The 55008-nt window shown below is 69.5% G+C and carries 53 protein-coding genes, 1 tRNA gene and 1 pseudogene (1 of these 55 only partly in view); 33 read left to right on the forward strand and 22 right to left on the reverse strand.

Annotated elements, in window-relative coordinates; all coding sequences use genetic code 11:
• Positions 1-390 (reverse strand): annotated as a pseudogene (locus tag DXK32_RS05385) (hybrid sensor histidine kinase/response regulator); the annotation flags it as partial.
• Between the two features lie 389 nt (positions 391-779).
• On the opposite strand from DXK32_RS05385, the gene DXK32_RS05390 reads away from it, so the two are divergent.
• The 3 genes from DXK32_RS05390 to DXK32_RS05400 all read left to right on the forward strand — a co-directional run bounded on the left by DXK32_RS05390 (position 780) and on the right by DXK32_RS05400 (position 4599).
• Complete coding sequence (locus DXK32_RS05390; RefSeq protein WP_247876989.1) at positions 780-1988, forward strand: sensor histidine kinase; 1209 nt, start codon at positions 780-782, stop codon at positions 1986-1988.
• Positions 1989-2142: 154 nt separating this feature from the next.
• Positions 2143-2589 (forward strand): MmcB family DNA repair protein, encoded by a 447-nt coding sequence (locus DXK32_RS05395; RefSeq protein ID WP_348981587.1) that lies wholly within the window; start codon positions 2143-2145, stop codon positions 2587-2589.
• A gap of 84 nt (positions 2590-2673) precedes the next feature.
• Positions 2674-4599: a response regulator gene (locus tag DXK32_RS05400; RefSeq protein ID WP_114857578.1), complete on the forward strand. Its 1926-nt coding sequence runs from the start codon at positions 2674-2676 to the stop codon at positions 4597-4599.
• On the opposite strand, the gene DXK32_RS05405 is transcribed toward DXK32_RS05400, so the two are convergent.
• Positions 4596-5159: a GNAT family N-acetyltransferase gene (locus tag DXK32_RS05405; protein WP_114857670.1), complete on the reverse strand. Its 564-nt coding sequence runs from the start codon at positions 5157-5159 to the stop codon at positions 4596-4598. The genes DXK32_RS05400 and DXK32_RS05405 overlap by 4 nt on opposite strands.
• Positions 5160-5315: 156 nt before the next feature.
• Here DXK32_RS05405 and DXK32_RS05410 point away from each other — a divergent pair, with 156 nt between their 5' ends.
• From DXK32_RS05410 to DXK32_RS05420, 3 genes are all read left to right on the forward strand, one after another.
• Entirely contained in the window at positions 5316-7400 is a 2085-nt protein-coding gene (locus tag DXK32_RS05410; RefSeq protein WP_114857579.1) for a 4Fe-4S binding protein, read from the forward strand.
• A gap of 183 nt (positions 7401-7583) precedes the next feature.
• Positions 7584-8609, forward strand: a complete 1026-nt coding sequence (gene moaA / locus DXK32_RS05415) for a GTP 3',8-cyclase MoaA (protein ID WP_114857580.1) — start codon at positions 7584-7586, stop codon at positions 8607-8609.
• A 227-nt stretch (positions 8610-8836) separates the two neighbouring features.
• On the forward strand, positions 8837-9685 hold the full coding sequence (locus tag DXK32_RS05420; protein WP_114857581.1) for an NAD kinase: 849 nt from the start codon (positions 8837-8839) through the stop codon (positions 9683-9685).
• A gap of 24 nt (positions 9686-9709) precedes the next feature.
• Here DXK32_RS05420 and DXK32_RS05425 read toward each other — a convergent pair whose 3' ends face one another.
• Positions 9710-10576 (reverse strand): N-formylglutamate amidohydrolase, encoded by an 867-nt coding sequence (locus DXK32_RS05425; protein ID WP_114857582.1) that lies wholly within the window; start codon positions 10574-10576, stop codon positions 9710-9712.
• Between the two features lie 256 nt (positions 10577-10832).
• Between DXK32_RS05425 and DXK32_RS05430 the strand changes: the two genes are divergently transcribed.
• Both DXK32_RS05430 and DXK32_RS05435 read left to right on the forward strand, forming a co-directional pair.
• Complete coding sequence (locus tag DXK32_RS05430) at positions 10833-11783, forward strand: succinylglutamate desuccinylase/aspartoacylase domain-containing protein (protein WP_247876990.1); 951 nt, start codon at positions 10833-10835, stop codon at positions 11781-11783.
• Positions 11784-11802: 19 nt separating this feature from the next.
• The gene (locus tag DXK32_RS05435) at positions 11803-12864 is read left to right on the forward strand and encodes an AbrB family transcriptional regulator (protein WP_114857584.1); all 1062 of its coding nucleotides are present in this window, start codon (positions 11803-11805) and stop codon (positions 12862-12864) included.
• Positions 12865-13171: 307 nt separating this feature from the next.
• Here DXK32_RS05435 and DXK32_RS05440 read toward each other — a convergent pair whose 3' ends face one another.
• Positions 13172-13645, reverse strand: a complete 474-nt coding sequence (locus DXK32_RS05440) for a CreA family protein (protein WP_247876991.1) — start codon at positions 13643-13645, stop codon at positions 13172-13174.
• A 187-nt stretch (positions 13646-13832) separates the two neighbouring features.
• Here DXK32_RS05440 and DXK32_RS05445 point away from each other — a divergent pair, with 187 nt between their 5' ends.
• The 3 genes from DXK32_RS05445 (at position 13833) to DXK32_RS05455 (ending at position 16517) form a co-directional block, all read left to right on the forward strand.
• Complete coding sequence (locus DXK32_RS05445; RefSeq protein ID WP_114857586.1) at positions 13833-14945, forward strand: AI-2E family transporter; 1113 nt, start codon at positions 13833-13835, stop codon at positions 14943-14945.
• A gap of 75 nt (positions 14946-15020) precedes the next feature.
• Positions 15021-16043: an SPFH domain-containing protein gene (locus DXK32_RS05450; RefSeq protein ID WP_247876992.1), complete on the forward strand. Its 1023-nt coding sequence runs from the start codon at positions 15021-15023 to the stop codon at positions 16041-16043.
• A 45-nt stretch (positions 16044-16088) separates the two neighbouring features.
• Complete coding sequence (locus DXK32_RS05455) at positions 16089-16517, forward strand: NfeD family protein (RefSeq protein WP_114857588.1); 429 nt, start codon at positions 16089-16091, stop codon at positions 16515-16517.
• A 364-nt stretch (positions 16518-16881) separates the two neighbouring features.
• On the opposite strand, the gene DXK32_RS05460 is transcribed toward DXK32_RS05455, so the two are convergent.
• Positions 16882-17298: an HRDC domain-containing protein gene (locus DXK32_RS05460; RefSeq protein WP_114857589.1), complete on the reverse strand. Its 417-nt coding sequence runs from the start codon at positions 17296-17298 to the stop codon at positions 16882-16884.
• Between the two features lie 254 nt (positions 17299-17552).
• Between DXK32_RS05460 and DXK32_RS05465 the strand changes: the two genes are divergently transcribed.
• The 4 genes from DXK32_RS05465 (at position 17553) to DXK32_RS05480 (ending at position 20575) form a co-directional block, all read left to right on the forward strand.
• On the forward strand, positions 17553-18527 hold the full coding sequence (locus DXK32_RS05465; RefSeq protein WP_162801085.1) for a hypothetical protein: 975 nt from the start codon (positions 17553-17555) through the stop codon (positions 18525-18527).
• Positions 18528-18672: 145 nt separating this feature from the next.
• On the forward strand, positions 18673-18990 hold the full coding sequence (locus tag DXK32_RS05470; RefSeq protein WP_236778167.1) for an STAS domain-containing protein: 318 nt from the start codon (positions 18673-18675) through the stop codon (positions 18988-18990).
• A gap of 19 nt (positions 18991-19009) precedes the next feature.
• Positions 19010-20269, forward strand: coding sequence for a PP2C family protein-serine/threonine phosphatase (locus tag DXK32_RS05475; protein WP_114857591.1), 1260 nt, complete (start codon positions 19010-19012; stop codon positions 20267-20269).
• Positions 20270-20362: 93 nt separating this feature from the next.
• Positions 20363-20575: a hypothetical protein gene (locus tag DXK32_RS05480; protein WP_014241290.1), complete on the forward strand. Its 213-nt coding sequence runs from the start codon at positions 20363-20365 to the stop codon at positions 20573-20575.
• 58 nt (positions 20576-20633) lie between these two features.
• On the opposite strand, the gene DXK32_RS05485 is transcribed toward DXK32_RS05480, so the two are convergent.
• Positions 20634-21104, reverse strand: a complete 471-nt coding sequence (locus DXK32_RS05485; RefSeq protein WP_114857592.1) for a ferritin-like domain-containing protein — start codon at positions 21102-21104, stop codon at positions 20634-20636.
• Positions 21105-21867: 763 nt separating this feature from the next.
• Between DXK32_RS05485 and DXK32_RS05490 the strand changes: the two genes are divergently transcribed.
• The 5 genes from DXK32_RS05490 (at position 21868) to DXK32_RS05510 (ending at position 29414) form a co-directional block, all read left to right on the forward strand.
• Positions 21868-23634: an ABC transporter permease gene (locus tag DXK32_RS05490; RefSeq protein ID WP_114857593.1), complete on the forward strand. Its 1767-nt coding sequence runs from the start codon at positions 21868-21870 to the stop codon at positions 23632-23634.
• A 13-nt stretch (positions 23635-23647) separates the two neighbouring features.
• The gene (locus DXK32_RS05495) at positions 23648-24964 is read left to right on the forward strand and encodes an ABC transporter ATP-binding protein (protein ID WP_114857594.1); all 1317 of its coding nucleotides are present in this window, start codon (positions 23648-23650) and stop codon (positions 24962-24964) included.
• 88 nt (positions 24965-25052) lie between these two features.
• Positions 25053-27593 (forward strand): ATP-dependent helicase HrpB, encoded by a 2541-nt coding sequence (gene hrpB / locus DXK32_RS05500; protein ID WP_114857671.1) that lies wholly within the window; start codon positions 25053-25055, stop codon positions 27591-27593.
• A 17-nt stretch (positions 27594-27610) separates the two neighbouring features.
• A complete protein-coding gene (locus DXK32_RS05505) occupies positions 27611-28138 on the forward strand; it encodes a DNA-binding protein (RefSeq protein ID WP_114857595.1) in 528 nt (175 codons plus the stop codon).
• A 43-nt stretch (positions 28139-28181) separates the two neighbouring features.
• On the forward strand, positions 28182-29414 hold the full coding sequence (locus DXK32_RS05510; RefSeq protein ID WP_114857596.1) for an adenylate/guanylate cyclase domain-containing protein: 1233 nt from the start codon (positions 28182-28184) through the stop codon (positions 29412-29414).
• Positions 29415-29516: 102 nt separating this feature from the next.
• Here the strand turns inward: DXK32_RS05510 and DXK32_RS05515 are convergent, their stop codons facing one another.
• From DXK32_RS05515 to DXK32_RS05525, 3 genes are all read right to left on the reverse strand, one after another.
• Entirely contained in the window at positions 29517-31073 is a 1557-nt protein-coding gene (locus DXK32_RS05515) for a SpoVR family protein (RefSeq protein WP_114857597.1), read from the reverse strand.
• A 120-nt stretch (positions 31074-31193) separates the two neighbouring features.
• Positions 31194-32486 carry a YeaH/YhbH family protein gene (locus tag DXK32_RS05520; RefSeq protein ID WP_114857598.1) on the reverse strand — a complete coding sequence of 431 codons (1293 nt, stop codon included), beginning with the start codon at positions 32484-32486 and terminating at the stop codon, positions 31194-31196.
• Positions 32487-32536: 50 nt separating this feature from the next.
• Positions 32537-34483, reverse strand: a complete 1947-nt coding sequence (locus tag DXK32_RS05525) for a PrkA family serine protein kinase (protein ID WP_114857599.1) — start codon at positions 34481-34483, stop codon at positions 32537-32539.
• A gap of 553 nt (positions 34484-35036) precedes the next feature.
• On the opposite strand from DXK32_RS05525, the gene DXK32_RS32015 reads away from it, so the two are divergent.
• On the forward strand, positions 35037-35267 hold the full coding sequence (locus DXK32_RS32015; RefSeq protein WP_162801086.1) for a hypothetical protein: 231 nt from the start codon (positions 35037-35039) through the stop codon (positions 35265-35267).
• 33 nt (positions 35268-35300) lie between these two features.
• Here DXK32_RS32015 and DXK32_RS05530 read toward each other — a convergent pair whose 3' ends face one another.
• Positions 35301-35690: a response regulator gene (locus DXK32_RS05530; protein WP_114857600.1), complete on the reverse strand. Its 390-nt coding sequence runs from the start codon at positions 35688-35690 to the stop codon at positions 35301-35303.
• 146 nt (positions 35691-35836) lie between these two features.
• Here DXK32_RS05530 and DXK32_RS05535 point away from each other — a divergent pair, with 146 nt between their 5' ends.
• Complete coding sequence (locus DXK32_RS05535) at positions 35837-36685, forward strand: DUF4743 domain-containing protein (protein ID WP_114857601.1); 849 nt, start codon at positions 35837-35839, stop codon at positions 36683-36685.
• 30 nt (positions 36686-36715) lie between these two features.
• On the opposite strand, the gene DXK32_RS05540 is transcribed toward DXK32_RS05535, so the two are convergent.
• The 3 genes from DXK32_RS05540 to DXK32_RS32555 all read right to left on the reverse strand — a co-directional run bounded on the left by DXK32_RS05540 (position 36716) and on the right by DXK32_RS32555 (position 39540).
• A complete protein-coding gene (locus DXK32_RS05540) occupies positions 36716-38278 on the reverse strand; it encodes a hybrid sensor histidine kinase/response regulator (protein ID WP_162801087.1) in 1563 nt (520 codons plus the stop codon).
• A 168-nt stretch (positions 38279-38446) separates the two neighbouring features.
• Complete coding sequence (gluQRS, locus tag DXK32_RS05545) at positions 38447-39298, reverse strand: tRNA glutamyl-Q(34) synthetase GluQRS (RefSeq protein WP_114857603.1); 852 nt, start codon at positions 39296-39298, stop codon at positions 38447-38449.
• A 74-nt stretch (positions 39299-39372) separates the two neighbouring features.
• Complete coding sequence (locus DXK32_RS32555) at positions 39373-39540, reverse strand: hypothetical protein (protein WP_014241314.1); 168 nt, start codon at positions 39538-39540, stop codon at positions 39373-39375.
• Positions 39541-39873: 333 nt separating this feature from the next.
• On the opposite strand from DXK32_RS32555, the gene DXK32_RS05550 reads away from it, so the two are divergent.
• Positions 39874-40437, forward strand: coding sequence for an HNH endonuclease (locus tag DXK32_RS05550; protein WP_038526361.1), 564 nt, complete (start codon positions 39874-39876; stop codon positions 40435-40437).
• A gap of 41 nt (positions 40438-40478) precedes the next feature.
• Complete coding sequence (locus DXK32_RS05555) at positions 40479-40631, forward strand: DUF1289 domain-containing protein (protein ID WP_114857604.1); 153 nt, start codon at positions 40479-40481, stop codon at positions 40629-40631.
• Positions 40632-40668: 37 nt separating this feature from the next.
• Here the strand turns inward: DXK32_RS05555 and DXK32_RS05560 are convergent, their stop codons facing one another.
• Together DXK32_RS05560 and DXK32_RS05565 are read right to left on the reverse strand one after the other, a co-directional pair.
• Positions 40669-41286, reverse strand: a complete 618-nt coding sequence (locus tag DXK32_RS05560; protein ID WP_114857605.1) for a demethoxyubiquinone hydroxylase family protein — start codon at positions 41284-41286, stop codon at positions 40669-40671.
• Positions 41283-41810: a disulfide bond formation protein B gene (locus DXK32_RS05565; RefSeq protein WP_114857606.1), complete on the reverse strand. Its 528-nt coding sequence runs from the start codon at positions 41808-41810 to the stop codon at positions 41283-41285. The genes DXK32_RS05560 and DXK32_RS05565 overlap by 4 nt, the downstream gene beginning before the upstream one ends.
• A gap of 137 nt (positions 41811-41947) precedes the next feature.
• Between DXK32_RS05565 and DXK32_RS05570 the strand changes: the two genes are divergently transcribed.
• From DXK32_RS05570 to DXK32_RS05580, 3 genes are all read left to right on the forward strand, one after another.
• Positions 41948-42034, forward strand: a tRNA-Leu gene (locus DXK32_RS05570).
• 109 nt (positions 42035-42143) lie between these two features.
• A complete protein-coding gene (locus tag DXK32_RS05575) occupies positions 42144-42539 on the forward strand; it encodes a (R)-mandelonitrile lyase (RefSeq protein ID WP_114857607.1) in 396 nt (131 codons plus the stop codon).
• 147 nt (positions 42540-42686) lie between these two features.
• Entirely contained in the window at positions 42687-43079 is a 393-nt protein-coding gene (locus tag DXK32_RS05580; protein WP_114857608.1) for a c-type cytochrome, read from the forward strand.
• A gap of 15 nt (positions 43080-43094) precedes the next feature.
• On the opposite strand, the gene DXK32_RS05585 is transcribed toward DXK32_RS05580, so the two are convergent.
• On the reverse strand, positions 43095-43682 hold the full coding sequence (locus DXK32_RS05585) for a PQQ-dependent catabolism-associated CXXCW motif protein (protein WP_114857609.1): 588 nt from the start codon (positions 43680-43682) through the stop codon (positions 43095-43097).
• A 426-nt stretch (positions 43683-44108) separates the two neighbouring features.
• Here DXK32_RS05585 and DXK32_RS05590 point away from each other — a divergent pair, with 426 nt between their 5' ends.
• From DXK32_RS05590 to DXK32_RS05605, 4 genes are all read left to right on the forward strand, one after another.
• On the forward strand, positions 44109-45095 hold the full coding sequence (locus DXK32_RS05590; RefSeq protein WP_205215651.1) for an ABC transporter substrate-binding protein: 987 nt from the start codon (positions 44109-44111) through the stop codon (positions 45093-45095).
• Complete coding sequence (locus DXK32_RS05595) at positions 45095-45853, forward strand: ABC transporter permease (RefSeq protein WP_114857610.1); 759 nt, start codon at positions 45095-45097, stop codon at positions 45851-45853. Before DXK32_RS05590 ends, DXK32_RS05595 begins: the two co-directional genes overlap by 1 nt.
• Positions 45744-46553 carry an ABC transporter ATP-binding protein gene (locus tag DXK32_RS05600; protein WP_114857673.1) on the forward strand — a complete coding sequence of 270 codons (810 nt, stop codon included), beginning with the start codon at positions 45744-45746 and terminating at the stop codon, positions 46551-46553. The genes DXK32_RS05595 and DXK32_RS05600 overlap by 110 nt, the downstream gene beginning before the upstream one ends.
• A 90-nt stretch (positions 46554-46643) precedes the next feature.
• Complete coding sequence (locus DXK32_RS05605; protein ID WP_114857611.1) at positions 46644-47093, forward strand: hypothetical protein; 450 nt, start codon at positions 46644-46646, stop codon at positions 47091-47093.
• A 34-nt stretch (positions 47094-47127) separates the two neighbouring features.
• On the opposite strand, the gene DXK32_RS05610 is transcribed toward DXK32_RS05605, so the two are convergent.
• The 6 genes from DXK32_RS05610 to pedF all read right to left on the reverse strand — a co-directional run bounded on the left by DXK32_RS05610 (position 47128) and on the right by pedF (position 53303).
• Complete coding sequence (locus tag DXK32_RS05610; protein ID WP_014241328.1) at positions 47128-47793, reverse strand: response regulator; 666 nt, start codon at positions 47791-47793, stop codon at positions 47128-47130.
• A 226-nt stretch (positions 47794-48019) separates the two neighbouring features.
• Complete coding sequence (locus DXK32_RS05615; RefSeq protein ID WP_114857612.1) at positions 48020-49771, reverse strand: methanol/ethanol family PQQ-dependent dehydrogenase; 1752 nt, start codon at positions 49769-49771, stop codon at positions 48020-48022.
• A gap of 289 nt (positions 49772-50060) precedes the next feature.
• Complete coding sequence (locus DXK32_RS05620; RefSeq protein ID WP_114857613.1) at positions 50061-51005, reverse strand: quinoprotein relay system zinc metallohydrolase 1; 945 nt, start codon at positions 51003-51005, stop codon at positions 50061-50063.
• Positions 51002-51829 (reverse strand): quinoprotein dehydrogenase-associated SoxYZ-like carrier, encoded by an 828-nt coding sequence (locus tag DXK32_RS05625; protein ID WP_114857614.1) that lies wholly within the window; start codon positions 51827-51829, stop codon positions 51002-51004. The genes DXK32_RS05620 and DXK32_RS05625 overlap by 4 nt, the downstream gene beginning before the upstream one ends.
• Positions 51830-51987: 158 nt before the next feature.
• Positions 51988-52848, reverse strand: a complete 861-nt coding sequence (locus DXK32_RS05630; protein WP_114857615.1) for a transporter substrate-binding domain-containing protein — start codon at positions 52846-52848, stop codon at positions 51988-51990.
• An 11-nt stretch (positions 52849-52859) separates the two neighbouring features.
• Positions 52860-53303 (reverse strand): cytochrome c-550 PedF, encoded by a 444-nt coding sequence (gene pedF, locus DXK32_RS05635; RefSeq protein ID WP_114857616.1) that lies wholly within the window; start codon positions 53301-53303, stop codon positions 52860-52862.
• A 264-nt stretch (positions 53304-53567) separates the two neighbouring features.
• Here pedF and DXK32_RS05640 point away from each other — a divergent pair, with 264 nt between their 5' ends.
• Entirely contained in the window at positions 53568-54740 is a 1173-nt protein-coding gene (locus tag DXK32_RS05640; RefSeq protein ID WP_114857617.1) for an ABC transporter substrate-binding protein, read from the forward strand.
• 39 nt (positions 54741-54779) lie between these two features.
• Positions 54780-55008 carry the 5' portion of a YVTN family beta-propeller repeat protein gene (locus DXK32_RS05645; protein WP_114857618.1) on the forward strand. Its footprint extends 740 nt past the window's final position, so the window shows 229 of its 969 coding nt (coding positions 1-229); the start codon lies at positions 54780-54782; the stop codon falls past the right edge of the window.

The following is a 55008-nucleotide window of genomic DNA, read 5'->3' on the forward strand; positions in this document are numbered from 1 at the left end:
GGCCCCAACCCCGTCGAGCCGCCCTTCCAACGCTCCCAGCAACAGCGACAGGGCGGCCAGCGGCTGGCGCAGGTCGTGGCTGGCCGCGGCGAACAGGCGCCCCGACAGGTCGGCGCCCGCTGCGGGTCCGCCGCCCGCGGCGTCCTCTCCGGCGGTGCGGCGGACGAACCCGCCCCCGCTGAGCGGCCAGTCCGTGACGGTGTGGCCGGGCGGCAGGCCGCGGAACAGCGGAGCCAGGGCTTCCGGCAGGGCGCCCTGGACCAGAAGGCGCCCGGCGCCGGCCAGCGCCTCCGCCGCCTCGTTCCAGGCGGTCAGCCGGTCGTCGGCGTCGAAGACCAGGACCGCGCCGGGACGTCCCACGCCATGCGGATAAGCTCCTTCGCTCGTCACGGGCGGCGTCTCCCACTGCGTGCACGCGATTTCCCGGCGACCGGAAGCGGTCGCTTGCGAACAGGCTACGAAAGTGGCGTCGAGGATCAAGCCCACCGTTCGTCCGACCCCCGACAGGACTATTCGGCAGGCCTCCCCATGGCAACCCGCCATGGCGCCCCAAGGCCGCTGGCCATGCAAACAATTCCACATATTTTATATAAAAGTCAAGAAAAGGCCGTGAACAGCTTTAGGGCACCCTAGTAACGACAGGAGTTGTCGCAATTTGTCGGTTGCATGTTCCTCAAAATTTTTCGACTATGCGATCAATGGATGCCGTGACCGAAACCCCTTTCCGCGACCGACAACCGGAGGCGGCAACGCCGGCTGGCGGGGGTTCCGTTGCGCTTTTGAACGGTCACGATCCGCTCGGATACGGCTCGGCCGGCCACGCACAGGCCGGCGACGCCCTGATGGGCGCGGCGATGGCGGCGCTCGCCGATGGCATCGGCGTGCTGGCAGCGATCATTGACGGGCCGGGCTTCAAGGACACGGGCACCATCACCGATTTCGAGTGGCTGACGGCCAACCACGCGGCGGAGCGGCTGTTTGGGCATCCCCTGGCCGGGCGCCGTCTGCGCGCCGACGATCTCCAGGACGGCGACGGCGCCGGCCTGTTCGCCTGTCTGGCCGACTGCGTGATGGAGAAGCAGGCGGTGCGCCGCCTGGTGGTCGCCCCCGGCGGGGCGCGCTGGCGGATCGCCGCCACTCCTCTCGACACGCACCCCCTGGGGGTTGGCCTTGCGGCGCCAACCGTCTGCGTCTCCCTGGTGGAACTCGGCCCCGAGGTTCCCACCGTGCCGGAATCGGACCGCGCCCATCGGGCCAAGGCGGAATTCCTGGCGCACATGAGTCATGAGCTGCGCACCCCGCTGAACGCGGTTCTCGGCTTCTCCGAAGTGCTGCTCGCGGAAACCTTCGGCCCGCTCGGCTCCCCCCGCTACCGCAGCTACGCCGCGGACATCCACGCCAGCGGCACGCATCTTCTCTCGCTGATCGACGGCATCCTCGACCTGTCGCAGAGCGAGACCACGCGCACGGAAATGCAGGAGGAGGCCATCAACGTGGCCGACGCCGCCCGTCAGGCGCTGGCCCAGATGGGCGATAAGGCGGCCGCCCGCGGCGTGGACATCGGCGAGGACCTGTCCGGCGATCTGCCCCTGCTGTACGGCGACGCCCGCGCGCTACAGCGGATGCTGACCAACCTGCTGTCGAACGCGGTGAAGTTCACCCCGTCGGGCGGCCAGGTGATGCTGTCGGCCAGCCCCATGCCGGACGGCGGAATCGGGCTGATGGTGGCCGACACCGGCGCCGGCATCGCCGAGGACGAGCTGACCCGCGTCCTGGAGCCCTTCGGCAGCGCCGACATGGCCGTTCCCCGTGGCGCCACCGGGACCGGCATCGGTCTGCCCGTGGTCAAGCGTCTGATGGAGATGCACGGCGGACGGCTCGACCTGTACAGCGAACCCGGCGCCGGCACGACCGCCATCCTGATGTTCCCGCCGCGGCGCAGTCTGCCCCATGCCGCCTCCCATGGGATCCCCCACGGCGTGGCCTGAGCCGGCGCCCGCCCCCTCGCATACCCCTTTCGTACTGACCGGGTCTGGCAAAAGTCCCTTGGCAAAGCGGCGAAGCCGGGTCATTGTGCCGCTTTGTTCCTGAACCGTTCCGTTTCAAATGGTCGATATCCTGTTGCACGGTGACGAGCCGCCGATGCCGGCGAGCGGCGCCGTTCCGATCTTTCGCGGGGTGCGCCGGGCGCTGGCCGCCCGCGGCTTCGTCAGCATGGCGGAGTTCCGGCTGGCCAGCGGGCGCCGCGCCGACGTCCTGGCGATGGACGGCGCCGGCACCGTCGTCATCGTGGAGGTGAAAAGCTGCGTGGCCGACTTCCGCTCGGACCAGAAATGGCCGGAGTACCGGGATTGGTGCGACGCCTTCTACTTCGCGGTGGACGACGCCTTCCCGGCGGAGTTGATTCCCGACGATTGCGGCCTGATGGTCGCCGATGCCTACGGCGCGGAGATCCTGCGCGAGGCGCCGGAACACCGGCTGGCCCCGGCGCGGCGCAAGACGCTGACCCTGCGCGCCGCACTCACCGGAGCCGGGCGCCTGCACCGGATCGAGGACCCGTCCTGGACCCAGGACACCTCGCCGGTGTGATCGAAGCTCTGTGATTGAAGCTCCATGGCAAAGCCGCGTCAAGCCGATGTACTCTGCGCCACGAACGGGAACGGGCGGGCGGACATGCACGCACAGGACGCCGGGCACGCACAGGACGCCGGGCCAACCGCCGCGGCGCAGACACATCATCGGGACCGCGGCCCGCGGAAGGGCGCCTTCGGGATCGGGGCCGCGTGGATCGGCGCGCTCGCCCTGGCCGCTCTGCTGGCCGGTGCCGGCGCCGGCGGCTCCGTCTGGCTCGCCCTGGCCGAGATGGACGCCCGCGCCCGCGGTCAGGCCGCCCGCAGCCTGGATGAGGCGCTTGACCTCATGCGCGTCGCGGAACTGGCCGCCGGACTGTCCTCCAACGCGGCCGAGCTGGAATCGGCGGGCACCGCCCAGCGCCGGCTGACCGCCCACAACGCGTTGCGCCAGAGAACCCAGCAACTTTCCGCCACGCTGGACGCCCTGCCGCGGGAATGGCACGCCGAGCTGCGGTTCGCCGCGCTGGCCATCCGCGCGGAGGCGGACGAGCTGAACGCCACGGTGGAGCGCCGTCTGGCCGTCCAGGACCGCTTTCAGGATCTCACCGGGCAGGTGGCGGCCCGCAGCGAGGCTCTGGCGGCGGCGCTCGCCTCGGCGCGCACGCCACCGCAGGATGGCGCCGCGCTGCGCCGGATCGACGACTCGCGGCAGGCGGTGGCGCTCCGGCTGCTCGCCAGCGCGACGGCGACGCCCTCGGCCACCATGGCCCTGAGCGATTTCCGCAAGGCCGCCGGGGCGCTGTTCGACGCCCTGAACGACCTGCCGATCGACGCCGCGAGCCCGCGCCGCGCCGACACCGCGCGCCAACTCGTCGCGCTGGGTATGGACGATCAGAACGTCTTCGACCTCCGCCGGGAGCAGGAGGCGCTGGCGGCCAAGGCGGCGGGGATCGCCGCGCTGCTGCGCGGCACGGCCACGGACCTCGCCCAACGGGCCGGGAGCGGCGCGCTGACCCTGCGCGACGGGTTGCTGGATGGGGACGCGTCCATCCACCGGCCGGGGGCGGCCTTGTCCGCCGCCGCTCCGACCGGAATCGGTCTGGTCGCCGGACTGGCGGTCCTCGCCGTCGGCCTGGGCGTTGCGCGGACCCGGCTCCCACGGTCCGCCCAGCCCAATTTAGTCCAGCCCGATCCAGTTCGCCCCAGTTCGGCCGGGGCTCAGCGAACCGGCGCACCGCCCGAGCATTCCGCGCTGCGCGTCCTTCTGGCGGAGGACGAGCCGGTCAGCCAGCAGGCCGCGGCCATGCTGCTGCGCCGCGCCGGCCACGCGGTGACGGTGGTGGGCGACGGCCGGGCCGCCCTGGCGGCGGTGGAGCGGGAACGCTACGACCTCGTCCTGATGGACGTGCAGATGCCGGGCATGGACGGGGTCGAGGCGACCCGCCGCATCCGCGCCCTTCCCCAGGGCGCCGGAAGCGCGGCGGCGGGGCTGCGCATCGTTGCCCTGACCGCTTCCGCCGTTCCCGGAACCGAGGAGCTGTGCCGGGCGGCGGGGGCCGACGCCGTGCTGGAAAAGCCGCTCCGCCTGCCCGCGCTGGACGCCTTGCTGGACCGCCTGTCCGCCGGCACCGCGTCGGCCATGGCGGGCATGCCCGAGCCGGAACCCGGCCCTCCTGTGTTCCAGCCCGTGTTCGATGAGGACGCCATCCGCCAGATGCGCGAGCATCTGCCGGCGGAGCGGGTCGCCACCCTGGTGGCCAACACCCTCGTCACCCTGCGCGGCTACCACGCCGCCCTGGAGCAGGCCTGGAACGCCGGAGACCGGGCGACGGCCGGAGCCATGGCTCACAAGATCGCCGGGGTGGCCGGCATTTACGGCTGCGCGGCCCTGCGCAGCGCGGCGCAGGCGCTGGAGCGTGCCCTGGACACCGATCAGGGCGAGGGCGATCCCGACGCGGCGCGATGCGCGCTGGACGCCGCGGTTCCTCCGGCCCTCGCCGCCCTGGACCGGTGGAGCGGCGGCTAACGCACCGCCACCGGCTGGCTCGGCCCCGCGCCTTGCGGAATGTCCGACCGCCCCGCTCCCAGGTCCTTTTGCATCATCACCACGTCCAGCCAGCGCCCGAACTTGAGCCCCACGGCCTCGACCACGCCGCAGGTGCGGAAGCCCAGGGCGGTGTGCAGTCCGATGGAGCCGGCGTTCTCCGACCCGCCGACCAGCGCCACCATCTGGCGGTAGCCCTGGGCCACGCAGCGGTCGATCAGCGCCTGGAGCAGCAGACGCCCGAGGCCCTGGCCGCGCGCCTCCTCGGCGATGTAGACGGAATCCTGGATGGTGAAACGGTAGGCGGAGCGGACGTGGTAGGCGCTGCCGTAGGCGTAGCCGAGGATCACGCCGTCGCGCTCGGCGACCAGCCAAGGAAGCCCGGCGCCGGTGATGGCGCGGAAGCGCCCTTCCAACTCCGCCACGTCGGGCGGCTCCTCCTCGAAGGTGCCGACGCCGTGCCGGACATGATGCTCGTAGATCCGCTGGAAAGCGGCAACGTCCTCGATGCGGGCGTCGCGGACGGTGGGGGTGCTGGTCATGGCCGGATGAATCCAAAGGAGGGGCAGGTCCACCATCCTGCCGCACGCATTTTGCTGTCGCAACCGTGCCACCCAGCCGATATGTACAGAACTGGAACGCGCTGTGTGCAACAGGGCTTTTAGGGCAGGTCTTTTCAGGGCAAGGGGTTGGAAGCGATGAAGATCAACGGCCGGACGGTGCTCGTCTGCGATTGCGCCCACAGCATGGCGCTCGACGGCAAGGCATTGGCCAGGGCCTGCGGGGCCGCGGCGGGGGCGGAGGGCGACCTGTCCGTCGCCACCCAGCTCTGCCGCACCCAGCTCGACCGCTTCGAGGCGCGCGTGGCGGAGGGCGCCCCGCTGCTCGTCGCCTGCACCCAGGAGGCCCCGCTGTTCGCGGAGATCGCCGCCCAGGACAACCCCAACGCCGACAACACCGAGGCGGCGCTCGCCTTCACCAACATCCGCGAACGCGCCGGCTGGTCGGAGGAGGGCGCGCTGGCCGGGCCGAAGATCGCCGCGCTGCTGGCCGAGGCGGCCATGGACATCCCGCCGACCGGCACGATCACCCTGGCCTCGGAAGGCACCGCGCTGGTCTACGGCACCGACGAGCGCGCCATCGAGGTGGCCCGGCAGCTGTCCGGCAGCCTGGACGTCACCGTTCTGCTGAAGGCGCCGAAGGACGTCGCCCCGCCGCGCGTCATGGACGTGCCGGTCTTCAAGGGCACCATCCGCGCCGCCAAGGGCTGGCTCGGCAATTTCGAGATCGTGGTGGACGACTACGCCCCGGCCATCCCGGCCTCGCGCGCCGTGCTGGGCTTCGAACCGCCGCGGCACGGCGCCGCCTCGCGCTGCGACGTCATCGTGGACCTGACCGGCGGCGCGCCGTTGTTCCCGGCGCACGGCAAGCGCGACGGCTACCTGCGCCCCGACCCGGACAGCCCCGCCGCCGTCGCCAAGGCGGTGTTCGAGGCCGCCGATCTGGTCGGCGAGTTCGAGAAGCCGCGCTACATCGACTTCAAGGCAGACCTCTGCGCCCATTCGCGCAGCCGCAAGACCGGCTGCACGCGCTGCCTGGAGGTCTGCCCGACCGGCGCCATCACGCCGAACGGCGACCATGTGGCGATCGACCCGCACATCTGCGCCGGCTGCGGTTCCTGCGCCTCAGTCTGCCCGACGGGGGCCAGCACCTACGCCCTGCCGCCGCTCCAGACGGTCTACGAGCGGCTGCGCACGCTGCTCTCCTCCTACGCCAAGGCCGGCGGGACGGAGCCGGTGCTGCTGGTCCACGACCCGCGGCACGGCGACGAGATGATCTCGCTGATCGCGCGGTATGGCCGCGGCCTGCCGGCGCGCGTGCTGCCCTTCGCGGTGAACGAAGTGACGCAGCTCGGCTTCGACGTGTTCGCGGCGGCGCTGGCCTATGGTGCCGCGCGGGTGCGCGTCCTCGTCGGGCCGGGCAACGCCGGCGAGACGGCGGGGCTGGCCAGCCAGATCGGCCTCGCCGAGACGGCGATGGCGGGCCTCGGCTACGGCTCGGGCCGGGTGTCGATCATCGACGCCCAGGACCCCGACGCGGTGGCCGCCGAACTGTGGGACCTGCCGCGCCAGGGCGCCCCCGCCCCCGGCACCTTCCTGCCGATGGGCGGCAAGCGCACCGTCACCATGCTGGCGCTGCGCCATCTGCACAAGGTCGCGCCGGAGCCGATCGAGGTGCTGCCCCTGCCGCCGGGCGCGCCCTTCGGGCGGGTCCAGGTGATGACGGAGGGCTGCACGCTCTGCCTGTCCTGCGTCGGCGCCTGCCCGACCGGGGCGCTGCTCGACAACGCCGACAAGCCGATGCTGTCCTTCTCGCAGGACGCCTGCGTGCAGTGCGGCCTGTGCAAGACCACCTGTCCGGAGAAGGTCATCGCGCTGGTTCCGGAGATCGACTTCCGCGACAGCGCCCGCGGCGCCAAGGTGCTGAAGGAGGAGGAGCCCTTCTGCTGCGTCAAGTGCGGCAAGCCCTTCGCCACAAAGTCCTCGATCGACAAGATCGTCGCGGTGCTGGCCGGACGGCACGCCATGTTCGCCACGCCGGAGGCCGCCGACCGCATGCGCATGTGCGGCGACTGTCGCGTCGTGGACCAGTTCGAGCGGGGCGACTCGCCCTTCGCGCTGGGTGCCCCGCGCGCGCCGCGCACCACCGAGGACTATCTGCGCGAGCGCGAGCAGGCCCGGAACGGCAAGAGCGGCGGCCCGGATAACGGCAGCGTCCACTGACCGGCCGGCGGCGCCGCGACTTGATCCCCGTCAAGCTCCGGCGCCGCCAGCCGTGGTTTCCTGCCCCCGAAATTCCGGGTGGCGAAAAAGCCGCAAGGCAAACCTATATATCAGAAGCGGATTCGGGGTCATAATCACGATCCGGACCGCATGATACGGACCCCCCTGGGGAGAAGCCTGACGATGACGACCGTTCCGCCGACCGCCGCCGCCCCGCTCGTCGATCCGTTCGGGCGCACCGTCAGCTATCTGCGCGTGTCCGTCACCGACCGCTGCGACCTTCGCTGCGTCTACTGCATGGCGGAGGACATGAGCTTCCTGCCCAAGGCGGAGGTGCTGACGCTGGAGGAGATCGACCGCGTCTGCTCCGCCTTCGTCAAGTTGGGCACCCGCAAGCTGCGCCTGACCGGCGGCGAGCCGCTGGTCCGCAAGGGCATCCATGAGCTGATCCACAGCCTGGGCCGCCACGTGAAGGCCGGCGACCTGGACGAGCTGACGCTGACCACCAACGGCAACATGCTGTTCAAGTACGCCGGCGATTTGGCGGAGGCCGGCGTGCGCCGGATCAACGTGTCGCTCGACACGCTCGACCCCCACAAGTTCCAGGCGATCACCCGCTGGGGCCGGCTGGACAAGGTGCTGGGCGGGCTCCAGGCCGCCAAGGAGGCGGGTCTCCAGGTCAAGATCAACACGGTCGCGCTGAAGGGCGTGAACGACGACGAGTTCCACAGGCTGGTCGGCTGGTGCGGCGAGCAGGGCTTCGACCTGACCTTCATCGAGGTCATGCCGATGGGCGAGATTGGCGACGAGGCGCGGCTCGACCAGTATCTGCCGCTCAGCCTCGTCCGGGCGGAGCTGGCCAAGCGCTGGACGCTGGACGAGATCGACTACCGCACCGGCGGCCCGGCCCGCTATGTGCGGGTGGCCGAGACCGGCGGGCGCATCGGCTTCATCACGCCGCTGACCCACAATTTCTGCGAAAGCTGCAACCGCGTGCGACTGACCTGCACCGGCACCCTCTACATGTGCCTGGGCCAGGAGGACGCCGCCGACCTGCGCACCCCGCTGCGCCTCAGCGACGACGACGGGCTGCTGGTCCAGGCGGTGCGCGACGCCATCGCCCGCAAGCCCAAGGGCCACGACTTCATCATCGACCGCCGCCACCAGGGCCCGGCGGTCCCCCGCCACATGAGCGTGACCGGCGGATGATCCGCCCGCAGCCGAGCGCCCTCGGCCCTCCGGGGAGAGGGAGGGGACCCACGCCGCAGGCGTGGGGAGGGTGAGGGGGTTGCACGTGGTGGTGCGTTCGGCAACAGCTCATCCCCCTCACCCTCCCCTCTCCCCGGAGGGGAGAGGGAACATGACGTGCGACGGCCCTGTCCGTCGACCGAAGCGGCCTTCTGCAACCGGGCATCCTGCGCTATGGTCCCCGTGACATGACCGAAACCGCCGCGAAGCTGCCCGCCGATCCGACCCTGGACCCGCTGGCGCCCGATCCCCGCAAGCCCGCCGACCTCCGCATCGCCTTCTGCGCGGCGAACACGGAAGAGGCGATGCGGGCGCGCACCCGGCTGGTCCACCGCTACGGCAACGCGCCGCTGGAGGACGCCGATGTCGTCGTGGCGCTGGGCGGCGACGGCTTCCTGTTGGAGACGCTGCACCGCGCGCTGAAGCGCGACGGGCACAACCCGCCGCCGGTCTACGGCATGAACCGGGGATCGGTCGGCTTCCTCCTGAACGTTTTCCGCGAGGACGAACTGGCCGAACGGCTGGCCAGCGCCCAGAGCGTCACGCTGCACCCCCTGCGCATGAGGGCCACCCGCTGCAACGGCGAGCAGGTGGAGGCGCTGGGAATCAACGAGGTGTCGATGCTGCGCGAGACGCGGCAGGCCTCGAAGCTGCGCATCACCGTGGACGGAGTCGTCCGTCTGCCGGAGCTGATCTGCGACGGGGTGCTGGTCGCCACCCCCGCCGGCAGCACCGCCTACAACCTGTCCGCCCACGGACCGATCATCCCGCTGGGCGCCGGGGTGCTGGCGCTGACCCCCATCAGCTCCTTCCGGCCACGGCGCTGGCGCGGCGCGCTGCTGCCGCACAGCTCCAAGATCACCGTGGACATCCTGGAGGAGGTCAAGCGCCCGGTCAGCGCCGTGGCCGACTCGACCGAGGTGCGCGAGGTCATCCGTGTCGATGTGGAAGAAGCGCGCGACGTCGCGCTGACCCTGCTGTTCGACCCGGAGCTGAACTTCGAGGAGCGGATCCTGAAGGAGCAGTTCTCGCCGTAACCGCCCCCCTTCCCCGCCCGGCCTTTACTCCGCGGCGCGGCGCGCGGTGTTCGCCTGCGCGTGGGCGCAGATGCGGCGGGTCAGCGTGGTCAGGTCGGCCTGGAGCCGGGCGAAACCCTCGTTCCGCTCCAGAGTCTCCTCGTTCATGTAGAGGCGCCGGTTGATTTCGAGCTGGAGGGAATGGCGGCCTCGCGCCGGGTCGGAATGGCGCGACACCAGCTCGACCCCCTTGAAGGGATGGTTCCGCGCCACCTTGTAGCCGAGGCCGGTCAGCACCTTCTCCACCAGAGCGGTGAAGCCGGGTTCGCAGGTGGTGCCGTCGCGGTCGCCCAGCACGAAATCCATGCCCAGCTTGTGCGCCGCCCCCGGCCCGACCGCGGAGGGCATGGAATGGCAGTCGACATGCCAGACGGCGCCGAACCGGGCGGCCAGATCGTCCATCACGCTGGCGACCTGGAAGTGATAGGGCCGGTAGTAGCGGTCGATGCGCTCCGCCACCTCGGCGACCGAGAGCCGCCCGTCGTAGAGCGGCATCCCCGGACGGCACAACGTGCGGATCAGCCCCATGCCGGCGGCGCTCTTCTCCGTCGGTCGCAGCGGTTCGGGCCAACGCCCGTCGAGAAGCGCCGGGTCGATGTCGTCGATGGCCCGGTTCGCGTCGATGTAGGTGCGCGGGAACAGGGCGCAGAGCAGCGTCGCGCCATGCTCCGGCGCGTGGGCGAACAGCTCGTCCACATGGGTGTCCTCGGCCTGCCGCAGGGTGGACAGCGGACAGACGAAGGCGAAGTCGCGCGGGTAGACGGTGCCGCTGTGCGGTGAATCGAAGAACACCGGCAGGCGCGGGACGATCGGATCGTTGCGGACGAGCACGTCCTCGATCACGAAACTCATGGCTGACCCCGGTGTACCAACTGCGCCGACCGACCACGGCGCCTGCCCGGATGACGTAGCAGGACGCTGCGGCGGATGGATTCGGGTATAGACGATGGCCGGAAGCCCGTCGACCAAAAACCGTCATACGCCGGTAAGGCAAAGGACATGATGAAACGGGGAAATGGCGGGGCTGGCGCGGCACCGGACTCTCCGCCATACTGACCGTTCGGCGAAAGCGCCCGGCACCGGCCAGACCCGCAAAGGCGAGATCCGCTTGACCGAATCCCTGCCACCGATCGAATTGACGCCGCCGGACATCGGCCCCTACCGCCGCGGCAACACCGGCATCGACCATGTCACGACGCTGGAGTCCGGGCGCCCCGGTCCCCACGCCGTCATCGTGTCGCTGATCCACGGCAACGAGATCGGCGGGGCGGTGGCGATGGACCGGCTGTTCCGGCTGGGCGTCCACCCAACCCGCGGGCGGCTGACCCTGGTCTTCGCCAACACCACCGCCTATCACGGCTTCGACGCCGAACGCCCCTACGCCTCCCGCTTCGTCGACGAGGACATGAACCGCGTCTGGTCGCCGGAGGTTCTCGACGGACCGCGCGACAGCGTGGAACTGCGCCGCGCCCGGCAGCTCCGCCCGGTGTTCGACGCCGCGGACGTCATCCTCGATCTGCATTCCATGACGGCGGACACGCCGCCCCTGACGCTGTGCGGGCGGACCGACCGCGCCCGCGCCCTGGCCCGCCGGCTCGGCCACCCGGCCTGGATCGTCGCGGATGAAGGGCACGCGGCGGGGCGGCGGGTGATCGATTACGCGGACTTCGCCGAAGCGGACGGGCGGCGCACCGCCATCCTGGTCGAATGCGGTCAGCACTGGCGGAACGAGACGGCGCTGGTCGCCCTGGAGAGCGCCATGCGCTTCCTGCTCGCCCAGGAGATGATCGACCCGTCGCTGGCCGACCGTCACATCCGCCGCCACCCCGATCCGCTGCGCACCGTCGAGGTGACCGAGGCGGTGACCGCGGAAACCGACGAGTTCTTCTTCGACGAGCCTTACGTGGGCATGGAAATCATTCCCCGGGCCGGAACGGTCCTGGGCCATGACGGCAGCCGCCCGGTCGTGACGCCATACGACGACTGCGTGCTGATCATGCCGGCCCGGCGCCCCAAATCCGGGCAGACCGCCGTCCGGCTGGGGCGGATCGTTCCTTGAACCGAACTCAATACACGGCATGACCATCGGACCGGGGCTCCGGCCCGTCGCGCTCGCCCTCGCGCTGGGAACGGCGGGGGGCGCGCTGTTCAGCCATTTCCACCTTCCGCTGGCCTGGATGATCGGCGCCATGACCGCCACCACGGTCGCCGCCATGGCCGGTGTCGCGCTGCATGTGCCGAAGCCGCTGCGCAACGCCATGATCATGATCCTCGGCGTGATGCTGGGCAGCGGCTTCACCCCCGATATCCTGGCACGGCTTGGCGAGTGGAGCCTGTCGCTGGGCGCGCTGGCCGTCTATCTCGTGCTGGCGACCACGCTTGGCGTGCAGTACCTGCGCCGTGCGGCCCGGCTGGACCCGCCCACCTCCTTCTTCACCGCCACCCCCGGCGGGCTGAACGAGATGGTGATGGTCGGCACCCAGATGGGCGGCGACAGCCGGACCATGGCGCTGTCCCACGCGCTGCGGGTGATGCTGGTGGTGCTGGTGATCCCCTTCGCCTTCCAGGCGCTGGGCCTCTACGACCCGGCGCGGCGCGGCGCGCTCGGCCCGCCCCTGCTGTCGCTCGCCCCGCTGGACGTGGCGCTGCTGTCCGCCTGTGCATTGGGCTATCCTCTGGCGAAGCTGCTGCGGATTCCCGCCGCCCAGATCGTCGGGCCGATGCTGCTGTCCGCCGCGATCCACCTCGCCGGGCTGACCGAGGGCAAGCCGCCGGGCGTTCTGGTCGCCGCGGCCCAGGTGGTGATCGGGGCGTCGCTGGGCTGCCGCTTCACCGGGTTGAACATCCGCCGCATCGGGCGCGACGGGCTGACCGCGCTGGGCCTCACCGGGCTGATGCTGCTGGTCACCACGGCGGCGGCCTGGATGGTCGACGAGGCGACGGGGTTGGGACTGGCCGCGCTGATCCTCGCCTTCGCGCCGGGCGGGCTGGCCGAGATGACGCTGGTCGCGCTGGCGCTGAACATCGACGTGGCGCTGGTCGCCACCCACCACATGGTGCGCATCATCCTGATCGTGACGCTGGCGCCCGGTGTCTACCTGCTGTGGCGCAAGTGGCGGTCCCGCCACGGCCAAGCCTGACGAGTCGCCGCCGAGCCTGCCAGCCAATCCGTCGCACACGCATGTGTGGAGTTTCCGTTGCACCCGTCCCGCACCCCGTGCGAGGTGGAGGCGCGGACGGGTGGTGGAGTGCCACCACCCCGCCGCTCAACGAGGAGGCTCGGAGGATGAAGGAAATCCTCGGTCTCCTGATCCTGCTGCTCCAGATCGTCAAGGCGATCCTTGATCTTCTGAACCGGCAGTGATCGGGCCGGGAGGCGGGGGATAGCAGCCCCTGCCTCCCAAGCCTGATGATGGCGCCGAGCCCGCCCGATTGCAAGCCATCCGATCATTTCACGGGAGGTTTACCCTTTTCCCACTGGGGGTTCGTGTCGATCAGCGGGACGCTGGAGATGGCCATCTTCGCCGAGGCGTCCTTCACCTGCCGGCTGTAGACGACGTAGATCAGCGTGTCGTTCACCCGGTCGTAGATGCGGCGGATGGCGATGGACTTGAAGACCAGGCTCTTGCGCTCGGAAAAGACCTCCTCGCCCTTCTGCGACAGCTCGATATCACCGATCACCAGCGGCCCGGTGCGCCGACAGGCGATGGAGGCGTTGGACGGGTCCTCGAACCAGTTCCCCTTGGTCAGCCGGTCGAGCACGCTGCGGTCGAAATCCACCAGATGGCAGGTGATCCCCTTCACCTTCGGGTCCTCGATCGCCTGAACCTGGAGCCCGTTGCCGGTCCAGTCGTTGGAGAAGCGCCCGACGACGGCGTCCTCGGCCGAAGCAGCGGTGGAGGCGGCCATCGGTGGCAGCACGGATAGCGCCAGGACCATCAGGCCGCGGCGAACGTTTATCGAAGGGAACGGGCTGCGCATCTCGTGGAACTCCGGTCATCGCGAAGCGGGGCCGCGTGGGCGCGGTCCTGGAATACCCCTAAATCGGGCGGGGGTCCGGCGCCGTCAAGCGTCCCCCGGCCCGCTACTCCCGGAGTGCCTGCCCCCGATGAGCGACCGAACGATCGATCCGCCCCTGACCCCGCCGCCGGAGCCGGTGACCGAGCCCCTGCCCCCGGCCCGGAACCCCCGCGACCCGACGCGGGTGGCGGTGATGGGGCTGTTCGTCATCGCGCTGCTGTTCACGGTGTATTTCGGGCGCGACGTGCTGCTGCCGATCATGCTGGCGCTGATCCTCAGCCTGCTGCTGCGGCCCTGCGTGCGCGGCCTCTACCGGCTCGGCCTGCCGGAGGCGCTGGGTGCGGCGGTGGTGGTGCTCCTGGTCATGTCCGCCGGGCTGGGCGCCATCTACACGCTGACCACCCCGGCCACCGAATGGGTCAACCGGATGCCCCGCGTGGTTCATGAGCTGGAGTTCAAGCTGGGCGACATCCGCGAAGGGATCGAGCGCGCCCGCGACGCCTCCCGCCAGATCGAGCAGATGGCCGCCGACCGCAACGGGGCGACGCGGGAGGTGGTGGTGCGCGGCCCCTCGCTGGCCGAGCAGGTGCTGCATCAGGCGGAGGCGGTGATCGCCAACGTGGTGATCCTTCTGGTGCTGCTCTATTTCTTCCTGGCCCGAGGGCGGCAGAGCCTGGAGGCGCTGATCGGCACGATGCGCGACGTCGACGACCGCGTGCATTACGCCATGGTCGCCGCCACGGTGCAGCAGAACATCGCCGCCTATCTGGCGACCATCACGGTCATCAACATCGGGCTCGGCCTGGCGACGACGCTGGCGATGTGGCTGTGGGGTGTGCCCAACGCGGCGTTGTGGGGAACGCTGGCCGGCCTCATCAACTACGTCCCCTTCATCGGGCCGGCGGTGATGACGGCGGTTCTGTTCCTGGTCTCGGCGCTCACCTTCGACGGAGGCGCGCACATCTTCGGGCCGCCGCTGACCTTCGTGGCGCTGACGATGATGGAGGGCAACTTCCTGACCCCGATGATCGTCGGACGGCGGCTGGCGCTGAACCCCATCGCGGTGTTCGTGTCCATCCTGTTCTGGGGCTGGATGTGGGGCATCCCCGGCGCCCTGCTGGCGGTGCCGATCCTGGCGATCCTGAAGATCCTGTTCGACGCGCACGAGCCGCTGAAACCTTTCGGCGCCCTGCTCGGCTGACGCTGTGGCTCTGGCCGGGACGGCGCGGCCGTGGCATGGTCGGAAGGAGGAAACGACCGGATGGGAGGTGGGGTGATGGTGGTCAGCGGTTTGACACTCTTCGTCATCGCGCTTCTGATCTTCGCACTGGCGCTGGTTCTGCTCGGCGTGCGAACCGTGCCGCAGGGCCAGGAGTGGACGGTGGAGCGGTTCGGCCGCTACACCCGCACGCTCCAGCCGGGCCTGCACCTGCTGCTGCCGCTGGTCGACCGCATCGGGCGCAAGCAGAGCATGATGGAAACGGTGCTCGACGTGCCCTCGCAGGAGGTCATCACCCGCGACAACGCCATGGTCACGGCGGACGGCGTCGTCTTCTTCCAGGTGATCGACGCCGCCAAGGCCTCCTACGAGGTCAACAACCTGGAACTGGCGATCCTCAACCTGACCATGACCAACACCCGCACGGTCATGGGCTCGATGGACCTGGACGAGCTGCTGTCGCAGCGCGACCAGATCAACGCCCGCCTGCTCGGCGTGGTGGACGAGGCGACCAGCCCCTGGGGCGTCAAGGTGACGCGCATCGAGATCCGCGACATCCAGCCGCCGCGCGACCTCGTGGACAGCATGGCCCGCCAGATGAAGGCGGAGCGCGACCGCCGCGCCTCCATCCTGGAAGCGGAGGGCCAGCGCCAGGCGGCCATCCTGCGGGCGGAGGGCGCCAAGCAGGCCGCCATCCTCCAGGCCGAAGGCCGGCGCGAGGCCGCATTCCGCGACGCCGAGGCGCGCGAGCGCTCCGCCCAGGCCGAGGCCGAGGCCACCCGGCTGGTCTCCGACGCCATCGCCGGGGGCAACGTCCAGGCCATCAACTACTTCGTCGCCCAGCGCTATGTGGACGCCCTGACCGCGGTGGCCGCGGCTCCGAACCAGAAGGTTCTGCTCATGCCGCTGGAGGCCGCCAACGTGATCGGCGCCATCGGCGGCATCGCGGAGATCGCCCGCGAAGCCTTCCCGAACCGCCCCCCGAATCCGCCGGCCTCCGCCCCGCCGCCGTCCCAGCGCGGCCCCTGGAATCGCGAAGAGCCGAACAGACGCGATGCGCCGGTGCCGCCGGAAACGTAAGGTCGGGGTCGTGAGATTGGGCGAAATTCCGAAGGCGGACCCGCGATGATCGAATTCTGGCACTGGTGGGTTCTGGCCGTGCTGCTCGGCGCGCTGGAGACGGTGGCGCCGGGGGCGGCCTTCCTCTGGCTGGGTGGCGCCGCCGCGCTGGTCGGCTTCGTGCTGCTGGTCTGGCCGTCCCTGCCGTGGGAACATCAAGGGCTGCTGTTCGCCCTGCTCGCCATCGCCGCGCTGGTGGGAACCCGCTTCCTGTCGCGCCGGTCAGCGCATACGACGCACACGCCGCATCTGAACCGCCGGACGGCGCAATACATCGGGACGCTGCACACGCTGGACGGCCCCATCGTCAACGGGCGGGGCCGGGCGCAGATCGGCGACGGGCTTTGGACCGTCGAGGGGCCCGACCTCCCCGCCGGAAGCCGCGTCCGCATCGTCGGCGCCGAAGGCACCCTGCTGAAGGTGGAGAAGGCCTAGGCGCCAGCCGAAGCGGCGCGTCGGGGCTTCGGCCAGATCATGTTGGATTTGTTCGGCGTGGCGCTCCAGGCGCCGCGCCAGGGCGTCCATGCTGCCGTCGCCGGTGGCCGCGGCGCGCTCCGCCGCCTGACGGCTGAAGGCTTCCAGTTCCCGCGCCATGGCGCGGTAATCGGGAGCGCCGCCTCTCGATCCGGATGTCCCGTCCATGGCCCCCGCCATGCTGCATTGCCGCAAACTACGAGGGTATGCTGGCACAGCGGGAGGGTGTCTGGAATCGGGCTTACGGCGGGTTCGGCTTCTCTTTCGGCACAGCGGAGTCGGCCCTTAGGTCCCTCCGCCTATGCTCTTCCGCAGAGTGGTGGAGTCAGTCGATCAGCTCATCCAGGGTCGCCCGGACGACCTGAACGATTTCCCCGCCATAATGGCTGACGTCGAGGTCGCGGGCGCCGACGATGATGGACAGCTCGCGCTCCGTCGTGGGAGCGAAGCGGGCGATTTCCGGCACCAGCTCGTCCGCCAGGATGGCGTCGCGCGGCAGCCCTTCGCCGGCCGCCCTGCGGTCCCGCCAACCGTTGAGGGCGGCGTTGATCGCGGCCTCGATCTGGAGGGATTCCTCCTTGCGCTTCAGGTCCTTGTAAAGCACGAGAACACGCCACGCGCCGTCGGCGTAGGCGGTGTCGATGCGCTGCACCTCGACCGTGCGCAGGAAGGAGGACAGGTGCCCCTGCGCCTCGTCCGCGCTCGCGTCGGGGATCATGAAGGTGCGGATTTCAGTGGTCATCCCAGTCCTCGATGCGTGCCTCGTCTTTTGCGCAAGACTACACGAAAGAGCCCGCACCCGGCTACTCCGGCACGATCCCGAGCGCTGCGCCCTTCGTCATAGGAGGTGCCAGCGGAAAACACGCCAGCGGAAAACACGGTGGAAAGCGGCGCGACGCGCGGGACCCAGCCCTTTCCCGAAGTGTTGGAGTCACCGGATATCACGCGCCGCCGGGCGCATCGCTGGGCGCACCGCTGGGAGGGAGCAGAGGGACCATGACCGGGCCTGTTGAACCGCAAAAGCACCGGACGGACCGGACCGGACCGCAAGCCAAGCCGCGGCGGTTGTGGATCACCTTGCTGGCGGTGATCCCCGCCCTGTTCGCGGCCGGAACGGCGGGGGCCTTCTGGACCGGCTACAGCCTGCATGACCGGCCCTTCGCCTGGTACAACAGCAACCGCATCGCCGCCACGGCGGAGCGGGCGGCGCGGGACCTGTCGCCCGTCGTGGTGGTGGCGCTCGGCGACTCGGCGCTGCGCCATGCCACCCTGGACGAGCCGGGCATGGCCGCGCTGGCGGCGAAGCATGGGGTGGAAAGCCTGCATTTCCTGCGCATCGTCCACGACCACGCCCGGATCGAGGACTTCGAACCGCTGCTGGGCGACGTGCTGAAGCTGAAACCGGCGCTGGTCCTGCTGGACGCCGATCTGCTCTTCGCGGAGCGCAGCGACGTCGCCGGTCTGCGCCGCTACGGCGCGCACCTGACCGAGGTGGCGATGCTCGGCCGCTCCTACCTTCCCGACCAGAGCGCCCTGCAATACGCCAAGCCGTGCCACGCGGTCGGCCCGCAGGGCTGGACCGCCACCGCCGCCGACCGCTGGGTGGAGGCCCGCGAGGCCGCCGTCCGCATGAACGACGCCTCGCCGGCCTTCGAGCGGGTGCGCCGCTTCGCCGACCAGGCGCGCGCCGCCGGGGTCGGGATCGCCCTGCTGCTTCCACCCCGCCCGGCGGCGGTGGAGGAGCGGTTGTACGGCGCTGGCAACGCCTACCGGCCGGCGGCGCTCGACCGGCTGAGCGGGCAGGCGGACCTGCCGCTGTGGCGTTTCCCCGACTCGGCGCGCCAAACGACGGCCTTCTGCCGCAGCGGCATGCTCGCGCCGGCAGGCCGCGATGCCTATTCGGCATGGCTGGCCGGCGGAATCGCCGAACGCCTGTCGCATCCGAGGGTGGAAGAGGCCGCGCTGCAATAAAGTCCGCCCGTCCCGGCCGGATAACGCCGCGCTGACACGCCGGCGTCATCAAAGTGCAATTCCCGGGGCCCTAGAATGCGCCCGCGTTCCCGTCGGTCCAACCCAACGGGGATCGCGCCTCTCTTCGGCCACGGGTGAACCACAGATGAGCGCCGCCATGGATTTCTCCGTCCGCGAGGCCCCGGCCAGCACCGAGATCGTGCTGAGCGGGCGCATGACCTTTGCCGACCACGACACGTTCCGCGACGTCATCGCCACCTTCGAGCGTCCGGCGGGGCACCGGGTGGTGTTCGACCTGTCGCGGCTCGACTTCGTCGACTCCTCGGGCCTCGGCATGTTCATCATCGCCCGCGACACCGCGCAGCGGCGCAACCTGGACTTCGCGATCCGCGGCGCCCGCGACGAGGTGCGGCGCCTGATCACGATCGCCAAGTTCCACACCATGTTCAACATCGCCGACTGACGCGGCGGGGACGGACGTGATGGGCCACGCCCGCGCCATGACGGTGCCGCCCGGCACGGACGACGCCGCTCCACCGCGCCCCGCCCGTCCCGGCGCCGGCGCATCGGTCTACGGGATGGAACTGGGCATCCCGCTCGGCGGCTGCCGGGTGCTGATCGCCGACGACAGCGCCTTCAACCGCAGGACGCTGACCCGCTTCCTGCAATGGGCCGGCATCACCCAGGTCGCCTTCGCCGCCTCGGCGGAGGAGGTGATGGAGCGGCTGGAAAGCTTCGCCCCCGACCTGCTGCTGCTCGACGCGGCCATGCCGCGGATGGACGGCATCGGCGTCTGCCGCAGCCTGCGCGGCGATCCGCGCTGGCGCGACCTGCCGATCCTGATGCAGAGCGCCCTGCACTCCGACCAGATGAGGACGGTCTGCTTCAGCGCCGGGGCGACCGACCTGATCGCCAAGCCGATCAACCCCGGCGAATGCATCGCCCGCGTGCGCTACCACCTGGAGCGCCGGTCGATGGTGCAGGAGCTGCGCGCCTTCCACGAGCGGGTGGAACGCGACCTGCGGCAGGCCCGCGCCATGCAGCTCGCCCTGGTCCCGGAAGCGGCGGAACTGGCCGCCCTCGCCGGGCGGAACGGGCTGGCGGTGGAGTCGGTCTTCCGCGCGTCGGACGAGATCGGCGGCGATTTCTGGACGGCCTTCGCGTTCGACGGAAACCGCGTCGGCATCTTCGCCGCCGACCTGTCGGGCCACGGCATCGCCGCGGCGATCAACGCCTTCCGCCTGCACACGCTGCTCACCCGCACGCCGACGGAGGATCTGCGCGACCCCGCCCGCCTGTTGCGCCAACTGAACGGGCGGCTGTGCGAGATCCTGCCGCTGGGCCAGTTCGCCACCGCCTTCTACGGGGTGATCGACCGCGCCGACGACACGCTGCTCTACGCCGCCGCCGCGTCGCCGAGCCCCCTCCTGATGACCAACTTCGGCATCCAACCGCTCGACGCCTCCGGCCCGCTCCTCGGCGCCTTCCCGGACTCGGTCTATGCGAACCGACGCGTTCCGCTGCGGCGCGGCGACGGCCTGTTCCTCTATTCCGACGGGCTGAGCGAGGCCCGGGACGCCGAGGGTGCCATGCTGGGCGAGGACGGCCTGCTCCGTCTGGCCGAGCGCGCGGCGGCGGACGCCCCCGACCGCCCCCTGCCCGCCCTGATGGCCCGCCACGCCGCGATCCATGGCGAGCGGCTGACCGACGACGTGACCGCGCTCTGGATCACCCGCCTCTGACGCGCCGCAGCAATTTATCCATTGGCCCCATACCCTTATTCGAGTTATGGATATTTCTGCGTCGGGCGACGTGTAACAGGAGACGGAACGGATATGGCTTCGATCATGATCAAGAAGGCCGGCGAGGGCCTGATTTCCCAGGCTCACCGCAACGCCGACGTTGGCCCGACCAGCGGCAGCTCGGTCGTGTACGAAATTCTCAACGTGCCGGCGGGCGTGTCGGTGGACGACGTCATCGCCGCCTTCAAGACCTTCAAGCCGGCGGACAAAAAGTACGAGTACGACTACGCCGACCTGTCCAAGTAAGGCGCTCGTTCGCCCTTCCCGCGGTTCCCGCAAGGGCGGGAACCGCGGGAAACGGCCTTTACCCCTTCTTGGGGAAGCGCTCGATCCAGCGCTCCAGCTCCGCCACATGCTCCGCCTCTTCGGAGGCGAATTCCTCGGCCATCATGCGGACCTCCGGGTCCGTGGTGGTGGCGGCCACGTCGGCGTAGAAGGCGTGGCCGCGCTTTTCGCTGTCGAGCGCCAGATCCAGCGCGTAATCCACCGTCATCAGATAGTGCGAGCCTTCCATGGAGGCCGCTTCGGGGCTTTCGCCGTCCGGCCACTGGAAGTCTTCCGGGGTGAGCGCCGGCACGTCGCGGAAGGCGGAGCGCTTGCGGGCGTCCGCCAGATGCAGGCGCGAGAACTCGGCCATCTTGGCGAAGAAGGCCGCGACGTCCGCGTTGCCGTAGGTCTTCATGGCCTCCGACAGGTCGGCGAAACGGTTGGCGGCGTCCTCCTCCAGCGCGCAGGCGTGGGCGAGGAACAGGGCGGGGTCGTGAATGTTGGCCATCGGGTCCCGGGATCGTTAAGTCACAAATGGTTTGTGGTTATTTGAACCATAACGCCTTGTTGCGAAAGCTTCTCGGATCGCCGGCCGGTTGCGGGCTCCTGCGACACTTTGACACGCCGATGAAGCGCCGCCTCCCAAGCCTCTGTTCGGAGGTTCCCTCTCCCCTCTGGGGAGAGGGTCAGGGTGAGGGGGTTGCGCTTTTGCCGAACGCAGTGAAATGCACACCCCCCTCACCGGCCCTTCGGGCCACCCTCTCCCCAGAGGGGAGAGGGCTAAATTGGCCAGATCCGATTGTCCTCCGGCATCGCGGGGCGGGAAACATGAAACCTCTGCAATGATCGGCAAGCAACGGCTCCTCGCTCTTGACCGCTTCCAATTCCAGGAATAGATCAGCGACAACGTCACCGCATGATTGGCGGGCGTCCGGACGCGTGAACCGGTCCCGCGCCGAGAAAGCAAGAGATGGACAGCCACAGTCGTCGACCCCGACCTATCTTCGGTTCTCCGCCGATCCTGGGCTGACCTTTCCGCAGGTTCGCCACGGCCGGCCGTGACGCCGACAGCCGCACAGGTGAACCATGGTGAATCCTTCCGTCACCATTCCGACGCCGCTCCGCGCGCCCTTGCCGCCGCCAGCGCCAAGCTGACCGCCCTCTCCACCCGTGACGCCCACCCGACGCCGCATGGCGTCGTGCGCCGGCACAGGTCAATTGCGCAGGACGAACGCGACCGGACTCCGACCCGGCCGTAGGATGGAGGGGCCATGGTCTGGACCCAGACAAGCGTTTCCGTGAAGACGGCGGCCACCACGCCCAACCGCTGGGACCTCGTGGCCCTGCCGCTGGTCGTCGGCCTGCTCGCGCTGGCCGCGGTCGGCGGCCACCAGATGGCGGCACCCCTGGCGAGCCTCGACGCGCCGGCCGTCTCGCTCGATCCCTGGAACCTGCCGGACTACGCGCTGCGCTCGACGCTGCGCATGCTGGCGGCGATGGCGGCCTCGCTGCTCTTCACCTTCGCCTACGCCACGCTGGCGGCCAAGAGCCGCCGGGCCGGGATAGTGCTGATCCCGGTTCTGGACGTGCTCCAGTCGGTGCCGGTGCTCGGCTACATCTCCTTCACCGTGGTCTTCTTCCTGTCGCTGTTCCCCGGCAGCGTGCTGGGCGCCGAATGCGCGGCGATCTTCGCCATCTTCACCAGCCAAGCCTGGAACATGACCTTCAGCGTCTACCAGTCGCTGCGGTCGGTGCCCCGCGACCTGGACGAGGCGGCGACCAGCTTCCGCTTCTCCGGCTGGCAGCGCTTCTGGCGGCTGGAGGCGCCCTTCGCCATGCCGGGGCTGGTCTGGAACATGATGATGTCGATGTCCGGCGGCTGGTTCTTCGTCGTCGCGTCGGAGGCGATCACCGTCGGCGACCACACCGTCACGCTGCCCGGCATCGGCTCCTATCTGGCCGAGGCCATCGCGCGGAAGGATCTCGGCGCCGTCGGCTGGGCGGTGCTGGCGATGCTGGCGGTCATCCTGCTCTACGACCAGTTCCTGTTCCGCCCGCTGGTCGCCTGGGCCGACAAGTTCCGCGTCGAGCAGACCGGCGCGCAGGAGGCGCCGGAGTCCTGGGTGCTGCGGCTGTTCCAGCGCACCCGCTTCTGCCGGGCGCTGCTCGCGCCGGTCGAGTCCCTGCTCGGCCGGGTGGCCTGGCTGCGCCTGTCACCGCTTTCCTCCCTCGCCACCGCCCTGCCGCCGGCCATCAAACGCCGGATCGCCGGCCCGCCCTCCCCAGCGCGCGAACGCGCGCTCGACCGGGCGTGGTACGCGGTCGTCGCCGCCGCCGCGCTCGCCCTGGGCTGGACCCTGGTGGCCTTCATCGCCGGCGGCGCCGGCTGGAGCGACGTCGCGACCACGCTGCTGCTCGGGGCGGCGACGCTGCTGCGCGTCGTGGTGCTGATCGCCATCGCCTCGCTCGTCTGGGTGCCGCTCGGCGTGCTGATCGGGCTGCGCCCGCGCCTCGCCGAGGCGGTCCAGCCGGTGGCGCAATTCCTGGCGGCCTTCCCGGCCAACCTGCTGTTCCCGGTCGCCGTCGTCACCATCCTGCGCTTCGACCTGAACCCGGACGTCTGGCTCAGCCCGCTGATGATCCTGGGCACGCAATGGTACATCCTGTTCAACGTCATCGCCGGGACGTCCGCCTTTCCCAACGACCTGAAGGAGGCGGCGTCGAGCTTCCGCATCCGCGGCTGGCAGTGGTGGCGCGACGTCATGCTGCCCGGCGTCTTCCCCTACTACCTGACCGGCGCGGTGACCGCGGCGGGCGGCTCGTGGAACGCCAGCATCGTCGCCGAGGCGGTGCGCTGGGGCGACGCCACGGTCACCGCCCACGGGCTGGGCAGCTACATCGCCCAGGCCACCACCGCGGGGGACTACCCGCGCATCGTGCTCGGCATCGCCGTGATGTCCCTGTTCGTCACCCTGCTCAACCGGCTGCTCTGGCGTCCGCTCTACGGCTACGCCGAACGCCGCCTGCGCCTTGCCTGACGGAGGCCGTACCATGACGCAGAACTCCCCCCTCTTCGAACTCTGCGGCGTCCGGCAGGCCTACCGCAAGCCCTCCGGTCCGCCGTATGTCGTGCTCGACGGCGTGGACCTGACGCTGCGCGACGGCGAGATCGTCGGGCTGCTCGGCCGCTCCGGCTCGGGCAAGTCCACGCTGCTGCGCATCGTCGCCGGGCTGGCGCCGCCGACCGCGGGCCAAGTCCTGCACCACGGCGCGCCGGTGGCCGGGCCGACCGACGGGGTGGCGATGGTGTTCCAGTCCTTCGCGCTGTTCCCCTGGCTGACCGTCGAGGAGAATGTGCTGGCCGGGCTGAAGGCGCTGCGCGTTCCGGAAAACGAAGCGGCGGCGCGCGCCGAGGAGGCCATCGACCAGATCGGTCTGTCGGGCTTCGAGAGCGCCTACCCCAAGGAGCTGTCCGGCGGGATGCGCCAGCGCGTCGGCTTCGCCCGCGCGCTGGTCGTCCACCCGGAAATCCTGCTGATGGACGAGCCCTTCTCGGCGCTCGACGTGCTGACGGCGGAGACGCTGCGCACCGACCTGCTCGACCTGTGGATGGAGCGCAAGCTGCCGACCCGGTCGATCCTGATGGTCACCCACAACATCGAGGAGGCGGTGCTGATGTGCGACCGCATCCTGGTCTTCGCCTCCAACCCGGGCCGCGTCGCGGCGGAGATCCGGGTGGACATCCCGCACCCGCGCAACCGGCTGGCCCCGGAGTTCCGCGAACTGGTCGACGACATCTACGGCCGGATGACCGCGCGCAAGCCGCTCAGCGCTCCGGCAACGACGACGGTGGGAACGACCGGGCGTCCACGGCCGGTCTATGCCGAGCCGCTCCAGCGGGTCTCGACCAATCTCTTGGCCGGCCTGATGGAGACGCTGGCCGCCCCGCCCTACCACGGCAAGGCAGACCTGCCGCACCTCGCGGCGACCCTGCGACACGAGATCGACGACCTCTTCCCCATCGCCGAGACGCTCCAGATGCTGGGATTCGCCGAGGTGGCGGAGGGCGACATCCGGCTGACCGAGCCCGGCCGCCTGTTCGCCGAGGCCGGGATGGACGACCGCAAGGCGCTGTTCGCCGAGCATCTGGTCCATTTCGTGCCGCTCGCTGCGCACATCCACGCCGCCCTGTCCGAGCACGCCGACCACCGCGCGCCTTACGCCACCTTCGCCCGCGAGCTGAAGGCCTTCATGAGCGACGGCTATGCCGAGGAGACGCTGAACGCCGTGACCGGCTGGGCGCGCTACGCGGAGCTGTTCACCTACGACGGCGAGGCCGGGGTCTTCTGCCGGGAGGAGGCCGAATAGACGGGGCGTCCCGGCGGAAGGCTTGACCGGGGCGCCCGCCGCTGCCAGGAACACGGGCGGCGCCCCTCTCCAGAAATTCGCAGTGTCCATGAGCATCCCGCCCCTTCCCATCGATCCCGTGCTTCCCGAGCTGCTGGCCGCGCTGGACGGGCGCGGCGTGGCGGTGCTCCAGGCGCCGCCGGGGGCCGGCAAGACCACCCGCGTGCCGCTGGCCCTGCTCGACCGGCCTTGGCTGGCCGGGCGCAAGGTGATCGTGCTGGAGCCGCGGCGGCTGGCCGCCCGCGCCGCCGCCCGCCGCATGGCCGCGATGCTGGGGGAAAGCGTCGGCGAGACGGTCGGCTACCGCGTGCGGCTGGACACCAAGGTCGGGCCGAAGACCCGGATCGAGGTGGTGACCGACGGCCTGTTCCTGCGCCAGCTTCAGGAGGACCCCGAACTGCCGGCGGTCGGCGCCGTGCTGTTCGACGAGTTCCACGAGCGCGGCATCGACAGCGATCTGGCGCTGGCCCTGGTGCAGGAGGCGCGCGGCGCGCTGCGCGACGACCTGCGGCTGGTGGTGATGTCGGCGACGCTGGACGGCGGCCCCGTCGCCGCCCTGTTGGGCGACGCCCCGATGGTGACCAGCGAGGGCCGCGCCTTCCCGGTGGAGACCCGTCATCTCGACGCCCCTGCGACCGGAACCCGCGTCGAGGACGCCGTGGCCGCTGCCGTCCGCCGCGCCCTGCGCGAGGAGAGCGGCAACGCGCTGGTCTTCCTGCCCGGCGCCGGGGAGATCCGGCGTGTGCAGGGCCTTCTGGAGTCGGCGGACCTCGGCCCCGGCACGGTGATCGCCCCGCTCTACGGTGATCTGACGGCGGACACCCAGGACCGCGCCATCGCGCCCAGCCCGCCGGGCACGCGCAAGATCGTGCTCGCCACCCCCATCGCCGAAACCAGCCTGACCATCGAGGGCATCCGCATCGTCGTGGACGGCGGGCTGATGCGCGTCCCCCGCTTCGACCCGCGCAGCGGCATGACGCGGCTGGTCACCGCCAAGGTCTCCCAGGCGTCGGCGGAGCAGCGGCGGGGCCGCGCCGGCCGGCTGGAGCCCGGCGTCTGCTACCGCCTGTGGCCCGAGCCGTCGCACAAGGCGCTGGCCGCCTTCACCCCGCCAGAGATCATGGACGCCGACCTCGCCCCGCTGGCGCTGGAGCTGGCGGTGTGGGGTGTGTCCGACCCGGCGTCGCTGGCCTGGCTCGACCCGCCGCCCGCCGCCGCCATGGCCCAGGCGCGGGAGCTGCTGGGCGAGCTGGGGGCGCTGGACGCCGGCGGCGGCATCACCGCCCACGGCCGCCGCATGGCCGGCTTCGGCGTGCATCCCCGGCTGGCCCACATGATGCTGAAGGGCAAGGCGATGGGGCTGGGGGCGCTGGCCTGCGAGGTCGCCGCCCTGCTCGGCGAGCGCGACATCGTCCGCGCCCAGCCCGGTTTCCGCGACGCCGACCTGCGGCTGCGGGTGGAGGTGCTGCGCGGGCTCGACGATGAGGGCCGGGTGCGCGGCGCCGGACGCGGCCTGACGGTGGAGCGCGGCGGCGCCCAGCAGGCGCTGAAGCAGGCCCGAAACTGGAAGCGCCAGTTGGGCGTGAAGGGAGGCGGCGGCGACCTGGGCGCCACCGGCCTGCTGGTCGCCCTGGCCTACCCCGACCGCATCGGCCAGCGCCGCCCCGGAGGAAGCGCTGGCGGGGCCGCCGCGCAGTACCGGCTGTCCAACGGGCGCGGCGCCTATTTCCAGGACGCCGAGCCGCTGAGCGCCGAGGACTGGCTGGCCGTCGCCGACCTCGACGGGGCCGCCCGCGAGTCGCGCATCTTCCTCGCCGCCCCGCTCACCCTGGCCGAGCTGGAGGAGGCCTTCGCCGAGCACATCCGCAGCGAGACCGTGGTCGCCTGGGACGGGCGGGAGCAGACGGTGCTGGCCCGTCGCCGCCGCATGCTGTTCGCCCTGGCCCTGGAGGACAAGCGCCTGCCCAACCCGCCCGCCGAGGCCATCGCCACCGCCATGTTGGAGGGCATCCGGGAAATGGGGCTGACCGCCCTGCCCTGGACCGACGAGCTGCGCAAGTGGCAGACCCGCGTCCTGTTCCTGCGCCGCATGGAGGGGGAGGAGTGGCCGGACGTCTCCGACGCCGCCCTGCTGGCGACGATGGAGGACTGGCTGGCCCCCTTCCTGAACGGCGCCTCGCGCCGCGCCCATCTCGACCGGGTGGAGTTGGGCAACGCCTTGCGCGGCCTGCTTCCCTGGGCGATGCAGCAGCGGCTGGACAAGGAGGCGCCGACCCATGTCGAGGTGCCCAGCGGCTCCCGCGTTCCCATCGACTACAGCGGCGAGGAACCTGTCTTGGCCGTGCGTCTTCAGGAGATGTTCGGGCTGGCCGAGACGCCGCGCATCGCCGGCGGGCGGGTGCCGCTGCTGCTGCACCTGTTGTCCCCGGCCCGCCGCCCGGCGCAGGTGACGCGCGACCTCGCCAGCTTCTGGGCCAACGCCTACAAGGCGGTGAAGGCCGACCTCAAGGGGCAGTATCCCAAGCATTATTGGCCCGACAACCCGCTGGAGGCCGAACCAACGGCGCGGGCGAAACCACGCGGACGGTAACGGAAAGGCGGACGGTCATGGCGATCATCGGGGTGATGGGGTCGGGGCAGGAGGAATGGGCGGATTACGCCGAGCCGCTCGGCGCGTGGATCGCCGGGGCCGGGCACGACCTGCTGACCGGCGGCGGCGGCGGGGTGATGCGGTCGGCCGCAAGGGCCTTCCACGGCACGCCGGGGCGCCGGGGTCGCTCCATCGGCATCCTGCCGTCCGAGCCCGACCCGATCCGCGGCCATGCGCCCCTGCCCGGCTACCCCAACCCCTACATCGACCTGCCCATCCTGACGCCCTTCGCGCGCAAGCCGGCCGGCGCGCCGCCGACGGAGCTGAGCCGCAACCACGTCAACATCCTGACCAGCGACGTGATCGTCGCCCTGCCGGGCCGCCACGGGACCTTGGACGAGGTCCGGCTGGCCCTGCGCTTCGGAAAGCCTATGATCGGTTTCGGACCGGAGCTTGACTTTCAGGCCATGCCCGCCGAATTGCGGACAACCGGCGACTTCGGAACGGTCACGGCCTTCGTCGCGGACGTCCTGTCCCGCCGCTGACCCTCCGTTCCCGAAGGGCGCCACCTGTGGCAGGATGGCGGGCATGGATGCGCAAGGGATTCTCGACCTCAGCCGCTGGATCGCGGAGGCCGGGCTGCGGGGGGTGCCGGAAACGGACCTCATCGGCGGCTTCTGCGAGCGGCTGGTCGCGGCGGGCGTGCCGCTGACCCGGACGGTGGTCGGGGCGGACACGCTGCACCCGACCATCGCCGGCCATGTGGTCACCTGGGACAGCAGCGGCCGCAACGCCGCCGAGGTGCGCCGGACCGAGTATGGCGGCGACGGCAGCGATCCCGACATCGACGAGAAATGGCTGCGCAGTCCCTTCCACCGGCTCTATACGTCGGGCGAGACCATGCTGCGCCTGCGGCTGACCGACGTCGCGGAGGGCGGCGAGTTCCCGATCGTCGACGAGCTGCGGGCGCAGGGCGCCACCGACTACATGGCCATCGTCAACCGCCTGGGCCCCCGCGCCGCCATTGGGGAGTTGGACTGCATCTTCTCCTCCTGGGTGTCGCACCACCCGGACGGCTTCAGCGACGCCCAGCGCGACGCCCTGCTCACCCTCACCGGCAGCCTGGCGCTGGCGCTGCGCGGCCACGCCATGGCGCACATCGCCAACACGCTGGCCGAGACCTATCTGGGGCGGGACGCCGGCCATCGGGTGCTGCGCGGCCACATCCGCCGCGGCGTGGCCGAGGAGCTGGACGCCGTTCTGTGGTTCAGCGACCTCCAGGGCTTCACCCGCATCACCGACACGGCGGCCCCGGAAACCATCCTGCCGCTGCTGAACGACTATGCGGAGCTGGTGGTGACGGCCATCCACCGGCACCACGGGCAGGTGTTGAAGTTCATCGGCGACGGCATCCTGGCCGTCTTCGACCGCTCCAGCGCCGAGGACGCCTGCCGCGCCGCCCTCGACGCGGCGGAGGAGGCGCGGGAGCGCTGCAAGGAGCTGAACAGCCGCCGCTCCGCCGCCGGGTTGCCGGTGACGCGCTTCTACCTCGGGCTGCACCAGGGGAAGGTGTTCTACGGCAACATCGGCGGGGTGGACCGTCTGGACTTCACCGTGGTCGGCCCGGCGGTGAACGAGGCCAGCCGGATCGCCGCCATGTGCCGGTCGCTCGACCAGGACATCCTGCTGTCCTCCGCCTTCACCGAGTCCGCTCCGGAATGCCGGGAGCGGCTGATTTCGGTCGGGCGCTACCTGCTGCGCGGCGTGGGTCGGCCGCAGGAGCTGTACACGCTGGACCCCGAGGCGTCGCCCCCACCCTGACCCTCCCCCGCTTTCGCAGGGGAGGGGACTGCCGCCGTCCTGCGATTATCTCCCTCCCCTGCGAAAGCGGGGGAGGGCCGGGGTGGGGGCAAAACGCCCCCATCACCCCCCGATGCCGCTGGGCGCGGTGACGGCGTGCTCCTTCAGGATGGCGTCGGACAGGGCCGACACCTCGACGAGCTGGACCTCGTACCCCCACAGGTTGGCGATGTGGCGCAGCACGGCCTTGGCGTCGCTCTCGTCCAGCAGCACGCCGTTGGTCACGCGGTGGTGCAGGATCAGCTTGCGGTCGCCGGCCAGATCGACGTCGACGATCTGGATGTCCGGCTCCAGGAAGCCCAGGTCGTACTGCCGCGCCAGCAGCTTGCGGATGCCCCGGTAGCCGCGCTCGTTGTGGATGTTCTCGACCAGAAGATAGGGGTCCTCCGCGTCGTCGCGCACGCTGAACATCTTGAACTTCCGCATCAGGTGCGGGCTGAGATACTGGAGCACGAAGCTCTCGTCGCGGAAGTTGGCCCAGGCGTCGCGCAGCGCGCCCATGCCGTCGCCCCGCCCGGCGAGATCGGGGAACCAGTAGCGGTCCTCGTCGGTGGGGGTCTCGGCGATGCGCTGGATGTCCTGCATCATCGCGAAGCCCAGCGCATAGGGGTTGATGCCCGAGAAGCGCTGGTCGTCGAACTCCGGCTGGAACACCACCGAGGTGTGCGAATGCAGGAACTCCAGCATCGCGCCTTCGCTGATCATCCCGCGCCGGTGCATCTCGTTCAGGATGGTGTAGTGGGTGTAGGTCGCACACCCCTCGTTCATCAGCTTGGTCTGCTTCTGCGGGTAGAAATACTGCGCCATGTGGCGGACGATGCGGAGGATCTCGCGCTGCCAATGCTCCAGCCGCGGCGCCTTCTTCTCCAGGAAATAGAGCAGGTTCTCTTCCGGCAGGCCGAGCAGCTTCTTGCGCTCGGACACCGACTTGGACGGACGATTGCCGCCGACGGCGGCCTTCGGCACGGTGCGCCACAGGTCGTTGAAGGTCTGCTCCTGGTACTCCTGCCGCTCCCGCTCGCGCTTCTGCTCCAGCCGCAGGTCGAGGCTGCGCTTCTTCGGGTATTTGTGCACGCCCTGGTTCATCAGCGCGTGGGCGGCGTCGAGCACCCGCTCCACGGCGTGGTGGCCGTAGCGGTCCTCGCACTGGCCGATGTAGGACTTGGCGAATTCCAGATAGTCGAGGATGCCCTCGGCGTCCGTCCACTGCTGGAAGAGTTGATTGTTCTTGAAGAAGTGGTTGTGGCCGAAGGCGGCGTGGGCGATCACCAGCGTCTGCATCGTCATGGTGTTCTCTTCCATGATGTAGCTGATGCAGGGGCTGGAGTTGATGACGATCTCGTAGGCGAGGCCGCGGTAGCCCTTGCGGTAAAGCATCTCGTCGCGGGCGAAATGTTTGCCGAAGGACCAGTGTTTGTACATCAGCGGCATGCCGATGGACGAATAGGCATCGAGCATCTGCTCGGCGGTGATGACCTCGATCTGGTTGGGATAGACGTTGAGGCCCATGTCCTTCAGGGCGATGTTCTCGATGGCGTCATAGACGCGCTTGATCTGGTCGTAATCCCAGTCCGCCCCGTCGTAGAGCAGGCTGTCGGTCTTGTCGATCACAGCGCTCATGCCTCACATCCTCTCGATACTCTGTGGGGCGTCGGCCCCGATTCTCTGGTGCGGCGTCGCGGTGGCGGGCGTTGCCCCCTCCCTGGCCCTCCCCCGCTTCGCAGGGGAGGGGGCTGGAAATCAGGCCCCCGCCTTCTCGCGGGCGAACAGGTCGCGGAAGACCGGGAAGATCTCCCGGCGGGAGCGGACGCGGCGCATGGCGATCGGCAGGTCCGGCCCCTGCACCGTCTTGTAGGTCCGCCACAGTTCCGTCTCGCGGCCCAGCGCCGACAGTCCCATGTTGTGCTCCGCCGCCACCTCGATGTAGGCGAAGTACTGGCACAGCGGCAGGATGCCGTCCCGCAGCAGACCCGCCGACCGCGCGTTGTCCGACGACATGTTGTCGCCGTCCGACGCCTGGGCGGCGTAGATGTTCCACTCGTTCTCCGGATAGCGCTCCTTGACGATGCGCTGCATCTCCTCCAGCGCCGTGGAGACCACGGTGCCGCCGGTTTCGGTGGAGTAGAAGAACGTCTCCTCGTCCACCTCCTTGGCCTCGTGGGTGTGGCGGATGAAGACGATGTCGACCGACCGGTAGCGCCGCTTCAGGAACAGGAACAGCAGCATGAAGAAGCGCTTGGCGAGGTCCTTCATATGCTCGGTCATCGAGCCGGAGACGTCCATCAGGCAGAACATGACCGCCTGCGCGATGGGCTTCGGCACCGTCTCGAAGCGGTTGTAGCGGACGTCGATCGGGTCGATGAAGGGGATGCGCTTGGAGCGGAGATAGTGCCGCTCCAGCTGGTCGCGCATCTCCCGCAGTTTCTCGGGGTCCTCGCCGCGGTCCTCCGCCTCGCGCAGGAGCGCTTCCAACTCCAGCATGTCCGCCGGCTTGGGGCGCTTCAGCGCGATGCGCCGGCTGAGGCTGTTGCGCATGGTGCGGACGAGGTTCAGGTTGGCCGGCGAGCCGGTCACCGAGTAGCCCGCCCGCGTCAGCGAGTGGGATTCCGTCTGCTTGACCTTCTGCTTGACGAGGTCGGGAAGCTCCAGGTCCTCCAGGAAGATGTCCAGGAACTCCTCGCGGGACAGGACGAAGCGGAAATCGTCGTCGCCCTCCCCGTCCGGGCTGCCTTCGTTGCCGCCGCGGCCGCCGCCGCTCTCCGGCCGCGCGATGGTGTCTCCCTCCACATACTCCTTGTTGCCCGGCACGACGTAGTCGCGCACGCCGCCGGCGCCGGAGCGGTGGAAGGAGGGCTCCCGAACGCCGCCGGTCGAGATGGTCACCTTCTCGCCGTTTTCGATGTCCTGGATGCCGCGTTTGCCGGAGGCATCCCGCACCGCCTTCACCACCTGCTCCTTGGCACGGCGCAGGAAACGCTGGCGGTTGGCCAGGCTCTTGCCTTGCGGATTCAGGCGACGATCGATGATGTTCATCAAGGGGGAGCCCCTCCTACCCGTTCACGCTCGTGTGGCGAAGCGGGCCGTCAGCCGGCCTGCTTCACGCGCATGTACCACTCGACCAACCGGCGGACCTGCCGCTCGGTGTAGCCGCGCGACATCATGCGCGACACGAACTCGTTGTGCTTCTTCTCGGTCTCGCCGTCCTTCTTGGACCCGAAGCTGATGACCGGAAGCAGATCCTCCACCTGGGAGAACATGCGTTTCTCGATCACCTCACGGATTTTCTCGTAGGACGTCCAGGAGGGGTTGCGCCCGGCGTTCGCGGCCCGCGCGCGCAACGCGAACTTGACGACCTCGTTCCGGAAGTCCTTCGGGTTGGCGATCCCGGCGGGCTTCTCGATCTTGGTCAGCTCCTGGTTCAGAAGCTCGCGGTTCATCAGCTGGCCGGTGTCCGGATCCTTGAAGTCCTGGTCCTCGATCCACGCGTCGGCGTAATCCACATAGCGGTCGAACAGGTTCTGCCCGTAGTCGCTGTAGGATTCCAGATACGCCTTCTGGATCTCGTTCCCGATGAACTCCGCATAGCGCGGCGCCAGCTCGGCCTTGATGAACTCGATGTACTTCTTCTCCGTGTCGTCGGGGAACTGCTCCCGCTTGATCGACTGCTCCAGGATGTACATCAGGTGGACGGGGTCGGCCGAAATCTCGTTGGAGTCGTAGTTGAAGGTCGCGGCCAGCACCTTGAAGGCGAAGCGGGTGGAGATGCCGTCCATGCCCTCGTCCACGCCCGCCTGGTCGCGGTATTCCTGCATGGACTTGGCCTTGGGGTCGGTCTCCTTCATGCTCTCGCCGTCATAGACGCGCATCTTGGAGTAGAGGCTGGAGTTCGGATGGTCGCGCATGCGCGACAGCACCGAGAACTTCGCCAGCATCTCCAGCGTCGACGGCGCGCAGGGCGCGGTCGCGAGGTCGGAGCCCTTGACCAGCTTGTCGTAGATCCGCTGCTCCTCCTGCACGCGCAGGCAGTAGGGGACCTTGATGACGCAGATGCGGTCGATGAAGGCTTCGTTGTTCTTGTTGTTCTTGAAGGTCTGCCACTCCGCCTCGTTGGAGTGGGCGAGGATGATGCCCTGGAACGGGATGGCGCCGATGTTCTCCGAGCCGACGTAGTTGCCCTCCTGGGTCGCCGTCAGCAACGGGTGGAGCATCTTGATCGGGGCCTTGAACATCTCGACGAATTCCAGCAGGCCCTGGCTGGCCCGGTTCAGGCCGCCGGAGAAGCTGTAGGCGTCGGGATCGTTCTGGCTGTACATCTCCAGCTTGCGGATGTCGACCTTGCCAACCAGCGAGGAGATGTCCTGGTTGTTCTCGTCGCCCGGCTCCGTCTTGGTGACGCAAATCTGGCGCAGCTTGCTGGGATGCAGCTTGACGACGCGGAAGCGGGAGATGTCGCCGCCGAACTCGTCCAGGCGCTTCACCGCCCACGGGCTCATCAGGCCGGTCAGGCGGCGGCGCGGGATGCCGTAGCGGTCCTCCAGCAGGTCGCCCATCTCGTCCGGGTTGAACAGGCCGAGCGGGCTTTCGAAGACCGGGCTGACCTCCTTGCCGGCCTTCAGGACATAGACCGGGCATTTCTCCATCAGCGACTTCAGCCGCTCGGCCAGCGACGACTTGCCGCCGCCCACCGGGCCGAGCAGGTAGAGGATCTGCTTGCGCTCCTCCAGACCCTGCGCGGCGTGGCGGAAGAAGCCGACGATCCGCTCGATCGTCTCCTCCATGCCGTAGAAGTCGGCGAAGGCCGGATAGATCTTGATCGTCCGGTTCATGAAGATCCGGCCAAGGCGCGGGTCCTTGGCGGTGTCGACGACTTCCGGTTCGCCGATGGCGGCGAGGATGCGCTCCGGCGCGGAGGCATACATCATCGGGTCGTCGCGGCATTCCTGGAGGTATTCCGTGAGGCTCATCTCGACCTCACGGCGCCCCTCGTAGGACTGTGTGTAGCGCGTGAACAGTTCGTCGGCCGGGAACATTCCGCTCTCCGTGTCTCTTAGTCCGATGCGTCGGGGCTGCCGCCGGGGGACCCGGGCGGCGGGGGCGGCACCTGCCGCAGGTGCGAACTCTGGGGCGTCACGGACACAACGGTCCCGCGGCACCCCCGCTCACCGTCGAAAGCCAGACCTTTTATCCAGTTGCCCTTCAAATGAAGCGCCCCCTTCGGAGTGCTAAACTCGAATGCTTCAAAACTGAATGTAATGCTCGACCTAGAGCTTTCCAGGAGGAAAGCCTTGATAGCCGGAAAAGACGGGCGGTCGGACACACCGGTCGTCAGTAATAGACCACGCGGCCGGGTTGTCCGGGAGAACCGGCGCGCAAGCACCGGCGGAAAGGACGGCAAAAGCAACGACGTTCGATGGGGTTGAAACTTCCAGCCGGCTTCCGGAACGCGGCCCGGATGCCGTTCGTCGGGGACTCGCTGGACTTCGCCGATCACCCATCGACCTCCAGTGCATCCACGCGCCTTAACCCACTAAGGCGCTACGGTTAACGTTAAGTGTGCCGTCTATTTCTTAACAACACACTTCCATGCCTGTGACCACCGCCGTGCCTCCGGATATTAACGCATGGGCGATCGGCGCGGTCCACACCTTCCAAAGAAGGATGGTGAGCCTCATCACAGCAGATCAACAAGGCGGAATTTGGATGAGCCGCCTTTGCCGTTGCGGCGCACAATCTCCAGTGAATCCGGAAGCCGGCTGGAATCAAGCACTTGGCCGCGTTCTTGCAGTCCTGCCACAGGTCGGGGAAAAAGTGTGACCGGCGAAGCCGTCGCGGGCCGCCCCTGCGTCCTCAGCCGAGCTTGGCGCCCAGCGTTTCCTTGAGCGACGCCGGCGTGGCCGGCTTGACGATGAAGATGTCGGCGCCGAAGGCCGCGGCCTCGTCCATCCGGCCCTGGTCGGCGCGGCTCGTCATGAAGACCACTGGCAGCGCGCGGTGGCGGGCGTCGGGGCTGGCCCGCAGCGCCTTCAGGAAGCCCAGCCCGTCCATGGGCTGCATCTCCACGTCGCAGACGACCAGATCGGGGCCATGAGCCTGCACGGCGGCCAGTCCGGCCTCGCCGTCGGCGGCCTGATGGACGGAACGGAAGCCCAGCGCGGCCAGCATCCGCGCCAGCACCATGCGGGTGAAGCTCTCGTCTTCGATCACCAGAACGGAAAAATCCCCGAACGCCGCCGGCATCGACCTGTCCCCCGAGTCCGATAGGCCGTGTGTGTACGCCGCGAGGACGTGCTTTGCAACCGGCTCGCAACGCCTCCGGCCGGCCGGGAATCGTTCCGCGGAAGAACGGTTGCGCGGCGGGGGGCGGCGGGGCTACACGGAGTCGCATGAGCTATCTCGACCACATCCGCGCGTGCAACGCGCACGACCTCTCCGGCTTCCGTCCGTTCGAGCTGGAAGGGCACCGTCTCGGCTGGGTCCGCCACGCGCTGGCCGAGCGGCTTCCCGGCGTCGATCCGGGTTTCGTCGTCACCGCCGACCGGGTGACGCTGGCCCCGGAGGTGCGCGATTTCGAGGCGCGGTCCACCGTGCTGGCGCACGCCGCCCAGTTCCTCGTCGAGACGGGGGCGGTCACCGCCCTGCGCGGCGAGTTCTACCCGGTCGCCCCGGCCTGGGGAGCCGAGCCGCTGATGCGCATCGACCGCGCGGTGGTGGCGCAGTTCGGCACCCTCTCCTATGGGCTGCACGTCAACGGCTTCGTCCGCCGACCGGACGGCGGCCTGTCGCTGTGGATCGGGCGCCGCGCCCGCGACCGCGAGGTGGCGCCGGGCAAGCTGGACAACATGATCGCCGGCGGCCAGCCGATCGGCCTGACGCTGACGGAGAACCTCGTCAAGGAGGCGCAGGAGGAGGCCGGGATCGACGCCGCCCTGGCGTCCCGGGCCATTCCCGTCGGGGCCGTCACCTACCGCATGGAGACGGAGGCCGGGCTGAAGCAGGACACGCTGTTCCTCTACGACCTGGAACTCGACGCGGATTTCGTCCCACGGAACACCGACGGCGAGGTCGAGCGGTTCGAGCTGTGGCCGCTGGACCGCGTGGCGGAGTCGGTCCGCGGGACGAAGGACTGGAAGTTCAACGTGCCCCTCGTCGTCATCGACTTCATGGTCCGCCACGGCTGGCTGACGCCGGATGAGCCGGACTATCTGGAGATCGTCAAAGGCCTGCGTCGGTAGACGCCGCAACCTCACCGAACGTTCCGCCCATCACTCCGCCGCGGCGCGCGACCTCGCCTCCTCCAGGTGGGACGACAGCTCCGACAGGGTGACCGGCTTGTGCAGGACGGTGAAGCCGCTGCGCCGCGCCTCGCGGATGCGGTCGGGGCTGGTGTCGCCGGTCAGCAGGATCGCCGGAATGAGATCGCCGGCGAAGGCGTGAATGTCACGGATGGCGTCCACCCCCGTCCGGCCGTAGCGCAGGCGGTAGTCGGCGATGATGACGTCGGGAAGCCGCTCCGCCCCGTCGAGTTGGCGCAACGCCTCCTCCCCCGACGCGGCGGACAGCACATCCCATCCCCACTGTTCCAGCACCAGCCGCAGGCTTTGCAGGATCAGTTCCTCGTCGTCGATGATCAAAGCCAGCGCGCCGGGCCGATCCAGGGACGGCATGGCGCGGTCCGTCCCGTTGGGATTCCAGGAAGCGTGCAAGGGAACCTCCACCGTAAAGCATGTGCCCCGCCCCGGCCGCGACCGCACGCGAACCGGCAGGCCGAGCAGACGCGACAGCCGCCTTACCACCGCCAGCCCGAGCCCGAGGCCGCGGCTGCGGTCGCGTTCGGCGTTGCCGAGCTGGACGAACTCCTCGAAAATCTCATCGAGCTTGTCGGTGGGGATGCCGACCCCCGTGTCCGCCACCTCGATGCACAGCATCATGCCCCGCCGCCGGCACCCCAGAAGCACGCCGCCCGACGCCGTGTAGCGCACCGCGTTGTCGAGCAGGTGGCGCAGCAGCCGCTCCAGCAGGACGGCGTCGCTGCGGACCTGCGCCTTGAGCGGGTGCACCCGCAGCCTCAGCCCCTTGGCGGCGGCGCGCGGGCCATAGTCGGCCTCCAGCCGTTCCAGCATCTCGTTCACCGCGACGGGCGCCATGTCGGGCGACACGATCCCGGAGTCGAGCCGGGCCACGTCCAGCAGCGCGTCGAGCAGGCCACGCATCGCCTCGACCGCCCGGTTCATCGTCTGGACCAGCGGCAATTGCGGGTGATCGGACAGGCGCTCCGCCAGGACCGCGCCGAACAGGGTCAGCGACTGGGCGGGCTGGCGCAGGTCGTGGCTGGCGGCGGCCAGAAAGCGCACCTTGGCCTGGCCGGCGCGCGCCACCTCGTCCCGCGCGGCGCGCAGGCTCTCCTCCTGCCCGCGCAGCTGCGCCTCCGCGGCCACGCGGCGCCCGGCGTCCGCCGCGGTCATGACGATTCCCGCGGGCTCTCCACCGGATTCGCCCGGGAGCGGTGTCAGCGCGATGTCGAGCCACGTCCCGTCGCCCGTCAGGGTCAGTTCCTGGACCATTCCCCGGCCCGCGCCGGCCACCGCCTGGGCGAAGCGGTCCGCCGCGTCCTCCCGGCCGCCCCAGACGAAGGCGCCGGCCATGTGCTGCCCGATCAGGAGGTCCGGTCGGCAGCCGATGGCGCGCAGCATCGCCGCGTTGAGATCGACAATGCGCCCCTCGCGATCGAGCAGCGCAATCGCCACGCCGACCGTGTCGAAGACCCGCCGCAGTCCGGCGGGGTCGGCGGGACGGCCAGCGTCCTCCGCCACATCCTCCTCCCGCATCGCTTGCCCCCTTTGGATTGCAAGCCGACCAACCGTTTGGCGCCAACCGTCGGGCATCGCAAACACTCAGTCGCGATTCAAAAGATACGTGCAAGAGGAAGGAGATTCCAGACGACCCGCCTCAAACGGATAGCGTGAGCGTCCTTGTAATACACAGTTGGTGGTAGATCATAACTCTTCCGGAAAGCCGGCTAAGGCACGCACCGCCGCCGCCGTTTGTCCCGATTCCCGAAGAGATCGCAAGGTCTTGGCATTGTCGCGTTTGGCAAGACGCTCGCCGCGCTCATTCACCAGCAAAGAGTGATGATGATAATCGGGCATGCCGACTCGAAGGAGTTCCTGGAGCAATCGATGCACGTGAGTCGCGAAAAAAAGATCATTTCCGCGCGTTACCAGGGTCACGCCCTGGAGGTGATCGTCCACGGTGACCGCCAGATGGTAGCTCGTCGGCGCGTCCTTGCGGGCCAGCACGACGTCGCCCAGGATTCCCGGCGTGGCCTCCTGCCAGCCGTGCCGCCGGTCGTGCCAGCGCAGCGGCCCGGTCATGGCCATGGCCCGTCCCACATCCAATCGCAGGGCATAGGCTTGGCCCGCGGCGATGCGGTCCTGCCGCTCCAGGTCCGACAGGCCGCGGCAGGTGCCCGGATAGAGCGGGCCGTCCGGCCCGTGCGGCGCGTGGCCGGCGCGGGCGATCTCGGCGGCGATGTCCTTGCGGGTGCAGAAGCAGGGGTAGACGACGCCCAGGCCGCGGAGCCGCGCCAGCGCGGCGCGGTGATCGTCCAGGTGCTCCGACTGGCGGCGCACCGGCTCTTCCCAGGTCAGGCCCAGCCAGGCCAGATCCTCGCGCAGATCGCGGTCGAACTCGGGACGGCAGCGCTGCGGGTCGATGTCCTCGATGCGCAGCAGGAAGCGCCCCCCGGCCTTGCGGGCGGTCGTCCAGCCGAACAGGGCGGAATGGGCGTGCCCGAGATGGAGATGGCCGGTCGGGCTTGGCGCGAAACGGGTGACGACGTCGGTCATCCCCGCCTTATACCCCAATCGTGCCCGGCCCGCATGCGGGACCGCGGGCGCAACGGGTGGGGTGCAAAGGGCGGTCAGATGTAAGGGTTGTCCTTGATCGGCTCGACCGGGATGTCCTCGCCCTCCAGATACATGGCGAGGCGGCGGCGCAGTTCGCGGTCGAAGGCGTCGATGCGGCGCTGGCGGTCGCGCTCCTCACGCTCGGCGCGCTTCTCGGCAAGGTCGATGATCGTGGCGCTCATGGATGTTCCCTTTGAAAGCGTCCCCCTCGGGCGCCGTCACCATCTCAGAGCATGGTTAACGCACAGTAACCACGATGTCGGAAAATGCACGATCAAGGCTCCACAACCAAATGTCACAGCCATTGCCCGTAGCCGCCCGAGACGCCGGGCGCCGCGCTCATCGAAAGGGTTACGGGATCGTGAAGAAATGACGCAGTGCGGCGCGACATATTGAGTCCGAAGCACAAATCAACTATGTATCTGGTGTTCCGGTCACCCGGCGGCGTGTCATACCGCGAGGGGGCGGAACAGCAGACTGAGGTTCCAGACACGTTTCAGAGAAGGGAGTGGCCATTGGCTCCACCACCCGATCACTGTCCGGCCCTGGTGCTGAACGCCGACTTCCGGCCGCTCAGCTACTTCCCTCTGTCGCTTTGGTCCTGGCAGGAGGCGGTCAAGGCCGTCTTTCTGGACCGGGTGAACATCATCTCCGAATATGACCGCGTCGTCCGCTCCCCCACCTTCGAGGTCAAGCTGCCGAGCGTCATTTCGTTGAAGGAGTTCATCCCGGCGACGCGGCGGCCGGCCTTCACCCGATTCAACGTTTTCCTGCGCGACCGCTTCACCTGCCAGTATTGCGGCCACCACTTCCCCACGCAGGAACTGACCTTCGACCACGTCATTCCACGGTCGCGCGGCGGGCGCACCACCTGGGACAACGTCGTCACCTCCTGCTCGGCCTGCAATCTGGCGAAGGGAAACAGGCTGCCGCACAGTTGCGGCATGATCCCCCTCAGTCCCCCGTTCCAGCCGAGTGCCTACCAGCTTCAAGAGAACGGACGTGCATTCCCGCCAAACTTCCTTCACGAAAGTTGGCGGGATTTTCTTTACTGGGACACCGAACTCGATCCGATGTAGAAACGCCGCGATCGGGAAGGCTGGACCGGGAAAAATTGGGTATGGACGACGAAAACCCCTGCGTGGGCATCTGCATCATCGGCGAGGACGGCTATTGCGAAGGCTGCGGGCGGAGCGAGGACGAGATCTACGGCACGCCGCCCGCCCCGGCACCCATCCCGGCGGAGAGCGGAACGGACGGCAAAGCCGCCTGAAGTCCGCTCCGCCCGCCCCCGGTCACACCCGCGCCCGTCACACCCGTTCGGCCACCCAGATGACCGCCTTGGTGCCGGCCTTGATGGCGGCGGACAGCACCGGATAGGCCGGGGCCTGCTCCGCGCCGTTGAGCAGGCCGATGTCGCGATGCTCCACCTCCTCCGCCTGGAACTTGAGGATGGAGGTCTTCAACGCCTCCTCTTCCGGGCCGAGATGCTTCAGCTGCGCCTCGTAATGGCCGTCGATGACCTGCTCGACGGCGACGGTGCAGGCCATGGCCGCGCGCTCGCCCATCACCGCGGTTCCGGCGCCCAGCAGGAAGCCGGCGACGTGCCACAGCGGTTGCAGCACGGTGGGGCGAACCTGACGGGCGACGAGCTGCTTCTCGAAATACTGGAGATGCTCCAGCTCCTGGTCGGCCATATGGCGCAGGGTCTTGGCGTGCCGCCCGCGGCCCATGACGGAGAGCTGGCCTTCGTAGATGCGCTTGGCCCCGTACTCGCCGGCATGGTCCACGCGCACGATCCGCGCCAGCCGCTGTTCCGGAGTCGGGTCGCCGGGCAGGCGGCCGCGCGGGCAGGGACGGGGGGCGGGCGACTCGCCGGTGGACGGAGCAGCGGCGGGCGGAGCGGCAGTGCTGTCGAGCGGGCTCATGCGAAGGTCCTGGAAACCGAGGTCCGGATGTAGGCGGCGCGGGCCGCCGCGAAGGCGAAGGCGGACAGCGCCAGGGAAATCACGACGTTGTAGCCCGCCATCGAAATCCCGAACAGCGACCACGCCACTTCGTCGCAGCGGGTGACCGGGGCGGCGAGCACCTGGGCGCGCAATTCCTCCAGCGTCTGGGGCGCGCGTCCGCTGGCGCCGCAGGCCGAGGTGCCGGCCCACCAATGCTGCTCCACCCCCACATGGTAGGCGGCGATCCCGGCACCGGCCAGCAGGGCCAGCCCGCTCGCCACCAGCAGCGCGTCGCCCAGCCCGCGCCATTGGCGGAACAGCAGGGTGACGATCCCGAAGGCCATGACCGCGCCGTAGGGCACGCGCTGCCACAGGCACAGGACGCAGGGCTGGTAGCCCAGCACGAACTGGAAAAACAGCGCGGCGGCCAGCACGCCGGCGCTGGCGATGGCCAGAAGCCCGGCGGTGTAGCGCGGATCGTCGATGGGGAGGCGGTTCGTCATGAGGGTGAGATTAGCGCGCCCCACAGGCTTAGGCCAGACACGCCGACGCATCCGCACAAAACACTTTGTCCCAGGGCCAATTCCCCTCTATATAGCGGGCACCGGTCGCCGCGAGCGCCGGGTCCGACAGGCACCGTGCGGGCGTGGCGGAATTGGTAGACGCAGCGGACTCAAAATCCGCCGTCCTCACGGATATGTCGGTTCGAGTCCGACCGCCCGCACCACCCCTTTCCCTTGGACGCCTCCACGGGCCGCCCCAAGGCGACATCCGCCCTCCCCGTCTGTTTCCGACGAACGGTCCCGGATTTGGGGCGAGGAGCGGAGGATTCGATCATGAAAATCACGCGGGTCGGCACGCAGCCATCCGTCACTGGACCGGCCGACTGGTTCACCGGCACCGTCCGCATCGATCCCATCGTTCAGGCCGACGCCCCGGCCCGCACCGCGGCGGCCAGCGTCACCTTCGAGCCCGGCGCCCGCACGGCGTGGCACACCCATCCCCTGGGGCAGACGCTGATCGTCACCGCCGGCGTCGGCCGGGTCCAGCGCGAAGGCGGCCCCGTCGAGGAGATCCGCCCCGGCGACGTCGTCTGGTTCCCGCCCGGCGAGAAGCACTGGCACGGCGCGTCGCCGACCATGTTCATGACCCACATCGCCATCCAGGAGCAGTTGGACGGCAAGGCCGTCGACTGGATGGAAAAGGTCACCGACGAGCAGTACGGGGGGTGAGGCGGCGGGACCGGCCCCAAAACCTCATTGCGTATGCGGGCTTGTTCCAAAGTCCAATTCGGCGGCCCGACCCAGCCCCTTAAAATGCGCGGCATCGACCGCCGCCGCGACCGGCGCCGCGGGTTTCTGGCTGGGGAGCCACCTCACATGTCCGTTTCCAGATTCGTCATCGCCGCCGCCCTTCTGCTCGCCGCCGGGACGGCCAACGCCGAAAGCGGGCCCGAGCCCAAGACGGCCGAGGAGGCCGCCGGCAAGCAGGTCTTCCATCAGTGCGCGGCCTGCCATTCGTTGGATTCCAGCAAGAACGCCTTCGGCCCGAGCCTGTACAACGTCGTCGGGCGCAAGGCCGGCTCGATCCCGCGCTTCGACTACTCCAACGCGCTGAAGGCGTCCAACATCACCTGGACCGAGGACAACCTGCGCCACTGGATCGCCGGCAACGACAATTTCGTGCCGGGCACCCGCATGCGGCACGTCGCCATCACCGACCCGGCGGAGCAGGACTATCTGATCGCCTTCCTGAAGTCGCTGAAGCAGTAAGCATCGAAAAGCCGGTTACGGGGCGGCGACCGCAACCGGCTTCCCCTCCTCGGTCGGCAGGCCCGCCTCGGCCCAGCCGTCCGCCCCGTCGCGGTACCAGAGGACGCGGCGGTAGCCCATCTCCAGGGCGCGCTTGCCCGCGTTCCACGACATCCAGCAATCCGCCAAGCAGTAGAACAGCAGGCCGCGCCCGCGGTCGCCGCCGGTCAGCCGCTCCAGGTTGGCCCGGAAATAGCCGTCCAGCTCCGGCGTCAGCGCCCCGAGCCCGACGTTGGGCAGCCAGACGCTGCCGGGGATCTGCGGAAAGGGCTTGGGCACCAGCCAGGGACCGCCGGGCAGCGTGCTGCGGTCCAGCTTCATCACGTTGATGGGAAGAGCCGCACCCGACTCCACCAGAGCGCGGGCCTGCGCCGTGTTCACCGTCTTGGCCCCGGGCAGCGAGGCCGGAGTCGGCGACCGGTATTCGGTCATCCGGTAGCCGTCCGGCACCGGAACCACGTCCGCCGCGGCGTCTCCCGCCGGCCCGGCCAGCAGCAGCGCCAGCCCGGCGGCGCCCAGCCATCGTCCGCGCACCACGTTCCCTCCCCGATTGTTCTGCGGCATCCACGAAATCCCCCCGTGCCCGACAGGGTCAAGTTGCCCGATAGTCGAATACCGGGGACCGGTGGGCGGGGCCTAAGCTCATTGTTCGCCACCATCGGTTCGCCATCGTGGAATTCCCGCGTTCCGCTGCGCCACCGCACCGCAGAGGCCTGCCTTGCAAACGACCGCAGGACGCATCATCATCAGGCTAGGGAGGCAGGGGTCTAGCCACCCCTGCCTCCCGGCCCGATCCTTAGCGGTTCAGGAGATCAAGGATGTCCTTGATCAACCGAACCAGCAGGATCAGGAGAGTGAGGATCTTTTCCATCCTCGACGCCTCCTTGTGATGGGACACGGGCGGTGGCCGATCCGCCGCCCGGTCCACCGCGCAACCATGACGCGGCCCAACCTTCATACAAATGCAATTTTTGACGCAGGGGCAGTGCCATGCGCCTGATGCCCCTCGTCCGGCTGTTTCTGGTCCTGGCGCTGATCTGCGTCGCCACCGTGGCGCGTGCGGCGGATCGGCCCGCGGTGACCATCGGGGTGCTGAAGTTCGGCACGGTCAGCTGGGAGCTGGACGTCATCCGCCACCACCGGCTGGACGAGGCCGCCGGCTTCGAGCTGAAGCTGATGGAACTGGCGAGTAGCCAAGCCGCCCAGATCGCCCTGCAGGGTGGGGCGGTGGACATGATCGCCAGCGACTGGCTGTGGGTGGCCCGCCAGCGCGCGGCGGGGGCCAACCTGACCTTCATCCCCCATTCCGCGGCGGTCGGCGCGCTGATGGTGCCGGCGGCCTCGCCCATCGCCTCTATCGCCGACCTGAAGGGCAGGCGCATCGGCGTCGCCGGAACCCCCATCGACAAGAGCTGGCTGCTGCTGAAGGCGCTGGCCCGCGACCGCTACGCGCTCGACCTCGACGCCGCGGCGACGCCGGTCTTCGCCGCCCCGCCCCTGCTGAACCAGAAGGCCACGACGGGGGAGCTGGACGCCGTGCTGAATTTCTGGCCCTACGCCGCCCGTCTCCAGGCGGCGGGGATGCGGACGGTCATCGGGGTGGATGGGATGATGCGGGACCTCGGCCTGTCGGCCCAGGTGCCGGCGGTCGGCTTCGTCTTCCATGAGGGCTGGGCCAAGGCCAACCCGGCGGCGCTCGACGCCTTCGTCGCCGCCTCGCGCAAGGCCAAGGCGATCATGGCGCAATCGGACGCGGAATGGGACCGGCTGCGCCCGCTGATGAAGGCGGAGGACGAGGCCACCTGGGCGGCGCTGCGCGACCAGTTCCGCGCCGGCATCCCGCAGCGTTGGACGGAGGAGGAGCGGGAGGCCGCGGCCAGGCTCTACGGGCTGATGGCCAAGCTCGGCGGGCGGGAGCTGGTGGGCACCGCCATGGCCCTGCCGGACGGCACCTTCTGGCCGGGGGTCCATTTCTGATGCGGTGGCGGCGGCTGGCCCCGGTCCTGTCGCTGGCTCTGCTGGTCGGGCTGTGGGCCGTCGCCGCCGAACTGGCGGCCAGCCGCAGCCTGCCCGGCCCCGCCGCCGTGCTGTCGGTCCTGGTCCGCGAGGCGGCGGACGGCGCGCTGTTCCATCACCTGGGGATCACGCTGGCGCGCATGGCCGCGGCCTTCGTCATCGCCATGTCCATCGGCTCGGCGCTGGGCATCCTGCTCGGCCGCTCGGCCACCGCCGACCGGCTGTTCGGGCTGTGGCTGACCGTGTTCCTGAACATCCCGGCGCTGGTCGTCATCGTGCTCGCCTATGTCTGGTTCGGCTTGACCGAGGCGGCGGCGGTCGGCGCGGTCGCCGTCAACAAGATCCCCAACGTCGTGGTCGTCCTGCGCGAAGGGACGCGCGCCATCGACGAGCAGTATGTCGAGATGGCACGGACCTTCCGCATGGCGCGGTCCGACGTGCTGCGCCATGTGCTGCTGCCCCAGCTCACCCCCTACTTCGCCGCGGCGGCGCGGTCCGGCCTTGCGCTGATCTGGAAGATCGTGCTGGTGGTCGAGCTTCTGGGCCGCAGCGACGGGGTGGGGTTCCAGATCCACCTCTACTTCCAGATGTTCGATGTGGCCGGCATTCTTGCGTACACCGTCGCCTTCGTGGCCGTCGTCCAACTTCTCGAGCTCTGCGTCCTGCAACCCGTCGAGCAGCGGTTCACCCGCTGGCGGCCGGTGCGCGCTGAGGCTTGAGATCCGCTCCAAGCGCTTCGCCGGGCGGGAGGTCATCCGCGGCCTGTCGCTGACGGCGGCACCCGGCGAATTCCTGGCGCTGGTCGGCCCGTCCGGCTGCGGCAAGACGACCGCGCTGACCATCGCCGCCGGGCTGGACCGTGATTTCGACGGAACGCTCGACTTCGGCGGGCCGGAGCCGGTGCTCGGCTGCGTCTTCCAGACGCCCCGCCTGCTGCCCTGGCGCACGGTGCGCCAGAACGTGGCGCTGGTGCTGCCCAAGGCACGGCGGAGCGATGGCACGGCGGAGCGCTGGCTGGCCGCCATGGGGCTGGAGGCGGCGGCCGACGCGTATCCGGGCCGCCTGTCCGGCGGCATGGCGCGGCGGGTGGCGCTCGCCCGCGCCTTCGCGGTGGAGCCCGGCCTGCTGCTGATGGACGAGCCCTTCGTCTCGCTGGACGAACCGACGGCGCAGCGGATGCGCGCCCTCCTCGCCACCATGCTGGAGCGGTCCCCGGCCACGGTGCTGTTCGTCACCCACAATCTGCGCGAGGCGATCCAGCTGGCCGACCGCATCCTGGTGATGGCCCCCGGCCCGACGCGGGTGGCGGCGGAGGTGCCGTTGGAAACGCCGCGCGCCGTGCGCGACGACGCGCTGGTCGAGCGCGTGCGGGCGGACCTGCTGGCCCGGCCCGATCCGGCTTTCCGGCTGCTCGCCTGACTCTTTCGCCGAACCTGTGAAGCGGCTCACACCCGCCGCCCTCCGCCGGGCGCAGTCTGTCCCGCTGCGACGAAACCGGCGGAGACGACGATGCGCACCCTGTTCCTGCCTCTGATTTTGCTTGGCGCCGGCTTGGCACTCCTGTCCGGCGCGGCGCGCGCCGGGGAGATCGTGATCCTCGACCAGCACGGTCCCGGCCCCAACCACGCCGACCGGTCGCGCGATCTGGCAATCATCGGCGATTCCGCCACCGGCTCCTCCATCGTCATCATCGAGCGGACGACGCGCGACGAGCAGCTCGGGCGGCGCGACCCCGGCCTGGAGGCCCGGCGCGCCGTGCGCAAGGCGGAGGCGAAGCGGCGCAGCAAGGACAAGGACTGGTCGGATTGGGCGGAGTTCGACGGCCACGCTCTCGACGGCCTCGGCTGGCTCAATGGCGGCTGGCTCGACGGCCCGGTGCCGCTCGGCTTCGGGCGGGGCGATCCGGGGCAGGAGGCGGCGCGCGCCGCCGCGGACGCGCGGCGGATGCGGAACCGCTGAACGGTTGGGGCTGAACGGAAAAAGGCCCGCCGGCTCAAATGCCGAAGCGGGCCTTTTCCAGTTGCAGGCGGTTGGCGAAGACCACGGCCTGGGTGCGGCTGTAGACCTTCAGCTTTTGCAGGATCGCCGAGACGTGGGCCTTCACGGTGGTTTCCGTGATGCTCAGCTCATAGGCGATTTCCTTGTTGAGCTTGCCGGTGCCCAGCATCTCCAACACGCGGAGCTGCTGCGCCGTCAGGGTGGACAGGCGGCGGGCGATCTCCGCCGTCTCCTCGTCCTCCGCCGCAGCGCCCTCCTCGACCGAGGCGGGCAGATAGACCTCCCCGGCCAGGATCTGGCGCAGCGCGCCGGCGATGGCGTCCCGCGGCGTCGATTTCGGGATGAAGCCGGCGGCGCCGCAGCGCACCGCCTCCAGCATCACCTTCCGGTCCTCGTGCGCCGAGACGACGGCGACGGGGATGGCCGGGAAGCGGCGGCGCAGGGCGATCAGCCCGGTCAGACCGTTCATGCCCGGCATGTTGAGGTCGAGCAGGACGAGGTCCGGCTCCCCCTTGCCGCCGTGCATGGAGTCGAGGATGGAGATGGTTTCGTCCAGGCAACCGGCCTCGTGGATCTCCTGCGCCTGGCAGGAATAGAGGACGGCGCTGCGCAGGGCGTCGCGCACCAGCGGATGATCGTCCGCAATCAGAATTCGGCTCATGGCGTGGTTCCCACGCTCATCGTTTCGGGGCGTTTCCGGGTGCGATCATGCCGGACCGTTCAAGAATACGCAAGGACGGGAACGGGTACTCCCCAAAACAGCCGATCGTAGGCAATTCCGTTCCAAATCCATGCCCAAATCCTCTTGCAAGCGGTTCGCAAGAAAAGACGGCCCGAAGTTTTCGGGCCGTCCCTTCCTGGTCCGGTCACGGCACGGGGTTTCCCCCTCAGGCCTTCGGCAGCTTGAAGACCCAGAGCGAGCCGCCCTGGTTGATGTCCTTGACCAGCTTGGCGACGTCGCCGCCCCACAGCGGCACCGCACCGCCCCAGCCGGAAACCACGGCCACATACTGCTCGCCGTCCTGTTCCCAGGTGACCGGGGAGCCGACGACGCCGGAGCCGGTGTTGAACTTCCAGACCTCCTTGCCGGACTTGGCGTCGAAGGCCTTCAGGTAGCCTTCCGGCGTGCCGGTGAAGACGAGGTTGCCGCCGGTGGTCAGCACACCGCCCCACAGCGGCGCCGGGTTCTTGTATTCCCAGACGATCTTGCCGGTCTTCGGGTCGATGGCGCGCAGCGCGCCGATGTAGTCGTCGTACAGCGGCTTGATGGTGAAGCCGGCGCCCAGATAGGCCGCACCCTTCTTGTAGGTGATCGGCTCGTTCCAGATGTCCATGCCCCACTCGTTGGCCGGGACGTAGAACAGCTCGGTCGCCGGGCTGTAGGCCATGGGCATCCAGTTCTTGGCGCCGAGGAAGGCCGGGGCGGCGAAGACCGACTTGCCCTTCTCCGCGCCGACCGGGGTGCCCGGACGGTTGTCGTCGTTGTAGACCGGCCGCCCAGTCTTCACGTCGATCTCCTTGGCCCAGGTGATCTTGGTGACGAAGGGCGAGGCGCTCAGCAGCTTCCCGTTGGTGCGGTCGAGCACGTAGAAGAAGCCGTTGCGGTCGGCCTTGGCGCCGGCCTTGATGGTCTGGCCGTCCTTCTTCAGGTCGAAGGAGACCAGCTCGTTCACGCCGTCGAAGTCCCAGCCGTCGTGCGGCGTGGTCTGGTAGTGCCACTTGATGTCGCCGTTGGCCGGATCGATGGCCAGCGTCGAGGAGGTGTAGAGGTTGTCGCCCGGACGCAGGTGCGAATTCCAGGGCGCCGGGTTGCCAGTGCCGAAGAACAGCGTCTTGGTCTCCGGATCGTAGGTGCCGCCCAGCCAAGTGGCGCCGCCGCCGGTCTTGTAGAGATCGCCCGACCAGCTGGCGTTCATCACGCCGGTCATGGTCGAGTCCTTGCCATTGAGGGTGCCGATGTTGCCCTCGATGGTCGGGCGCTGCCAGACCAGCTCGCCCGTCTCGGCGTCGCGCGCCTCGACCATGCCGATGATGCCGAACTCGCCGCCGGAATTGCCGGTGATGACCTTGCCGTCGACGATCAGCGGCGCGGCGGTCGCCGAATAGCCGGCCTTGTAGTCCTCGATCTTCTTCGACCAGACGACCTTGCCGGTGTCCTTGTTCAGCGCGACCAGACGGGCGTCCAGCGTCGCGAAGTAGATCTTGTCCTTGTAGAGCGCGGCGCCGCGGTTCACCACGTCGCAGCAGGGCATGATGCCTTCGGGCAGGCGGTGGTCGTACTGCCACTTCTTCTGCCCGGTCTTCACGTCCACGGCGTAGAGGCGCGAGTAGGAACCGGTGACGTAGATCGTGCCGTCATGGATGAGCGGCTGCGACTCCTGCCCGCGCTGCTTCTCGCCACCGAAGGAGAAGGACCAGACCGGCACCAACCCCTTGACGGTGTCCGGGTTCAGCTTGTCGAGCGGGCTGAAGCGCTGCGCCTGGAGACCCATGCCATAGGTCAGGACGTCGCCCGTCGACTTGGCGTCGTTCAGCAGGTCGTCGTTGCTCGGTCCGTCGGCGGCCGATGCGGGGCCGCCCAGGCCAAGGCCGGCGGCCATGGCGCTTGCAAGCAGGCAGGTGCGGAAGAGACGCTTCATGATGCGGATACCTCCCAGGGGAATGGACAGCCGGAGGCGCGGGCAGAGATCATGTGTAGACAAATGATCAGTCGCAGACGAATGGCGGAATCCGTCTGCCTCGCCTGCCCGTCCTCGGCTTCTTTTCGGAACAATCAGGGGTTCAACGCAGGGGCGACGCGGCATCGCGAAGCCCCTATCCTTCTGACAATAAAGCAGTTTACCGGCGCCCTGACTGGGGTCCATTGGCAAATAGTCGAATGGGCGGATCGTTCTTCTGGCCCCGGGAAATGTTTCATTGAGAAGGGCGTCAGTTGACCCGCGGCAGGATTGTCCGCTCGATCCGCGGCCAGAGGTGGGAGACGGAGCGGCGGTACTCCTCGCGCAGCACGCCCATCCCGGCGAAGCGCTCGGGGATCGGCGCGTCGAGCAGCTCGGCCATGTCGGCTCCGGCCTCCGCCCGTTCGCGCAACGTGCTGTCCAGCCAGCTCAGCCAGTCGCGGGTCTGGGCGATGGCCGCCCTGTTGGCCGCCGTGTCGGTGCGGATGCGCCCGTGGTTGGGCACCAGAACCGTCACCTCCAGCGCGTCAAGGGCATCCAGCGCCGCCAGCCATTGGCCGATGTCGGCGTGGGGCGTCGTCGGCGTCCGGTCGGAGAAGACGACTCCACCAGCGAACAGAACGCCCGTCGTCTCGTCCAGGATGGCGAGATCGGCGACGGTGTGGCCCTCCAGCGGGATCAGCCGCAGCCGGTGCGCGCCGAAGACGACGGTGGAACCATAGACCGTCTCGGTCGGGACCAGCGGCTCGGTCCCGCGCATCCAGTCGCCGACGAGGCGGTACATGTTCTCGGTCATCCCCGGACCCTCGGTCTTGATGCCCTCGATGGTGCCGGGCAGCGCGGCGATGGGCACGTCGGCGAAGGCGCGGTTGCCCAGCCAGTAGTCGGGGTGCAGGTTGCTGATGAAGACCTTGCGGATCGGCTTGTCGGTGACCGTGGCGATGGCCGCGCGCATCTCCTCGCCGAAGCGGCGCGACGGGCCGGTCTGGATCACGATCACCCCGTCGTCGGTCACGATGAAGCCGGGGTTGAGGATGTTGCCGCCGTTGGTGCGGGTGAAATGCTCCCGCGTGCCCTCGAAGACCCAGGTGTCCGGGGCGATGGCGACAGGCTTCAAATTATAGGTCAGCGGGCCGGCGGCCCAGCCGGGCGCGGCGGAGACGAGCAGCAGGAGAAGGGCGGCGAGCGCTCTCATGGCAGCGCTCCCTGGATCGCCCCTTGGACCCAAGGGAGTGGAATGGCCGCCTTGACCTCGCCGCCCTGGTTGTCGCGCCCGTCGAGCGTCAGGCTGCGCGCGCCCGCTCGGGGCTGCACCTCCAGCGTGAAGACGGGATTTTCGGACAGCGGCTCCGCGGTCTGGAGCCGGGCCAGCGCCCGTCCGTCGGCGTCGCGCAGGGTCAGCGCCTCGATGAAGTAGGCGGGGATGCCGGCGACCAGACCGGTGTCCATGGGGTGGCGGACGAGAAAGCGGACGCGCGTCGCCTTGCCCTCCCCTGTCGGAGCCCAGGCGCGGCCTTGCACCTCGCCCACATGGTCGGCCCAGTCGGCGGCGGCGTAGGTGGCGGGCGGCGCGGTGCAGCCGCCGCCCGCCGCGTCGAGCAGCTTGCCGCCGATGTGCCAGACACCGTCCGGCGTGCGGGCGGCGGCGCGCAGCGGTGTCGCCTGCTGGACCTTGAAGCGCGTGGCGATCACCGGCTTCGCCGCCAGCGGCTGGAAGCGCAGGATGACCGGGAAGGGGTTGAGGTCGGCGAACAGCACCATCTCCTCCACCGCGCCCAGTGCCGTGGCGTCGGCCATCACCGGGACGGCGGCGGCGTTCTCGGCGTTGTCGGGGGCGGTGACGGTCACCCGCTCGTCGAACTGCACGGGGGCCGTTCCGAACAGCTCCGGCCGCAGCACGTCCCACATGACGGAGGCCAGCGGGTCGGCGGGGTCCGGCGGGCCGGCCAGGGCTGGGCCGCCCAGGGCTGGGCCGGAGAGCGCGGCCAGGAGCGCCGCGGCGGCGAGATGGCGGTTCATGGCGGTTTCCCCCCTCCCTTGCGTCGTTGTTCTTGTGTGGGCTCTTGCCCCCTCCCTAACCCTCCCCCGCTGCGCAGGGGAGGGGACTGCCGCCGCTCCGCCCCAAATCCCCTCTCCCGCGAGAGCGGGGGAGGGCTAGGGAGGGGGCCGCAGACGCGTCACTCCACCGGAATCGCGTTGTGCGTCACCCCATGCCTGCGGAAAATCTCCGGCAGCGTTCCGTCCTCCAGCAGCGCCGTCACCGCGTCGCCCACCGCATAGGCGAGGTCGCGGGAATTCTCCTTCACCGCCATGCCGATGTCCCAGCTCGACGCCATCATGCCGGGGAAGGTCACCGGCGTGATCGGGAAGCCGGCGGCGCGGTCGCCCAGCGCGGCCTCCACCTGGCTCTGCGTCGCGACGACGGCGGCGACGTCGCCCTTGACCAGGGCCTCGACCGCCTCGGGGATCGTCATGTAATGGACCAGCCGCTCGCGCAGCCGCCCGCCGAAGGCCCCCAGCAGGTAGAAGTCGGGAATGCTGTCGATCTCCACCCCCACCGGCTCGTCGGGCAGGGAGGCCAGCATCGGCTGGGTCATGCGCATCGGGTTGCGGGCCAGCGCGAAGCCCTCCCGCTGGTAGGGGCCGAACAGCACGGCCTCCGGGTTGCGCAGCCCGAACTCCTTCTGATAGGGCACATGCATCATCACGTCGGCCACGCCGCCCCCGACGACCGGGCCGCGCCACACCGCGTTGCGCAGGTCGTCCGACACGGCCTCCCCGGCGGTCAGCTCCATGAACTCGACGCCGACGCCCAGCCGCCCGGCGATGGCGCGGGCAAGGTCCACGTCCACACCGACCAGGGCGCCGCCCTTGCGGTGGGAGAAGGGCGGGTTGTCGCGGTAGACCGCGACCATCAGCCGCCCGGCGGCCACCACGTCGTCCAACGGGCGCGCGCCGGCGCGCCGGGGGAGGACCCCGGCGGCCAGCGCGGCGGCGGCGAAGGACAGCAGGTGGCGCCGCGTCGGAAGCGCCCTCATTCCAGGCGCCGTCATTCCTCGTGCACCGTCTCCAGCCACGACCGGATCGCCCACAGCGCCTCCTGGCCCAGCGCCTCTCCGAAGCGCGGCATGTAGGTGACGCCGTTGCGGATCGAGCCGTTGGTCACCCGCTCCTTGAACCACTCGTCCCCGGCGTCGCCCTTCTCCAGATAGCGCAGGTCCGGCGCGATGCCGCCCGACACCGCGCCCAGCCCGTGGCAGCGCGCGCAGTTCTGGTTGAAGGCGGAGGCGCCGATCTCGATCGCGCGCGGGTTGCCGCGGTAGGGGTTCGCGTCGCGCCAGTCCTCGCCCAGCTTGTCAAGGCCGGTGGTGTCCACGGCCTGGGGGGTCACGTCGCCATGGGCGAAGACCGTGGTGGGGACAACCGTGGAGGCGACGGCGGCCGCGCCGGTCAGGAAACCGGCCATCGCGAGCCGGAGAAGCCGTGCGTTCATAAGGGGCGTCCTCATTCAGAGAAGATGCGAAGGGAGCGTTGTCCGTTGCCCCGGAGCATAGCGGGCGGTCCGCGACGCCAATAATTGGACTTTGGTAGCAACCGTGCGCGACGCCCGCCGCGATCGGATCGAAACGACGTTTTCCGCCCGCGCAATCGTACCAAAGTTGCATTCCGGGACGCCGCCCGGCGGGGATACCCTGGTCTCCCGAAACCAGGCGAGTGCAAACCCGCGATGCGTTTCAGCCTTTGGTTACCCTCCTTGATGCAGATCGCCTTGCTGGCCGGCGGGCTGTGCGCCTCGCCGGCCGCCTTTTCGCAGGAGGCGGCGCCAACGGACCTCTCGACCGTCCGCATCGCCTACCTGACGCAGGAGGTCGAGCATCCCCCCGCCCTGTCCAACCTCGACGAACCGCCCGCCGACGAAGGGTTGGCCGGCGCCCGTCTCGCCGTGGCGGACAACAATTCCACCGGCCGCTTCCTCAAGCAGCGCTTCGATCTGGAGGCGGTGACCGTCCCCATCGACGGCGACCCGGCGCAGGCGCTGCGCGACCTCGTCGCCGCCGGGCACCGCATCGTCGTTCTGGACCTGCCCGGCGAGACGCCCGGCGCGCTGGCCCGCCTGCCGGAGGCGGCGAACCTGCTGCTGTTCAACGCCGGCTCGACCGACGACAGCCTGCGCAACGCGCTGTGTGCGCCCAATCTGCTGCACACGGCCCCCGACCGCGCCATGCTGGCCGACGCGCTGGCCCAATATCTGGCGGTCAAGCGCTGGACGAAGTGGCTGCTGATCGTCGGCACCCGGCCAGAGGACCGGCTCTACGCCGCCGCGGTGAAGCGGGCGGCCAAGCGCTTCGGCGCCGAGGTGGTCGAGGAGAAGACCTGGAGCGAGGACCACGACGCCCGCCGCACCGCCCAGGCCGAAATGCCGGTCTTCACCCAGGGCAAGCGGCACGACGTGGTGATCGTCGCCGACGAGATCGGCGACTTCGGCGACTACGTCCTGTACCGCACCTGGGAGCCGCGCCCGGTTGCCGGCACGCAGGGCCTCGTCCCCACCAACTGGCACCGTGCCCACGAGGCGTGGGGGGCCGCGCAGCTCCAGTCCCGCTTCAAGGCCGCCGCCCAGCGCACCATGCTACCCCGCGACCACGCCGTCTGGGCCGCCATCCGCGCGGTGGGCGAGGCGGCAACCCGCACCCGCTCCACCGATCCGGCGGCGCTGGCCGCCTACATCCGCGGGCCGGATTTCACGCTGGCCGCCTTCAAGGGCGTGCCGCTGTCCTTCCGCAGCTGGGACGGGCAGCTCCGCCAGCCGGTGCTTCTCGCCGCCGACCGCTCGCTGGTGTCCGTCTCGCCGCAGGACGGCTTCCTGCACCCCAGGACCGAACTCGACACGCTGGGCCACGACCAGCCCGAAACGGGTTGCCGTCGCTGACCTTTCCCAACCGCTTCCGCCGATAAGGACGCCGCCCCGATGACCACCGCCCGCTCCCTTCTCCTCGCCGCCCTGCTGGCCGGCTGCGCCGTTCCTGCTTTGGCGGAGACCGTCTATGTCTCGAACGAGAAGGACAACACCCTGTCCATCATCGACGGCGCGACCCTGACGGTAACGGAGACGGTGAAGGTCGGGCGGCGCCCCCGCGGCATCACGCTGAGCGCGGACGGCAAGCACCTCTACATCTGCGCCAGCGACGACGACACGG

The sequence above is a fragment of the Azospirillum brasilense genome, assembly GCF_003349955.1.
GTDB lineage: Bacteria > Pseudomonadota > Alphaproteobacteria > Azospirillales > Azospirillaceae > Azospirillum > Azospirillum brasilense_B.

Excerpts from the sequence above, each read along its gene's own strand:
- DXK32_RS05395 (WP_348981587.1), top strand. The coding sequence starts at position 2,143 with ATGCCGGCGAGCGGCGCCGTTCCGATCTTTCGCGGGGTGCGCCGGGCG.
- DXK32_RS05400 (WP_114857578.1), top strand. The coding sequence starts at position 2,674 with ATGCACGCACAGGACGCCGGGCACGCACAGGACGCCGGGCCAACCGCC.
- DXK32_RS05405 (WP_114857670.1), bottom strand. The coding sequence starts at position 5,159 with ATGACCAGCACCCCCACCGTCCGCGACGCCCGCATCGAGGACGTTGCC.
- DXK32_RS05410 (WP_114857579.1), top strand. The coding sequence starts at position 5,316 with ATGAAGATCAACGGCCGGACGGTGCTCGTCTGCGATTGCGCCCACAGC.
- moaA (WP_114857580.1), top strand. The coding sequence starts at position 7,584 with ATGACGACCGTTCCGCCGACCGCCGCCGCCCCGCTCGTCGATCCGTTC.
- DXK32_RS05420 (WP_114857581.1), top strand. The coding sequence starts at position 8,837 with ATGACCGAAACCGCCGCGAAGCTGCCCGCCGATCCGACCCTGGACCCG.
- DXK32_RS05425 (WP_114857582.1), bottom strand. The coding sequence starts at position 10,576 with ATGAGTTTCGTGATCGAGGACGTGCTCGTCCGCAACGATCCGATCGTC.
- DXK32_RS05435 (WP_114857584.1), top strand. The coding sequence starts at position 11,803 with ATGACCATCGGACCGGGGCTCCGGCCCGTCGCGCTCGCCCTCGCGCTG.
- DXK32_RS05445 (WP_114857586.1), top strand. The coding sequence starts at position 13,833 with ATGAGCGACCGAACGATCGATCCGCCCCTGACCCCGCCGCCGGAGCCG.
- DXK32_RS05450 (WP_247876992.1), top strand. The coding sequence starts at position 15,021 with ATGGTGGTCAGCGGTTTGACACTCTTCGTCATCGCGCTTCTGATCTTC.
- DXK32_RS05455 (WP_114857588.1), top strand. The coding sequence starts at position 16,089 with ATGATCGAATTCTGGCACTGGTGGGTTCTGGCCGTGCTGCTCGGCGCG.
- DXK32_RS05460 (WP_114857589.1), bottom strand. The coding sequence starts at position 17,298 with ATGACCACTGAAATCCGCACCTTCATGATCCCCGACGCGAGCGCGGAC.
- DXK32_RS05465 (WP_162801085.1), top strand. The coding sequence starts at position 17,553 with ATGACCGGGCCTGTTGAACCGCAAAAGCACCGGACGGACCGGACCGGA.
- DXK32_RS05470 (WP_236778167.1), top strand. The coding sequence starts at position 18,673 with ATGAGCGCCGCCATGGATTTCTCCGTCCGCGAGGCCCCGGCCAGCACC.
- DXK32_RS05475 (WP_114857591.1), top strand. The coding sequence starts at position 19,010 with ATGGGCCACGCCCGCGCCATGACGGTGCCGCCCGGCACGGACGACGCC.
- DXK32_RS05480 (WP_014241290.1), top strand. The coding sequence starts at position 20,363 with ATGGCTTCGATCATGATCAAGAAGGCCGGCGAGGGCCTGATTTCCCAG.
- DXK32_RS05485 (WP_114857592.1), bottom strand. The coding sequence starts at position 21,104 with ATGGCCAACATTCACGACCCCGCCCTGTTCCTCGCCCACGCCTGCGCG.
- DXK32_RS05490 (WP_114857593.1), top strand. The coding sequence starts at position 21,868 with ATGGTCTGGACCCAGACAAGCGTTTCCGTGAAGACGGCGGCCACCACG.
- DXK32_RS05495 (WP_114857594.1), top strand. The coding sequence starts at position 23,648 with ATGACGCAGAACTCCCCCCTCTTCGAACTCTGCGGCGTCCGGCAGGCC.
- hrpB (WP_114857671.1), top strand. The coding sequence starts at position 25,053 with ATGAGCATCCCGCCCCTTCCCATCGATCCCGTGCTTCCCGAGCTGCTG.
- DXK32_RS05505 (WP_114857595.1), top strand. The coding sequence starts at position 27,611 with ATGGCGATCATCGGGGTGATGGGGTCGGGGCAGGAGGAATGGGCGGAT.
- DXK32_RS05510 (WP_114857596.1), top strand. The coding sequence starts at position 28,182 with ATGGATGCGCAAGGGATTCTCGACCTCAGCCGCTGGATCGCGGAGGCC.
- DXK32_RS05515 (WP_114857597.1), bottom strand. The coding sequence starts at position 31,073 with ATGAGCGCTGTGATCGACAAGACCGACAGCCTGCTCTACGACGGGGCG.
- DXK32_RS05520 (WP_114857598.1), bottom strand. The coding sequence starts at position 32,486 with ATGAACATCATCGATCGTCGCCTGAATCCGCAAGGCAAGAGCCTGGCC.
- DXK32_RS05525 (WP_114857599.1), bottom strand. The coding sequence starts at position 34,483 with ATGTTCCCGGCCGACGAACTGTTCACGCGCTACACACAGTCCTACGAG.
- DXK32_RS32015 (WP_162801086.1), top strand. The coding sequence starts at position 35,037 with ATGCCTGTGACCACCGCCGTGCCTCCGGATATTAACGCATGGGCGATC.
- DXK32_RS05530 (WP_114857600.1), bottom strand. The coding sequence starts at position 35,690 with ATGCCGGCGGCGTTCGGGGATTTTTCCGTTCTGGTGATCGAAGACGAG.
- DXK32_RS05535 (WP_114857601.1), top strand. The coding sequence starts at position 35,837 with ATGAGCTATCTCGACCACATCCGCGCGTGCAACGCGCACGACCTCTCC.
- DXK32_RS05540 (WP_162801087.1), bottom strand. The coding sequence starts at position 38,278 with ATGCGGGAGGAGGATGTGGCGGAGGACGCTGGCCGTCCCGCCGACCCC.
- gluQRS (WP_114857603.1), bottom strand. The coding sequence starts at position 39,298 with ATGACCGACGTCGTCACCCGTTTCGCGCCAAGCCCGACCGGCCATCTC.
- DXK32_RS32555 (WP_014241314.1), bottom strand. The coding sequence starts at position 39,540 with ATGAGCGCCACGATCATCGACCTTGCCGAGAAGCGCGCCGAGCGTGAG.
- DXK32_RS05555 (WP_114857604.1), top strand. The coding sequence starts at position 40,479 with ATGGACGACGAAAACCCCTGCGTGGGCATCTGCATCATCGGCGAGGAC.
- DXK32_RS05560 (WP_114857605.1), bottom strand. The coding sequence starts at position 41,286 with ATGAGCCCGCTCGACAGCACTGCCGCTCCGCCCGCCGCTGCTCCGTCC.
- DXK32_RS05565 (WP_114857606.1), bottom strand. The coding sequence starts at position 41,810 with ATGACGAACCGCCTCCCCATCGACGATCCGCGCTACACCGCCGGGCTT.
- DXK32_RS05575 (WP_114857607.1), top strand. The coding sequence starts at position 42,144 with ATGAAAATCACGCGGGTCGGCACGCAGCCATCCGTCACTGGACCGGCC.
- DXK32_RS05580 (WP_114857608.1), top strand. The coding sequence starts at position 42,687 with ATGTCCGTTTCCAGATTCGTCATCGCCGCCGCCCTTCTGCTCGCCGCC.
- DXK32_RS05585 (WP_114857609.1), bottom strand. The coding sequence starts at position 43,682 with ATGCCGCAGAACAATCGGGGAGGGAACGTGGTGCGCGGACGATGGCTG.
- DXK32_RS05590 (WP_205215651.1), top strand. The coding sequence starts at position 44,109 with ATGCGCCTGATGCCCCTCGTCCGGCTGTTTCTGGTCCTGGCGCTGATC.
- DXK32_RS05595 (WP_114857610.1), top strand. The coding sequence starts at position 45,095 with ATGCGGTGGCGGCGGCTGGCCCCGGTCCTGTCGCTGGCTCTGCTGGTC.
- DXK32_RS05605 (WP_114857611.1), top strand. The coding sequence starts at position 46,644 with ATGCGCACCCTGTTCCTGCCTCTGATTTTGCTTGGCGCCGGCTTGGCA.
- DXK32_RS05610 (WP_014241328.1), bottom strand. The coding sequence starts at position 47,793 with ATGAGCCGAATTCTGATTGCGGACGATCATCCGCTGGTGCGCGACGCC.
- DXK32_RS05615 (WP_114857612.1), bottom strand. The coding sequence starts at position 49,771 with ATGAAGCGTCTCTTCCGCACCTGCCTGCTTGCAAGCGCCATGGCCGCC.
- DXK32_RS05620 (WP_114857613.1), bottom strand. The coding sequence starts at position 51,005 with ATGAGAGCGCTCGCCGCCCTTCTCCTGCTGCTCGTCTCCGCCGCGCCC.
- DXK32_RS05625 (WP_114857614.1), bottom strand. The coding sequence starts at position 51,829 with ATGAACCGCCATCTCGCCGCCGCGGCGCTCCTGGCCGCGCTCTCCGGC.
- DXK32_RS05630 (WP_114857615.1), bottom strand. The coding sequence starts at position 52,848 with ATGAGGGCGCTTCCGACGCGGCGCCACCTGCTGTCCTTCGCCGCCGCC.
- pedF (WP_114857616.1), bottom strand. The coding sequence starts at position 53,303 with ATGAACGCACGGCTTCTCCGGCTCGCGATGGCCGGTTTCCTGACCGGC.
- DXK32_RS05640 (WP_114857617.1), top strand. The coding sequence starts at position 53,568 with ATGCAGATCGCCTTGCTGGCCGGCGGGCTGTGCGCCTCGCCGGCCGCC.